The 55,145-nt window shown below is 64.9% G+C and carries 61 protein-coding genes (1 of these 61 running past the window's edge); 54 read left to right on the forward strand and 7 right to left on the reverse strand.

Annotated features, from left to right (window positions below; genetic code table 11):
• The 6 genes from U8L64_RS07295 to U8L64_RS07320 form a co-directional block, all read left to right on the forward strand.
• On the forward strand, positions 1-592 hold a 592-nt coding region (locus U8L64_RS07295), incomplete at its 5' end, for an electron transfer flavoprotein subunit alpha/FixB family protein (RefSeq protein ID WP_333395695.1).
• A 119-nt stretch (positions 593-711) separates the two neighbouring features.
• Positions 712-1,533, forward strand: a complete 822-nt coding sequence (locus U8L64_RS07300) for a substrate-binding periplasmic protein (RefSeq protein WP_333395698.1) — start codon at positions 712-714, stop codon at positions 1,531-1,533.
• A 9-nt stretch (positions 1,534-1,542) separates the two neighbouring features.
• Complete coding sequence (locus U8L64_RS07305) at positions 1,543-1,899, forward strand: DUF4398 domain-containing protein (RefSeq protein ID WP_043297375.1); 357 nt, start codon at positions 1,543-1,545, stop codon at positions 1,897-1,899.
• Positions 1,896-2,702: an OmpA family protein gene (locus U8L64_RS07310; RefSeq protein WP_333395702.1), complete on the forward strand. Its 807-nt coding sequence runs from the start codon at positions 1,896-1,898 to the stop codon at positions 2,700-2,702. Before U8L64_RS07305 ends, U8L64_RS07310 begins: the two co-directional genes overlap by 4 nt.
• A gap of 94 nt (positions 2,703-2,796) precedes the next feature.
• Positions 2,797-4,227 carry an aminotransferase-like domain-containing protein gene (locus U8L64_RS07315; RefSeq protein ID WP_043297374.1) on the forward strand — a complete coding sequence of 477 codons (1,431 nt, stop codon included), beginning with the start codon at positions 2,797-2,799 and terminating at the stop codon, positions 4,225-4,227.
• 41 nt (positions 4,228-4,268) lie between these two features.
• Positions 4,269-4,766: a hypothetical protein gene (locus U8L64_RS07320; RefSeq protein WP_333395707.1), complete on the forward strand. Its 498-nt coding sequence runs from the start codon at positions 4,269-4,271 to the stop codon at positions 4,764-4,766.
• 26 nt (positions 4,767-4,792) lie between these two features.
• Here U8L64_RS07320 and U8L64_RS07325 read toward each other — a convergent pair whose 3' ends face one another.
• Together U8L64_RS07325 and U8L64_RS07330 are read right to left on the reverse strand one after the other, a co-directional pair.
• Complete coding sequence (locus U8L64_RS07325) at positions 4,793-7,354, reverse strand: bifunctional diguanylate cyclase/phosphodiesterase (protein WP_333395710.1); 2,562 nt, start codon at positions 7,352-7,354, stop codon at positions 4,793-4,795.
• Between the two features lie 136 nt (positions 7,355-7,490).
• Positions 7,491-7,658 carry a DUF2897 family protein gene (locus U8L64_RS07330; RefSeq protein WP_008570503.1) on the reverse strand — a complete coding sequence of 56 codons (168 nt, stop codon included), beginning with the start codon at positions 7,656-7,658 and terminating at the stop codon, positions 7,491-7,493.
• A 181-nt stretch (positions 7,659-7,839) separates the two neighbouring features.
• On the opposite strand from U8L64_RS07330, the gene pyrF reads away from it, so the two are divergent.
• Positions 7,840-8,535 (forward strand): orotidine-5'-phosphate decarboxylase, encoded by a 696-nt coding sequence (gene pyrF / locus U8L64_RS07335; protein ID WP_077682893.1) that lies wholly within the window; start codon positions 7,840-7,842, stop codon positions 8,533-8,535.
• A gap of 4 nt (positions 8,536-8,539) precedes the next feature.
• Here the strand turns inward: pyrF and U8L64_RS07340 are convergent, their stop codons facing one another.
• Complete coding sequence (locus U8L64_RS07340) at positions 8,540-9,538, reverse strand: NADP-dependent oxidoreductase (RefSeq protein WP_442965271.1); 999 nt, start codon at positions 9,536-9,538, stop codon at positions 8,540-8,542.
• Between the two features lie 210 nt (positions 9,539-9,748).
• On the opposite strand from U8L64_RS07340, the gene U8L64_RS07345 reads away from it, so the two are divergent.
• A complete protein-coding gene (locus U8L64_RS07345; RefSeq protein ID WP_043297366.1) occupies positions 9,749-10,510 on the forward strand; it encodes an SDR family oxidoreductase in 762 nt (253 codons plus the stop codon).
• Between the two features lie 109 nt (positions 10,511-10,619).
• Here the strand turns inward: U8L64_RS07345 and U8L64_RS07350 are convergent, their stop codons facing one another.
• Entirely contained in the window at positions 10,620-11,807 is a 1,188-nt protein-coding gene (locus U8L64_RS07350; RefSeq protein WP_333395716.1) for a benzoate/H(+) symporter BenE family transporter, read from the reverse strand.
• A 252-nt stretch (positions 11,808-12,059) separates the two neighbouring features.
• Here U8L64_RS07350 and fliE point away from each other — a divergent pair, with 252 nt between their 5' ends.
• From fliE to flhB, 18 genes are all read left to right on the forward strand, one after another.
• The gene (fliE, locus tag U8L64_RS07355; RefSeq protein WP_003287594.1) at positions 12,060-12,389 is read left to right on the forward strand and encodes a flagellar hook-basal body complex protein FliE; all 330 of its coding nucleotides are present in this window, start codon (positions 12,060-12,062) and stop codon (positions 12,387-12,389) included.
• A gap of 13 nt (positions 12,390-12,402) precedes the next feature.
• Entirely contained in the window at positions 12,403-14,190 is a 1,788-nt protein-coding gene (gene fliF, locus U8L64_RS07360) for a flagellar basal-body MS-ring/collar protein FliF (protein ID WP_043297362.1), read from the forward strand.
• Positions 14,183-15,199, forward strand: a complete 1,017-nt coding sequence (gene fliG / locus U8L64_RS07365) for a flagellar motor switch protein FliG (protein WP_008570497.1) — start codon at positions 14,183-14,185, stop codon at positions 15,197-15,199. The genes fliF and fliG overlap by 8 nt, the downstream gene beginning before the upstream one ends.
• A 3-nt stretch (positions 15,200-15,202) precedes the next feature.
• Positions 15,203-15,973, forward strand: a complete 771-nt coding sequence (gene fliH, locus U8L64_RS07370; protein WP_333395724.1) for a flagellar assembly protein FliH — start codon at positions 15,203-15,205, stop codon at positions 15,971-15,973.
• Positions 15,963-17,321, forward strand: coding sequence for a flagellar protein export ATPase FliI (fliI, locus tag U8L64_RS07375; RefSeq protein ID WP_043297359.1), 1,359 nt, complete (start codon positions 15,963-15,965; stop codon positions 17,319-17,321). The genes fliH and fliI overlap by 11 nt, the downstream gene beginning before the upstream one ends.
• A 3-nt stretch (positions 17,322-17,324) precedes the next feature.
• Positions 17,325-17,777 carry a flagellar export protein FliJ gene (fliJ, locus tag U8L64_RS07380; protein ID WP_102828893.1) on the forward strand — a complete coding sequence of 151 codons (453 nt, stop codon included), beginning with the start codon at positions 17,325-17,327 and terminating at the stop codon, positions 17,775-17,777.
• Between the two features lie 184 nt (positions 17,778-17,961).
• Positions 17,962-18,267 (forward strand): STAS domain-containing protein, encoded by a 306-nt coding sequence (locus U8L64_RS07385; RefSeq protein ID WP_043297357.1) that lies wholly within the window; start codon positions 17,962-17,964, stop codon positions 18,265-18,267.
• Positions 18,268-18,274: 7 nt separating this feature from the next.
• Positions 18,275-19,963, forward strand: a complete 1,689-nt coding sequence (locus tag U8L64_RS07390) for a fused response regulator/phosphatase (protein WP_054093361.1) — start codon at positions 18,275-18,277, stop codon at positions 19,961-19,963.
• A gap of 29 nt (positions 19,964-19,992) precedes the next feature.
• Positions 19,993-20,343: an Hpt domain-containing protein gene (locus tag U8L64_RS07395; protein ID WP_003287603.1), complete on the forward strand. Its 351-nt coding sequence runs from the start codon at positions 19,993-19,995 to the stop codon at positions 20,341-20,343.
• A 78-nt stretch (positions 20,344-20,421) separates the two neighbouring features.
• Positions 20,422-21,648 (forward strand): flagellar hook-length control protein FliK, encoded by a 1,227-nt coding sequence (locus U8L64_RS07400; RefSeq protein WP_333395733.1) that lies wholly within the window; start codon positions 20,422-20,424, stop codon positions 21,646-21,648.
• A 206-nt stretch (positions 21,649-21,854) separates the two neighbouring features.
• The gene (locus tag U8L64_RS07405) at positions 21,855-22,379 is read left to right on the forward strand and encodes a flagellar basal body-associated protein FliL (RefSeq protein WP_333395735.1); all 525 of its coding nucleotides are present in this window, start codon (positions 21,855-21,857) and stop codon (positions 22,377-22,379) included.
• 12 nt (positions 22,380-22,391) lie between these two features.
• Positions 22,392-23,363: a flagellar motor switch protein FliM gene (gene fliM / locus U8L64_RS07410; RefSeq protein ID WP_043297349.1), complete on the forward strand. Its 972-nt coding sequence runs from the start codon at positions 22,392-22,394 to the stop codon at positions 23,361-23,363.
• A gap of 40 nt (positions 23,364-23,403) precedes the next feature.
• A complete protein-coding gene (gene fliN / locus U8L64_RS07415) occupies positions 23,404-23,871 on the forward strand; it encodes a flagellar motor switch protein FliN (RefSeq protein ID WP_054093358.1) in 468 nt (155 codons plus the stop codon).
• Position 23,872: 1 nt separating this feature from the next.
• Positions 23,873-24,292, forward strand: a complete 420-nt coding sequence (gene fliO, locus U8L64_RS07420) for a flagellar biosynthetic protein FliO (protein ID WP_102828897.1) — start codon at positions 23,873-23,875, stop codon at positions 24,290-24,292.
• A complete protein-coding gene (gene fliP, locus U8L64_RS07425; protein WP_333395741.1) occupies positions 24,292-25,068 on the forward strand; it encodes a flagellar type III secretion system pore protein FliP in 777 nt (258 codons plus the stop codon). Before fliO ends, fliP begins: the two co-directional genes overlap by 1 nt.
• A 10-nt stretch (positions 25,069-25,078) precedes the next feature.
• Positions 25,079-25,348 (forward strand): flagellar biosynthesis protein FliQ, encoded by a 270-nt coding sequence (gene fliQ, locus U8L64_RS07430; RefSeq protein WP_003287611.1) that lies wholly within the window; start codon positions 25,079-25,081, stop codon positions 25,346-25,348.
• Between the two features lie 3 nt (positions 25,349-25,351).
• Entirely contained in the window at positions 25,352-26,128 is a 777-nt protein-coding gene (fliR, locus tag U8L64_RS07435; protein ID WP_043297345.1) for a flagellar biosynthetic protein FliR, read from the forward strand.
• Positions 26,129-26,161: 33 nt separating this feature from the next.
• Entirely contained in the window at positions 26,162-27,298 is a 1,137-nt protein-coding gene (gene flhB, locus U8L64_RS07440) for a flagellar biosynthesis protein FlhB (RefSeq protein WP_273526771.1), read from the forward strand.
• Positions 27,299-27,346: 48 nt separating this feature from the next.
• Here the strand turns inward: flhB and sodC are convergent, their stop codons facing one another.
• Entirely contained in the window at positions 27,347-27,868 is a 522-nt protein-coding gene (gene sodC, locus U8L64_RS07445) for a superoxide dismutase family protein (RefSeq protein ID WP_043297340.1), read from the reverse strand.
• Between the two features lie 237 nt (positions 27,869-28,105).
• On the opposite strand from sodC, the gene flhA reads away from it, so the two are divergent.
• From flhA to U8L64_RS07520, 15 genes are all read left to right on the forward strand, one after another.
• A complete protein-coding gene (gene flhA, locus U8L64_RS07450; RefSeq protein WP_138300197.1) occupies positions 28,106-30,226 on the forward strand; it encodes a flagellar biosynthesis protein FlhA in 2,121 nt (706 codons plus the stop codon).
• A gap of 15 nt (positions 30,227-30,241) precedes the next feature.
• Positions 30,242-31,516, forward strand: coding sequence for a flagellar biosynthesis protein FlhF (flhF, locus tag U8L64_RS07455; protein WP_138300196.1), 1,275 nt, complete (start codon positions 30,242-30,244; stop codon positions 31,514-31,516).
• A 90-nt stretch (positions 31,517-31,606) separates the two neighbouring features.
• Positions 31,607-32,431 carry a flagellar synthesis regulator FleN gene (fleN, locus tag U8L64_RS07460; RefSeq protein ID WP_008570483.1) on the forward strand — a complete coding sequence of 275 codons (825 nt, stop codon included), beginning with the start codon at positions 31,607-31,609 and terminating at the stop codon, positions 32,429-32,431.
• Positions 32,428-33,174, forward strand: coding sequence for an RNA polymerase sigma factor FliA (gene fliA, locus U8L64_RS07465; RefSeq protein WP_077682901.1), 747 nt, complete (start codon positions 32,428-32,430; stop codon positions 33,172-33,174). Before fleN ends, fliA begins: the two co-directional genes overlap by 4 nt.
• Positions 33,175-33,247: 73 nt before the next feature.
• Positions 33,248-33,622, forward strand: a complete 375-nt coding sequence (locus U8L64_RS07470; RefSeq protein ID WP_171819274.1) for a chemotaxis response regulator CheY — start codon at positions 33,248-33,250, stop codon at positions 33,620-33,622.
• Positions 33,623-33,645: 23 nt separating this feature from the next.
• On the forward strand, positions 33,646-34,440 hold the full coding sequence (locus U8L64_RS07475; RefSeq protein ID WP_043297335.1) for a protein phosphatase CheZ: 795 nt from the start codon (positions 33,646-33,648) through the stop codon (positions 34,438-34,440).
• Positions 34,441-34,452: 12 nt separating this feature from the next.
• Positions 34,453-36,594 carry a chemotaxis protein CheA gene (locus tag U8L64_RS07480; protein ID WP_333395759.1) on the forward strand — a complete coding sequence of 714 codons (2,142 nt, stop codon included), beginning with the start codon at positions 34,453-34,455 and terminating at the stop codon, positions 36,592-36,594.
• Between the two features lie 46 nt (positions 36,595-36,640).
• Entirely contained in the window at positions 36,641-37,738 is a 1,098-nt protein-coding gene (locus U8L64_RS07485; protein WP_156715027.1) for a protein-glutamate methylesterase/protein-glutamine glutaminase, read from the forward strand.
• Positions 37,739-38,479 carry a flagellar motor protein gene (locus U8L64_RS07490; protein ID WP_008570478.1) on the forward strand — a complete coding sequence of 247 codons (741 nt, stop codon included), beginning with the start codon at positions 37,739-37,741 and terminating at the stop codon, positions 38,477-38,479.
• 10 nt (positions 38,480-38,489) lie between these two features.
• Positions 38,490-39,338, forward strand: a complete 849-nt coding sequence (gene motD / locus U8L64_RS07495; RefSeq protein ID WP_077682905.1) for a flagellar motor protein MotD — start codon at positions 38,490-38,492, stop codon at positions 39,336-39,338.
• A 76-nt stretch (positions 39,339-39,414) separates the two neighbouring features.
• The gene (locus tag U8L64_RS07500) at positions 39,415-40,203 is read left to right on the forward strand and encodes a ParA family protein (protein ID WP_138300192.1); all 789 of its coding nucleotides are present in this window, start codon (positions 39,415-39,417) and stop codon (positions 40,201-40,203) included.
• A gap of 87 nt (positions 40,204-40,290) precedes the next feature.
• Positions 40,291-41,088: a CheW domain-containing protein gene (locus tag U8L64_RS07505; protein WP_102828906.1), complete on the forward strand. Its 798-nt coding sequence runs from the start codon at positions 40,291-40,293 to the stop codon at positions 41,086-41,088.
• An 85-nt stretch (positions 41,089-41,173) separates the two neighbouring features.
• Positions 41,174-41,653, forward strand: a complete 480-nt coding sequence (locus tag U8L64_RS07510) for a chemotaxis protein CheW (RefSeq protein WP_008570473.1) — start codon at positions 41,174-41,176, stop codon at positions 41,651-41,653.
• 3 nt (positions 41,654-41,656) lie between these two features.
• Entirely contained in the window at positions 41,657-42,067 is a 411-nt protein-coding gene (locus tag U8L64_RS07515; RefSeq protein ID WP_043297328.1) for a DUF2802 domain-containing protein, read from the forward strand.
• A 121-nt stretch (positions 42,068-42,188) separates the two neighbouring features.
• Entirely contained in the window at positions 42,189-42,629 is a 441-nt protein-coding gene (locus U8L64_RS07520) for a rhodanese-like domain-containing protein (protein WP_333395772.1), read from the forward strand.
• On the opposite strand, the gene U8L64_RS07525 is transcribed toward U8L64_RS07520, so the two are convergent.
• Together U8L64_RS07525 and fliK are read right to left on the reverse strand one after the other, a co-directional pair.
• On the reverse strand, positions 42,610-42,936 hold the full coding sequence (locus tag U8L64_RS07525; RefSeq protein WP_054093347.1) for an EscU/YscU/HrcU family type III secretion system export apparatus switch protein: 327 nt from the start codon (positions 42,934-42,936) through the stop codon (positions 42,610-42,612). The genes U8L64_RS07520 and U8L64_RS07525 overlap by 20 nt on opposite strands.
• A complete protein-coding gene (gene fliK, locus U8L64_RS07530) occupies positions 42,933-44,477 on the reverse strand; it encodes a flagellar hook-length control protein FliK (RefSeq protein ID WP_333395777.1) in 1,545 nt (514 codons plus the stop codon). The genes U8L64_RS07525 and fliK overlap by 4 nt, the downstream gene beginning before the upstream one ends.
• Before the next feature lie 137 nt (positions 44,478-44,614).
• Between fliK and ccmA the strand changes: the two genes are divergently transcribed.
• From ccmA to U8L64_RS07595, 13 genes are all read left to right on the forward strand, one after another.
• Positions 44,615-45,250, forward strand: a complete 636-nt coding sequence (gene ccmA / locus U8L64_RS07535; RefSeq protein ID WP_333395779.1) for a cytochrome c biogenesis heme-transporting ATPase CcmA — start codon at positions 44,615-44,617, stop codon at positions 45,248-45,250.
• On the forward strand, positions 45,247-45,918 hold the full coding sequence (gene ccmB / locus U8L64_RS07540; RefSeq protein WP_043297321.1) for a heme exporter protein CcmB: 672 nt from the start codon (positions 45,247-45,249) through the stop codon (positions 45,916-45,918). Before ccmA ends, ccmB begins: the two co-directional genes overlap by 4 nt.
• 97 nt (positions 45,919-46,015) lie before the next feature.
• Positions 46,016-46,771 (forward strand): heme ABC transporter permease, encoded by a 756-nt coding sequence (locus U8L64_RS07545; RefSeq protein WP_043297320.1) that lies wholly within the window; start codon positions 46,016-46,018, stop codon positions 46,769-46,771.
• Complete coding sequence (gene ccmD / locus U8L64_RS07550) at positions 46,768-46,944, forward strand: heme exporter protein CcmD (RefSeq protein WP_008570466.1); 177 nt, start codon at positions 46,768-46,770, stop codon at positions 46,942-46,944. The genes U8L64_RS07545 and ccmD overlap by 4 nt, the downstream gene beginning before the upstream one ends.
• Positions 46,941-47,408 carry a cytochrome c maturation protein CcmE gene (gene ccmE, locus U8L64_RS07555; protein WP_008570465.1) on the forward strand — a complete coding sequence of 156 codons (468 nt, stop codon included), beginning with the start codon at positions 46,941-46,943 and terminating at the stop codon, positions 47,406-47,408. The genes ccmD and ccmE overlap by 4 nt, the downstream gene beginning before the upstream one ends.
• Entirely contained in the window at positions 47,405-49,378 is a 1,974-nt protein-coding gene (locus tag U8L64_RS07560; protein WP_043297318.1) for a heme lyase CcmF/NrfE family subunit, read from the forward strand. Before ccmE ends, U8L64_RS07560 begins: the two co-directional genes overlap by 4 nt.
• A gap of 1 nt (position 49,379) precedes the next feature.
• Positions 49,380-49,907, forward strand: a complete 528-nt coding sequence (locus tag U8L64_RS07565) for a DsbE family thiol:disulfide interchange protein (RefSeq protein ID WP_043297317.1) — start codon at positions 49,380-49,382, stop codon at positions 49,905-49,907.
• The gene (locus tag U8L64_RS07570; protein WP_054093344.1) at positions 49,904-50,377 is read left to right on the forward strand and encodes a cytochrome c-type biogenesis protein; all 474 of its coding nucleotides are present in this window, start codon (positions 49,904-49,906) and stop codon (positions 50,375-50,377) included. Before U8L64_RS07565 ends, U8L64_RS07570 begins: the two co-directional genes overlap by 4 nt.
• Entirely contained in the window at positions 50,374-51,579 is a 1,206-nt protein-coding gene (gene ccmI, locus U8L64_RS07575) for a c-type cytochrome biogenesis protein CcmI (RefSeq protein WP_077682913.1), read from the forward strand. The genes U8L64_RS07570 and ccmI overlap by 4 nt, the downstream gene beginning before the upstream one ends.
• Positions 51,580-51,601: 22 nt before the next feature.
• Positions 51,602-52,039: a hypothetical protein gene (locus U8L64_RS07580; protein WP_043297313.1), complete on the forward strand. Its 438-nt coding sequence runs from the start codon at positions 51,602-51,604 to the stop codon at positions 52,037-52,039.
• A gap of 112 nt (positions 52,040-52,151) precedes the next feature.
• Positions 52,152-52,448 (forward strand): flagellar protein FliT, encoded by a 297-nt coding sequence (gene fliT, locus U8L64_RS07585; RefSeq protein ID WP_054093341.1) that lies wholly within the window; start codon positions 52,152-52,154, stop codon positions 52,446-52,448.
• Between the two features lie 418 nt (positions 52,449-52,866).
• The gene (locus U8L64_RS07590) at positions 52,867-54,351 is read left to right on the forward strand and encodes a sigma-54 dependent transcriptional regulator (protein ID WP_043297310.1); all 1,485 of its coding nucleotides are present in this window, start codon (positions 52,867-52,869) and stop codon (positions 54,349-54,351) included.
• Between the two features lie 208 nt (positions 54,352-54,559).
• Positions 54,560-55,145 carry the 5' portion of a sensor histidine kinase gene (locus tag U8L64_RS07595; protein WP_333396720.1) on the forward strand. Its footprint extends 521 nt past the window's final position, so 586 of the gene's 1,107 nt are visible here — the first part of the coding sequence; it begins with the start codon at positions 54,560-54,562; the stop codon falls past the right edge of the window.

The raw sequence follows: 55,145 nt of genomic DNA on the forward strand, positions 1-55,145 counted from the left end.
GATCACGTCGGTCGAAAGCGCTGACACCTTCAAGCGCCCGATCTACGCCGGCAACGCCATCGCCACCGTGCAGTCCACCGCACCGATCAAGGTCATCACCGTGCGTACCACCGGTTTCGATGCGGTCAGCGGCGAAGGTGGTTCGGCTGCCATCGAGCAGATCTCCGGCAGCGGTGATGCAGGCAAGTCCGCCTTCGTCGGCGAAGAGCTGGCCAAGTCCGACCGTCCCGAGCTGACCGCCGCCAAGATCGTCGTTTCCGGCGGTCGCGGCATGCAGAACGGCGAGAACTTCAAGCACCTGTATTCGCTGGCCGACAAGCTCGGCGCGGCGGTCGGTGCCTCGCGTGCCGCGGTCGATGCCGGCTTCGTGCCGAACGACATGCAGGTCGGCCAGACCGGCAAGATCGTCGCGCCGCAGCTGTACATCGCCGTCGGTATTTCCGGCGCGATCCAGCACCTGGCCGGCATGAAGGACTCCAAGGTGATCGTCGCGATCAACAAGGACGAGGAAGCACCGATCTTCCAGGTTGCCGACTACGGCCTGGTGGGCGATCTGTTCGAGATCGTGCCAGAGTTGGAAAAGCTGGTCTGATTCGTCAGTCGCCAAAAAACCCGCTTTCGAGCGGGTTTTTTTATGCGCGAACGGCCGGGCGGCCAATGCTAAGATCACGCCGCGTCGCGTTCGTGTGCTCCTTCATAAAGGTGTCGTTCATGGGGTTTGGCCTTCTGCTGAAATCGGTTCTGGTTGCGCTGCTGGTGGTGCCCTCGCTGGCATTCGCAGTGGGTAAATGCGAGCGACTGGTTGCCACCGGGGCAGCGGACAACCCACCGTTTCTCTGGCGCGACCCGCTGAATCCGCAACGGCTGATGGGCGCCAACGCCGAGCTATTGAAGCAGATCGGCAAATCCCTCGGGGTAAAGATCGAACTGCTCTACAGCGGCGATGCCAGCAAGGCGCTCGACGAAGTGCGCAGCGGTCGGGTCGATATCCTGGCCGATGCGCGGCTGGTGACGCAGCGTCTGGACGAGATGGATTTCGTTCATCCGTCCATCGCTTCGCTGCAGACGGTGGCCTGGGTGCGCAACGAGCCGGGTTTCTTCTATGCCGCACGCGAGGACCTCGCCGGGCATGACGGACGTTTCGTCAGCACCAGTCGATTTGGTCGCGAGTTCGATGCCTTTGCCAGGCAACGCCTGACGCTGCAGCCGGTTGCCTCGTTGTCACAGGCGATGGAGCAGCTGGTGACCGGCAAGACCGACTACGTCCTGCACGAGCGCTACAGCGCGCTTGCCGGCATGGGCGCGCTGGCGATATTGGACAAGGTGCAGCGGCTGGAGCCGCCGGTGCTCAGCCATGAGATGCATCTGGCCATTTCCCACAACTCCGCCTGCAACGACGCTTGGCTGCGGGGACAAATGGCGCTGAAGATGACAGAATTGCGCGCCGCCGGGGTACCCGAGCAGCTGCTGGCCAGCAATCTGGAACGCTGGAAACTGCAGCAGGTCGGAACGGCGAAGGCGTCGCCACAGTAGGACATCGTCGTGAAGAAACTTTGCTGTCTATTATTCGGGCTGGCGCTGGCCGTCCTCGGTGGTTGCGCCAGTGATCCGGCACCGCGCGAACAAATACGTCTGACCGAACAGGCCGTGCAGCAGGCACGGGCGGTCGGTGCCGACGAGCATACCGCCGAGCTGATGCTTGCCGAGCTGAAGCTGGCCGCGGCCCATGCGGCCATGAACGACGAGGACTTCCGGCAGGCGCGCCTGCTGAGCGAGCAGGCTGAGCTGGATGCGCGCCTGGCCGAAGCGCGGGTGCTGAATGCCAAGAGCTTCAGCCAGATTGCCGAGCTGAACCGCAGCATCGAGCGTCTGCGCCAACAACTGGGGGATCTGCGGTGAGTCGGTTTCGTCGACAGGTACTGGTCTGCTTCCTGCTGGGCGGACTGGCCGGCTGCGCCAACCCCGAACTCGAACAGCAGCTTTCCCAGGCAGCAGAGAGCTACACCCAGGTCAGCAGCGATACGCGGGTCCAGCGCGGTGCGCCGAAGGACGTCGTGCGCGCCGGCGAATCGCTGGGGCGGGCGCAGCGCTTTGCTGAGTTCTGGGGCGGCGCCGAGGACGCGCTGCATTATTCCTACCTGAGCCTCAGCTACAGCGAGATCGCCCGGCAGCACGGTACGTTGCTCGACAACCAGCAGCGCATCGTACAACTGCAGATGGAGCGCCAGCGCCTGCGCGACATGCTGCGCGATGCGCGTCTGTTGAGTGCGCAGCAGCCGGGTCGTTGGGGTGATGATCAGATCATCAGCATGGCGGCGACCGAGACCGATCGTGGGCTGGTGATGACGCTGGGCGACGTGCTGTTCCGTGCCGATAGCGACGAGCTGGGTCGCGAGGCCAATCGCACGTTGCTCAAGCTGGCGCATTTCCTCGAACTCAACCCGCAGCGGCGGGTTCGCATCGAGGGCTATACCGACAGCCGCGGTGACGCCGACCGCAACCTTGCGCTATCGCAGGCGCGTGCTGCGGCCGTCGCCGAGGTGCTGACCGATCTGGGCATCGCCTCGCAGCGCATCGAGATACGCGGTTACGGCGAAGCCTTCCCGGTTGCCGAAAACGCTTCGGCGCGCGGTCGCGCACAGAATCGACGCGTGGAAATCCTCTTTTCCGATGCGCAAGGCGAGCTGGGGCCTGATCGCTGAAACATCTGTTTCGCCCACTCGCGATGTAACTGTATTGGTTTCATTCTTCGTTGCTGAGCTACTGTTACGGTTCAGTTTGCGGGGATCGGCAAAAATGACCAATCTGTTGCTCTATCAGCGCATCGCTCAACAGCTGGCCGAGGATATCCGGCGCGGCGTCTATCGTCCTGGGGAGCGCGTGCCGTCCGTGCGCAAGATGAGCCAGCAGCTCAACGTCAGCCACGCGACGGTGCTGCAGGCCTACGCCAACCTGGAAGACCAGGGCATGATCCGCGCCCGTCCGCAGTCGGGCTTCTACGTGCACCAGACGCCAATGCTGACCGCGCCGACGCCCGACATCGCGCAGGTCGAGCGACCCACGCTGGTCACCCGCAGCAGCATCATCAACCAGGTGCTCAACGAGTCGCGCCGCGAGGGCCTGATTCCGCTGGGCGCTGCCGTTCCGCACGTGGACTACCTGCCGGTGCGCGCGCTGCACCAGCAGCTGGCCAAGGTAACCCGCTTCCACAGCCCGCGGGCGTTCAGCTACATGTTCAGTCCGGGTTACGAACCGTTGCGCCGGCAGGTGGCGATCCGCATGCGCGACGCCGGGGTGCTGGTCGACCCTGCCGAAGTGGTGATCACCCACGGCTGTGTCGACGCGCTGCAGATGTCGTTGCGCGTGCTGACCCGGCCCGGCGATCTGATCGCCGCCGAGTCGCCGACCTACTACGGCCTGCTACAACTGGCGGACCTGCTGGGGCTGAAGGTGATCGAGATCCCCAGCGACCCGGACACCGGCATGAGCCTCGAGGCGCTGCAGCTGGCCGCCAGCCAGTGGCCGATCAAGGCGCTGGTGCTGACCGCGCGGCTGAGCAACCCGCTGGGCGTGAGCATGCCCGACAGCCGGCAGAAGCAGCTGCTCAACCTGGCGTCACGCTTCGACATCCAGATCGTCGAGGACGATATCTACGGCGAGCTGATGTTCGAGCAGGGCCAGTACAAGGCGCTCAAGTCCAATGACCGGGAAGGCCGGGTGATCTATTGCTCGAGTTTTTCCAAGACCCTGTCGCCGGGCGTGCGCATCGGCTGGATCATCGCCGGTCGGCACCAGGGCGAGGTGCAGCGCCTGCAGACGTTCAGCACGCACTCGGCGTGCAGCGTGACGCAGATGGGCGTGGCTGCTTACCTGGAAAATGGCGGCTATGACCGTCACCTACGCTTTATCCGGCAGGAGTACCGCAAGAACCTGTCGGCGTTCCAGCTGGCGGTGCAGCGTTATTTCCCCGAAGGCACGCAGATGACCCGGCCCAAGGGCAATTTCATTCTCTGGGTCAGCCTGCCGGCGCGGGTCAACACCAAGGACCTGCAGGTGCGTGCGTTGGCGCAGGGCATCAGCATCGCGCCGGGGCTGATCTTCAGTAACACCGAGCAGTTCAATCACTGCATCCGGTTGAACTGCGGCCTGCCCTGGAACCGCGAGACAGAGCGGGCGCTGAGTACACTCGGCGCGCTGGCCGGCGAGCTTTGCCGAGAGGCACAATAGCGCCGCGCTCGGCCTGCACGAACGAGAGGAGCGGCGCTGCGATGATCAAACCTCTGTGGCTGGCGGGCGCGCTGCTTGTGCTGACAGCCTGCGAAAAGGAGTCGCCTGCACCGCCGGCGCCAGCGAAGACCGCGCCGCCCGTGCTGCAAACACCGGCTGCGCCGCGGCAGGCCGCTGAAACGCCGCCGGATCTGAAGATCGAGGTGGCGCCCGCGACTGAACAGGTCGACGAGACGAAACCGCCGGTGCGGATCAGCGTGCCGAAACCGCCGCCTGCGGCGCCCGCGCACCAGGCCGCGCCTCGCGAGAAAAAGATCGAAGAGGTCGAGTTGACCGTACCCCGCCTCGACTTGAGCCTGCCGGAAGACTGGGCCAAGGAGCTCGGGCACGACGATCCCGCGCCAGCGATGAGCCTGCTGCCGCCGCTGTTCAGCGAACCCACCCAGTCGGTGCAAATGAGCGGGCGGTTGATCACTGGCGACGCGGAGGACGATCCGCTGATCGAGGGCGCGGAAATCCAGTTCGAGTTCAAGCGCTGAGCGCGGCCGGACGCGCCGCGCGCCGCTCAGGGCGCCCGGCGTGCCAGTAGCGTCAGCAGCGCGTCGGCCGCCAGCGGCCGGCTCATGTGGAAGCCCTGTACCTCGGTGCAGCCGTCGGCCTGCAACAGGCGCAATTGTTCTGCGGTTTCCACGCCTTCGGCGGTGACCTGCAGATTCAGCCCACGGCCGAGATCGATCAGCGCGCGGACGATCGAGTGGTCTTCGGCATTCTGCTGCATGCCGCCGACGAAGCTGGTGTCGATCTTGATCACGTCGAACGGGTAGGTGCGCAGGTTGCTGAGCGACGAATAGCCTGTGCCGAAATCATCCATCGCCAATCGCACGCCCAGCGCCTTGAGGCTGCTGAGCAGCGCGAGGGTGCCGGCGTTTTCCTGCAACAGGGCGCTCTCGGTGATTTCCAGCTCCAGCCGGCTGGCGGGCAGGCCGCTTTCGGCCAGCGCGGCCGTTACCTCATCCAGCAATTGTTCATGGCGCAGCTGCAGCGGAGAAAGATTGACCGAGACCACCAGATCGTCCGGCCAGGCTACCGCGTCGCGGCAGGCCTGGCGCAGAACCCAGTTGCCCAGCGTGGCGATCAGGCCGGTTTCTTCAGCGAGCGGGATGAACGACTCGGGCAGCAGCAGCCCGCGCTCTGCATGCGGCCAGCGCAGCAGGGCCTCGGCGCCGATGATGCGCAAGCCCGCGCTGCGGTAGCGCGGCTGGTAATGAACTTCGAAACGCTCTTCGGCCATCGCCTGGCGCAGCTCGTCTTCCTGCCGGTGGCGATCGTTGGCGCGGTTGTCCAGTTCTCGCGCGTACAGATGCCAGGTGCCGCGACCATTGGCCTTGGCCTGGTACAGCGCGATGTCGGCGCAGCGCAGCAGCTCGCTGGCCAACAGACCGTCGCCGGGCGCCACCGCGACGCCGATACTGGCGCCGACGTAGATCTTGTGCCCCTCGTAGAAGAACGGCTCGTGGATGGCTGCGATCACCCGCTCGCAAAGCCGCGCGATGTCCTCCGGCGTGCCCAGGCGGCCGAGCACCATGACGAACTCGTCGCCTCCCAGGCGCGCCACCAGATCATCGTCGCGCGTGCATTGCTTGAGGCGCTGGGCGACCCCGATCAGCACCTCGTCGCCGGCGGCATGGCCGAGCGTGTCATTGACCGGCTTGAAGCGATCCAGATCGAGATAGAGCACCGCCAGCCGCGACGCGCCGCGCAGCGCGGCCAATCGGCCTTCCAGGTGGTCGCGCAGGCGGGCGCGGTTGGGCAGCCCGGTCAGCGCGTCATGTTGCGACAGATACTGAACGCGGGCCTGGGCGCGGGTTTCCTCGGTAATGTCGCTCGCGGTGCCGCGATAGCCGCGCAGCTGATCGTCATCGCGGATCGCCCGCGCGGCCAGTCGGCAATGCCGCTCGCGACCGTCCGCGGCGCGGTAGCTGCACTTCAGTACGCTTGCATGCGGAGCCTGCAGCCACTCGTGCAGCGCGGCGTGGTCGCTGATCAGCAGGTCGATCAGCGGACGGCCGATCCAGTTGCCCGGAGCGTGGCCGGTGATTTCCTCGAATCGGCTAGAGAGATAGGTCAGGTGCACCTGTGCATCGGTTTCCCAGATCCAGTCGGAGGCCGCCTCGGCGACGTCGCGAAAGCGCGCTTCACTGGCGCTCAGTTCGCGACTCTTGCTCGCCAGCCGGGCGTAGTTGATGTCCATCATCTGTACCGTACGCAGTGCCAGACGGCCCAGCAGCCAGATCAGCCCGCCCAGCGCCAGCGCCGCCAGCGCGAGCGTTGGCAGCGCCACCCAGAGCATCCGTCGTCCTGGCTGCGCGGGTTTCCAGGTCAGGGGCCGCGCGCTGCCGTCTTCCAGCATCAGCGGCATCTGTGGTGCCATGCGCGGCGTGTCGGCATCTGCTACGCGCAGCGCGTCGACGGCGTAGTCCTGGCCGAGCTCAGCGAGGCGGGCGGCATCCAGCACATCGACGAACAGCACGATCGAGGCCGGCGTCGCGGCAGCCTTGACCGTGCTGTCTCCTGGCGAGAGCACGGCCGCGGCCACCATCGCCGGCGTGCCATCGACCGACAGCAGGCCGACCACCCCCTGTTCGTGGTCGAACGCCAGGCGTGCGCGCGCCAGCAGCAGCTCGAGGCCCCCCTGCAACCACCGGTAGGCGTCGACCGAGCGCAGCTCGCCGTCGATCACTGCATAGGATGTTTCGCCCTGCGGTGTCACCAGCAGCAGGCCTTCATAACCGAAGTCCTCGTAGAGCGAGGCGCCGAAGTTGGCTTGTGTATAGGCCCAGTCGATGCTCACCGGGCCGTTAAGGTGCGCATAGGCGTCACCCCAGAAGGCGTAGTCGACCACCGAGCGGCCCATCCACTCACGCTGACCCTCGATGGCCTTGCCGGTGAGGAAGCGGCTTTGCGCTAGCGCATCTTCATCAATGCTCGTGGCGATCCGGCTGACCGCAACGCTGGCGCCGAGCAGCGCGCAAAGCAGCACGCCGACCGCGCCGGGTAGTATGCGGCGGGTAAAAATGGCGCGGGCGTGGAGGCGGTTTTCTTCGATATCGGGCAGGGCTGCTGGCATGCGCATTCATCTGGAGGGAAAGGAAAAATCGGCGCGACGACCTGGGCAGGCGCTGCCACCGATGAGCGTGTCGTGCTTCCTTTCACTTGCCGAACGTGCGGCGATTGCGATGCTGCAGCCGCAGCGGCGACCGGGTTCAGCGGTCGCGTGCGTCCTGTGCGTCTGCTGCGGCATTGCGCTCGGCAATGCGCTTCTTCTGTTCTTCGCTGAGGGGAATCTTGCGCGCCGTCGAGCGCAACATGAGCAGGCTGCCGACGATGGAACCGAGCGCTACGGCCAGAATCAGCCAGAAGTACCAGGGCATGGCGTACCTCCACAGACGAAATAGACGAAGCCGCAGACCCGATTTGCGGACAGCGTCACTTTACGCTGCACCGTAGTGTGGGTCACGTGCGATCCGGTTTGTCGGCGCATGCGGCATGGGCTTTAGTTCGACCGCAAATTTTCTGCGACAATGCGCGCCGAATTTTGCCGAGGACCCCGCCATGACTTGCCAGACTCCGATCATCGTTGCGCTCGACTTCCCTTCGCAGGACGCCGCCCTGGCGCTGGCGCAGCAGCTCGATCCCGCGCTGTGCCGGGTCAAGGTCGGCAAGGAATTGTTCACCCGCTGCGGCCCGGCAGTGGTCGAGGCGCTGCGCGCGCGCGGCTTCGAGGTGTTCCTCGACCTCAAATTCCACGACATTCCCAACACCACGGCGATGGCGGTCAAGGCGGCCGCCGAGCTGGGCGTGTGGATGGTCAACGTGCACTGTTCGGGCGGTCTGCGCATGATGGCGACCTGTCGCGAGACGCTGGACAAGATCGGCGGGCCGGCGCCGCTGCTGATCGGCGTGACTGTGCTGACCAGCATGGAACAGGCCGATCTGGCCGATCTCGGTCTGGACATCGCGCCGCAGGAGCAGGTGCTGCGTCTGGCCGGCCTGGCCGCGCGAGCAGGCCTCGATGGCCTGGTCTGTTCGGCCCAGGAAGCGCAGCCGTTGAAGGCGCAATACCCCCAGCTGCAGCTGGTGACGCCCGGCATCCGCCCGGCCGGCAGCGCCCAGGACGACCAGCGGCGCATCCTCACCCCGGCGCAGGCGATGGCCGCCGGTTCGGACTATCTGGTCATCGGGCGGCCGATCGCCCAGGCCGCCGATCCGGCGCAGGCGCTGGCCGCGGTCGTCGCCGAGCTGGGTTGAGCGCTCAGCCGACCTTGAGCACCAGCTTGCCGAAGTTCTCGCCGCTGAAGAGCTTCAACAGGGTCTCGGGGAAGGTCTCCAGACCCTCGACGACATCTTCCTTGCTCTTCAGCTGGCCGCTGGCCAGCCAGCCGGCCATCTCGCGCATCGCCTCCGGGTAGCGCGCCATATAGTCGGTCACCACCATGCCTTCCATGCGCGCGCGGTTGACCAGCAGCGACAGGTAGTTCGCCGGTCCCTTGACCGCTTCCTTATTGTTGTACTGACTGATCGCGCCGCACAGCACCACCCGTGCACCGACGTTGATACGGGTGAGCACGGCGTCGAGGATGTCGCCGCCGACGTTGTCGAAATACACGTCCACACCCTGCGGGCATTCGCGCTTCAGGCCCGCGGCGAGGTCCTCGTGCTTGTAGTCGATGGCGCCGTCGAAGCCCAGCTCCTCGACCAGGAAGCGACACTTTTCGGCGCCGCCGGCGATGCCCACCACCTTGCAGCCTTTGATCTTGGCGATCTGCCCGGCCACGCTGCCCACCGCGCCAGCGGCGCCGGAAAGCACCACGGTATCGCCGGCCTTCGGCTGGCCGACGGCGAGCAGGGCGAAGTAGGCGGTCATGCCGGTCATGCCCAGCGCCGACAGGTAGCGCGGCAGCGGTGCCTGCTGCGGGTCGACCTTGTAGAAACCCTTCGGCTCGCCGCAAAAGTATTTCTGCACACCCAGCGGACCATTGACGTAGTCGCCGACGGCGAAGCCCGAATGCTGCGAGGCGATCACCTTGCCAACGCCGAGCGCGCGCATCACCTCGCCGAGACCTACCGGCGCGATGTACGACTTGCCCTCGTTCATCCAGCCACGCATGGCCGGATCGATGGACAGGTACTCGACCTGCACCAGGATTTCGTTGGGGCCGGGCTCGCCGGTTTCCGCCTCGACGAACCGGAAGGTGTCGCGCGTCGGTGCGCCGATCGGCCGCTGGGCCAGCAGGTACTGTTGATTGAGCATGTCGAACAAGCCTTCGTTGAGCGAAAAGCTTGGTTTAGCCGCCGCCGGGCGTGATCGCAACATGCATCCGTCGGCGCGTATGCACTGGCATCCAGAGCGGTGATATCGGCATCGTGGGTTCCACGGAGCGGTATAACGGTGACCGCTTATGGTCTCGTGGTCACGTCAGGACCCGTCGCCAGGTTCAATCTCTCGTTCAGGATCTCCAGCATGAGCATGAAATTCTCCGGTCAGGTCGCCCTCGTCACCGGTGCAGCGGCGGGTATCGGCCGCGCCACGGCGCAGGCCTTCGCCGAGCAGGGCCTCAAGGTCGTCCTCGCCGATCTCGATGAAACCGCGGGTGAGGCGGCCGCCGCAGCGATTCGGGAAAACGGCGGCGAGGCGTTGTTTGTCCGTTGCGATGTCACGCGCGACGAACAGGTCAGAGCCTTGCTGGAGCAGGTCGTGGGTCGTTTCGGCCGGCTGGACTACGCCTTCAACAACGCCGGTATCGAGATCGAGCAAGGCCGATTGGCCGAAGGCAGCGAGGCGGAGTTCGACGCGATCATGGGCGTCAACGTCAAGGGCGTGTGGCTGTGCATGAAGCACCAGTTGCCGCTGATGCTGGCGCAGGGCGGCGGCGCCATCGTCAACACCGCCTCGGTGGCCGGCCTGGGTGCGGCGCCGAAGATGAGCATCTACTCGGCATCCAAGCATGCGGTGATCGGCCTGACCAAGTCGGCGGCCATCGAATATGCGAAGAAGGGCATCCGGGTGAATGCGGTGTGCCCGGCGGTGATCGACACCGACATGTTCCGCCGTGCCTATGAGGCCGATCCGCGCAAGGCGGAGTTCGCTGCGGCGATGCATCCGGTTGGGCGCATCGGCAAGGTCGAGGAGATCGCGGCGGCGGTGCTCTATCTGTGTAGCGATGGCGCGGCGTTTACCACAGGCCATGCGCTGGCGGTGGATGGTGGAGCGACGGCGATTTAGCGTTCTGGGTGTCGGGAGCTGGGCGATCCGCGAGTGCCTCGGGTTTCGCCCTGCCGGTCAGCGTGCCTGCCCCGGGCCGCCCCGGAGCGGCGCGGAAAACCAGGCGCGCTCAGTCTCGCTTGCTTAGCACCAGCAACGTCACCACCCCCGCAATCAAGCCCCACAGCGCGGCCCCGATGCCGAACAGCGTCAGTCCCGATGCCGTGACCATGAAGGTAATCAGCGCCGCCTCGCGCTCATGCGGCTGCTGCATGGCCTGGGTCAGCCCCGCACCGATCGAGCCGAGCAGCGCGAGCGCCGCGATCGACAGCACCAGCGCCGCTGGAAACGCCGCGAACAGCGCTGCCAGGGTCGCGCCGAAGATGCCGGCGATGCCATAAAATACCCCGCACCACGCCGCCGCCGTGTAGCGCTTGCGCGGGTCGGGATGCGCCTCGGGGCCGGCGCAGATCGCCATGGTGATCGCCGCCAGATGGATGCCGTGCGAGCCGAACGGTGCCAGTAGCACCGAGGCGATGCCGGTCACCGAAATCAGTGGCGAGGCTGGCACGTCGTAACCCTCGGCGCGCAGCAATGCCAGCCCCGGCATGTTCTGCGACGCCATCGCGATGACGAACAGCGGGATGCCGATGCTGAGAATCGCGGCAAATGAGAGCGCCGGCGTCGTCCATACCGGCGCCGCCAGTTCCAGACGCAAGTCGCGGAAATCCAGCAGCCCTTGCATGGCCGCCAACACGCAGCCGACCACCAGCGCACCCGGCACCGCATAGCGCGGCAGCAGCCGTTTGCCCAGCAGGTAGGTGAAGAACATGCCCAGCACCAGCAACGGCTGGGCCGGCACGGCGCGGAAAATCTCGCTGCCGATATTGAACAGCACGCCGGCCAGCAGCGCCGCGGCGAGCGAGGCGGGGACGCGGCGCATCAACCGTTCGAAGCTGCCGGTCAGCCCACACAGCACGATCAGCAGCGAGGCGAAGATGTAGGCGCCGATCGCCTCGGCGTACGGCACGCCGGGCAGGCTGGCGATCAGCAGGGCGGCGCCGGGCGTCGACCAGGCGACTACCACCGGCGTGCGGTAGCGCAGCGACAGGCCGACGCTGCAGATCGCCATGCCGATCGACAACGCCCAGATCCACGAGGAGATCTGCCCGGCGCTCAGACCGGCTGCCTGGCCGGCCTGGAACATCAGTACCAGCGAGCTGGTGTAGCCGGTCAGCATGGCGATGAAGCCGGCGACGACGGTCGAGGGCGAGCTGTCGCCGAGGGGGCGCAGTCCAAGGCGGACGGATTCGGTCATGGTGCTTGTTCTTGTCGGGCCGACGGGACGCCACCGGCTGGGCCGGGGCGCATCTGCAGGCTAGCCTACCGGCACGATGCGCACGACATGCAGTACAGCCATCGCCGGGTTCGACGGAACAGTGTCGGTGTTCGCAGTCAGACGAAGTGCGGCGCCGGTGGCAGGGCATGTCTCAGTTTCTGGCACCCTTGTTGCTATCTACTCACTGCCTGCCACGTAGCGTCAAAAAACCGTGGCTGTTGGAGGAAGTAGATGAGTCAGGGTGTCCAATTCAATCGCTTGATGCTGGAAATGCGGGCCATGCAGACCGATGCCATGGCGCGCACCAAGCCCGAGGCGCCGGTACAGGAAGCTGGTGCGCCGAGCTTCTCCGACATGCTCGGCCAGGCGGTGAACAAGGTGCACGAAACCCAGCAGGTTTCCAGTCAGATGTCCTCTGCCTTCGAGATGGGGCAGGGCGGCGTCGACCTGACCGAAGTGATGATCGCCTCGCAGAAGGCCAGCGTTTCTTTCCAGGCCCTGACCCAAGTGCGTAACAAGCTGGTCCAGGCCTATCAAGACATCATGCAGATGCCGGTGTGAGGCGGATTGAATTATGGCTGATGCGGTGAGCAACGTTCCGGTGCAGAGCGGCGCGGTAGAGGCGAAGAAGCCGCTGCTGGGGCTGTCGTTCCTGGAAAACCTCTCCGAGATGTCGATGCTGCGCCAGATCGGCCTGCTGGTCGGGCTGGCCGCGAGCGTCGCCATCGGTTTCGCCGTGGTGCTCTGGTCGCAGCAGCCGGACTACCGCCCGCTGCTCGGCAGCCTGGCTGGAATGGACGCCAATCAGGTGATGGAGACGCTCGCCGCGGCGGATATCGCCTACACCGTCGAGCCCAATTCCGGCGCGCTGCTGGTCAAGGCCGACGACCTGGCACGCGCCCGGCTGAAGCTCGCCGGTGCCGGCATCGCGCCAGCCGACAGCAACATCGGTTTCGAGATCCTCGACAAGGAGCAGGGCCTGGGCACCAGCCAGTTCATGGAGGCGACCCGTTACCGGCGCGGCCTGGAAGGCGAGCTGGCTCGCACCGTGTCCAGCCTGAACAACGTCAAGGGTGCCCGTGTGCACCTGGCGATTCCCAAGAGTTCGGTGTTCGTCCGTGACGAACGCAAGCCCAGCGCCTCGGTGCTGGTCGAGCTGTACCCGGGCCGCTCGCTGGAGCCGAGTCAGGTGATGGCGATCATCAACCTGGTCGCCACCAGCGTGCCGGAGCTGAGCAAGTCGCAGATCACCGTGGTGGACCAGAAGGGCAACCTGCTGTCCGACCAGCAGGAGCTGTCCGAGCTGACCATGGCCGGCAAGCAGTTCGACTACAGCCGGCGCATGGAAGGCCTCTACACCCAGCGCGTGCACAACATCCTGCAGCCGGTGCTGGGCAGCGGTCGCTACAAGGCGGAAGTCTCGGCGGACGTCGATTTCAGTGCGGTGGAGTCCACCTCGGAAACCTTCAACCCTGACCAGCCGGCACTGCGCAGCGAGCAGAGCGTCAACGAGCAGCGCCAGAGCAGCCTGCCGCCGCAGGGCGTGCCCGGTGCGCTGAGCAATCAGCCCCCCGGACCGGCTTCGGCGCCGGAGCAGGCCAGGCAGCAGGCCGCCGCCGCGGGCGCCGTGGCACCCGGCCAGCCGCTGCTGGATGCCAACGGTCAGCAGATCATGGATCCGGCGACCGGTCAGCCGATGCTGGCACCGTATCCCTCGGACAAGCGCGAGCAGGCCACCCGCAACTACGAGCTGGATCGCTCCATCAGCTACACCAAGCAGCAGCAGGGCCGCCTGCGCCGGCTGTCGGTGGCGGTGGTGGTCGACGACCAGGTCATGACCAATGCCGCCGGAGAAGTCACCCGTACGCCGTGGACGGCCGACGACCTGGCGCGCTTCACCCGTCTGGTGCAGGACGCCGTGGGCTTCGATGCCAGCCGTGGCGACAGCGTCAGCGTGATCAATACCGCCTTCGTCGCGGATTCCTTCGACGACGCGGTGATCGACATCCCGTTCTACTCGCAGCCCTGGTTCTGGGATGTGGTCAAGCAGGTGTTGGGCGTGCTGTTCATCCTGGTGCTGGTGTTCGGCGTGCTGCGTCCGGTGCTGAACAACCTGACCCATGCCGGCAAGGGCAAGGAACTGCAGAACATTGGCGACGGCGATGTCGAACTGGGAGACATGGACGGCGTCGACGGTGCGCTTGCCAACGACCGCGTCAGCTTGAGCGGTCCGCAGAACATCATGTTGCCGAGTCCGAGCGAGGGATACGAAGCCCAGCTCAACGCGATCAAGAACCTGGTGGCCGAAGATCCGGGACGGGTCGCCCAGGTGGTGAAAGAGTGGATCAACGCCGATGAGTGAGAACCGGGTTCAAACCAAGCTCAACAAGGTCGACAAGGCCGCCATCCTGCTGCTGTCGCTGGGGGAAACCGATGCCGCGCAGGTGCTGCGTCACCTCGGTCCGAAGGAAGTGCAGCGGGTCGGCACGGCGATGGCGCAGATGCGCAACATCCACCGCGAGCAGGTCGAGCGGGTGATGAGCGAGTTCGTCGAGATCGTCGGCGACCAGACCAGCCTCGGCGTCGGCTCCGACGGCTACATCCGCAAGATGCTCACCCAGGCGCTGGGCGAGGACAAGGCCGGCGGTCTGATCGACCGCATCCTGCTGGGCGGCAACACAAGCGGCCTGGACAGCCTGAAGTGGATGGAACCGCGCGCCGTGGCGGACGTGATCCGCTACGAGCACCCGCAGATCCAGGCGATTGTCGTGGCCTATCTGGACCCCGATCAGGCCGGCGAGGTGCTGTCGCACTTCGATCACAAGGTGCGTCTGGACATCGTGCTGCGCGTGTCGTCGCTCAACACCGTGCAGCCGGCGGCGCTGAAGGAACTCAACCTGATCCTCGAGAAGCAATTCTCCGGTAACACCAACACCAGCCGCGCCAGCCTTGGCGGCGTGAAGCGTGCCGCCGACATCATGAACTACCTCGACAGCTCCATCGAAGGCCAGCTGATGGACGCCATCCGCGAAGTCGACGAGGACCTGTCCACGCAGATCGAGGACCTGATGTTCGTCTTCGACAACCTGGCTGACGTCGACGACCGCGGCATTCAGATCCTGCTGCGCGAGGTTTCCTCCGACGTGCTGGTGCTGGCGCTCAAGGGTGCCGACGAAGCGATCAAGGAAAAGGTCTTCAAGAACATGTCCAAGCGTGCCGGCGAACTGCTGCGCGACGACCTGGAGGCCAAGGGCCCGGTGCGCGTCAGCGAAGTCGAGAACGCGCAGAAGGAAATCCTCACCATCGCCCGCCGCATGGCCGAAGCCGGGGAGATCGTCCTGGGTGCCAAGGGCGGCGAGGAAATGGTCTAAGCCGTGGCCAAGGAAAATCCCAGCGATGTGATCCGTGCTCAGGACGTGCGGCTGTTCGACCGCTGGGCGCTGCCCAGCTTCGACGCCGAGGGTGCGGCAGCCGAAGCGCCCCTCGAAGCGGAACCGATCGTCGAAGAGCTGGCGCATAGCGAAGAGGTGCCGGTCGAGGAAGTCAAACCCTTGACACTCGACGAGCTGGAAGCGATTCGCCAGGAGGCCTACAACGAAGGCTTCGCCACCGGCGAGAAGGACGGCTTCCATGCCGGCCAGCTGAAGGCCCGCCAGGAGGCCGAGACGGCGCTGGCCGCACGCCTGCAGAGCCTGGAGCAGCTGATGACGCAGCTGCTCGATCCGATTGCCGAGCAGGATCGCAACCTCGAGCACGCGCTGGTCACGCTGGTCAGCCACCTGTCGCGCGAGGTGATCCAGCGCGATCTGCTGATCGATTCCAGCCAGATCCGCCAGGTGCTGCGTGAGGCGCTCAAGCTGCTGCCGATGGGCGCGCAGAATGTGCATGTTCACGTCAATCCACAGGATTTCGAAATGATCAAGGCGCTGCGCGAGCGCCACGAGGAGAGCTGGCGGATTCTCGAAGATGCCAGCCTGCTGCCCGGCGGCTGCCTCATCGAGACCGAACACAGCCGCATCGATGCCAGCGTCGAGACGCGCCTGAGCCAGGCGATCAAGCAGCTGTTCGAGCAACAGCGCGAGAACGCCACCCATCCGCCGGCGGCTGACCTGCACCTCGATCTGGACCACCCCGATGCGCCTTGACCGGGTCAGTTTCGCCCGGCGCCTGGCCTGCTACACGGAGGCGGTCAAGCTGCCCAGTCAGCCGATTCTCGAAGGCCGTCTGCTGCGCATGGTCGGCCTGACGCTGGAGGCCGAAGGCCTGCGCGCCGCGGTCGGCAGCCGCTGCCGGGTGATCAACGACGACAGCTACCACCCGACCGAGGTCGAGGCCGAGGTCATGGGCTTCTCCAGCGGCAAGCTCTATCTGATGCCGGTCGGCAGTCTCGCCGGTATCGCGCCGGGTGCGCGGGTGGTGCCGCTGCCCAACACCGGTCGCCTGCCGATGGGCATGTCGATGCTTGGCCGGGTGCTCGACGGCGCCGGCCGCGCGCTGGACGGCAAGGGCGGCATGCGCGCCGAGGACTGGGTGCCGATGGACGGCCCGGTGATCAACCCGCTCAAGCGCCATCCGATCAGCGAGCCGCTGGACGTCGGCATCCGCAGCATCAACGGCCTGCTCACCGTCGGCCGCGGCCAGCGTCTGGGACTGTTCGCCGGTACTGGCGTCGGTAAGTCGGTGCTGCTGGGCATGATGACCAAGTTCACCGAGGCGGACATCATCGTCGTCGGCCTGATCGGCGAGCGTGGCCGCGAGGTCAAGGAATTCATCGAACACATCCTCGGCGAGGAGAGCCTCAAGCGCTCGGTGGTGGTCGCTTCGCCCGCCGATGAGGCGCCGCTGATGCGCCTGCGCGCCGCACAGTACTGCACGCGCATCGCCGAGTACTTTCGCGACAAAGGCAAGAACGTCCTGCTGCTGATGGATTCGCTGACGCGCTACGCCCAGGCCCAGCGTGAAATCGCCCTGGCCATCGGCGAGCCGCCAGCGACCAAGGGCTATCCGCCATCGGTGTTCGCCAAGCTGCCGAGCCTGGTCGAGCGCGCCGGTAATGCCGAGCAGGGCGGCGGTTCGATCACCGCGTTCTATACGGTGCTCTCCGAAGGCGACGATCAGCAGGACCCGATCGCCGACGCCGCGCGCGGCGTGCTCGACGGCCACATCGTGCTGTCGCGGCGGCTGGCCGAGGAGGGTCACTATCCGGCCATCGATATCGAAGCGTCGATCAGCCGGGTCATGCCGCAGGTGGTGGATGCGGAGCATGTGCGCGCCTCGCAGCGTTTCAAACAGCTGTGGTCGCGTTACCAGCAGAGTCGCGACCTGATCAGCGTCGGCGCCTACGTGCCCGGCGGCGACCCGGATACCGACCTTGCCATCGCCCGCCAGGCCGAGATGGTTCGCTACCTGCGCCAGGGTCTGAACGAAAGCGAGCGGCTGGAGGAAAGCGCGGCACAACTGGCCGCGGTATTCGGCCCGCGTCAGGGCGCGTAATCCGTGGCAAGCAGTCGTGCCGATCGGTTGGCGCCGGTGATCGAGATGGCGCAGAAGGCCGAGCGCGACGCCGCGCGCATGCTCGGTCAGGGGCAGATGCAGCTGTCGCAGGCCGAGGCCAAGCTCGGCGAGCTCGAGCAGTATTTCAGCGATTACCAGCAGCAGTGGCTGCGCCAGGGCAGCCAAGGCGTGTCTGGCCAGTGGCTGATGAACTATCAGCGTTTTCTGTCCCAGCTCGAATCGGCCATCGGCCAGCAGCAGCGCAGCGTGGCCTGGCATCGCGACAACCTGGCCAAGCTGCGAAGCCAGTGGCAGCAGCGGCACGCGCGGCTCGAAGGGCTGAGCAAGCTGGTGGAGAGTTATCTGCGCGAGGCGCGCGTCGCGGCCGACAAGCGTGAGCAGAAATTGCTCGACGAGTTCTCGCAGCGGCTGGCAGGACGGCCGCGGCAGGATTGAGCTTGCCGCTGTAGGGTCTGAATGCTAAATCTTCTCGGGTATCATCGCAGCAGCCCGCGACAGCTCGCTGGTACGCGCCCATTCAGCGCCGTGCAGCCTGCGCCCGGTTCGCCGGCAGGCACAGTCGTTCTCACGTGGCGCATGGCGGTCTGGCAAGACCCCGTTTCGGATCAGGGAGTGCTACATGACCATTACTTCTCAACCATCGGCCGATGGGCGCGAACTGACGATCGCCATCAGCGGACGCTTCGATTTCAACGCCCACCAGGCGTTCCGCGATGCGTACCAGCGCCAGGACGTCGCGCCCGAGCGCTACGTCGTCGATCTGCAGGGTGCGACCTATCTCGACAGCTCGGCGCTCGGCATGCTGTTGCTGCTGCGCGATCATGCCGGCGGCGATGAAGCCGACGTCCGGCTGGTCAACTGCAATGCCGACGTGCGCAAGATTCTTTCGGTGTCCAACTTCGAACAACTGTTCGTGATCGCCTGAGGTGCCGATGCGCCTGACCATCCTGATCGCCGAGGACAGCCCGGTCGATCGGATGCTGCTGTCGACCATCATCGCCCGCCAGGGCCACCACGTGCTGACCGCCAGCGACGGCCTGGAAGCCGTAGCGCTCTACGAGCGCGAGCGTCCGCAACTGGTGCTGATGGATGCGCTGATGCCGCTGATGGACGGCTTCGAGGCCGCGCGGCGGATCAAGAGCCTGGCTGGCGACGAGCTGGTACCGATCATCTTCCTCACCTCGCTCAGCGAGAATCAGGCGCTGGTGCGCTGTCTGGATGCCGGTGGCGACGATTTCATCGTCAAGCCGTACAACCCGGTAATTCTCGAAGCCAAGATCAAGGCCATGCATCGGCTGCGTCGGCTGCAGGCGACGGTGGTCGAGCAGCGCGACCTGATCGCCCGGCGCAACCAGCAGCTGCTCGACGAGCAGCGCGCGGCCAAGGCGATCTTCGACAAGGTGGCGCATGCCGGTTGCCTGGGCGCGCCGAACATCCGCTACCGGCAATCGCCGCGTGCGCTCTTCAACGGCGACCTGCTGCTGGCGGCGCAATCGCCGACCGGACAGATGTTCGTGCTGCTGGGCGACTTCACCGGCCACGGCCTGCCGGCGGCGATCGGCGCCATGCCGCTGGCCGAGACCTTCTACGGCATGACGGCCAAGGGCTACGCCGCCAAGGACATCCTTCGCGAGCTGAATGCCAAGCTCAAACAGATCCTGCCGGTGGAGATGTTCTGCTGCGCCACATTGCTGGACATCAACCTCACTCAGGGCGTGCTGAATGTCTGGAGCGGCGGGCTGCCGGACGGCTACCTGATCCGTCCCGACGGCGAGCGCGTAGCACTGGTGTCGCGTCATCTGCCGCTGGGCGTGCTGGCACCGGGCGCGTTCGATGCGCACTTCGAGAGCCACCCGCTGAAGCTCGGCGACCGCCTGCTGCTGCTGTCCGACGGCGTGGTGGAGAGCATCAATGCCCGCGACGAGCTGTTCGGCGAACAACGCCTGCTGGCCGTTCTCGATGCCAACCGTGATGCGACGCGGCTGTTCGACGAGATTGAGGAGGCGCTGCTGGCATTTCACGGCCAGCTGCGCGACGACCTCAGCCTGGTCGAGGTCGATCTGAGCGAGAAGATGGCGGCGCTGCAGCTGCCGTTGTCGTTCGGTGCGCCGAAGGAGGGCCGGCCGGCCAACTGGTCCGGGCGCTTCGAGCTGCGTGCGGCCAGCCTGCGCGCCGGCAATCCCTTGCCGCTGTTACTGCAAGTACTGCTGCAGTTCCATCAGCTGCGGCCTCGCGCCGGCGCCGTTTATGCGGTACTGGTCGAGCTGTACTCCAACGCGCTGGAGCACGGCGTGCTCGGTCTGGATTCGGCGCTCAAGCGTGATGCCGACGGCTTTGCCCGCTATTACGAGGCGCGCAGCGAGCGCCTGGCGGCGCTGGTGGACGGCTACATCCGCCTCGAACTGGATATCCAGTGCGATGCGGCCGGCGGTCGCCTGCGCATCGGCATCCAGGACAGCGGCCCGGGCTTCGATGTCGAGCGCGTGCTGGGCGAGGCGCGCGGCGTGGAATGTCTGCGCGGACGGGGATTGCAGCTGATTCGTCAGCTCAGTGACGGTTTCGCCTGGCAGGCCGACGGGCGCGGACTGAGCGTGGAGTTCCGTTGGTCGGCTCAGGCATAATTCAGCGCCTTTCTCCCAGGAGCGGATCGGTGTCCATTCCTCATCTCGACAGTGCCGTACTCGTCACGCTGCAAGCGGTCATGGAAGGCGAGTACCCACTTCTGCTGGATACCTTCCTGGCCGACTCCGAGGAGCGCCTGCGCCTGCTGCGCCAGGCCTTCCAGGCGGGCGAGGGCGAGACGCTGCGGCGTGCGGCGCACAGCTTCAAGGGCAGCTGCAGCAACCTGGGCGCCGCCGCGCTGGCCGATCTGTGCTGCCAGCTGGAGACCCTGGCCCGCGAGCAGCGATTGGTCGAGGCGCCGGCGATGATCGAGCGGATCGAGCGCGAGTTCGCCATCGTCGGCATCCTGTTTCGTGCCGAGCGTCAGCGCTACGGCTGAACGGACGGCTCTCTGACGGTTTTGCTGGCCCGGAACTTGCTCAAGGTTCTGCACGAACCACACTGAGCGGAATGTTTCATGGCCGTTTCCCCCGATCTGTTGCTCAAGTCCCCGACTCTCGAAGTGCGTCCCAAGGCCGCCGCCGCGCAACCGTCGCCGGCGCCCGAGGCGAGCGATGGCAAGCGTTCCAGCTTCTCCGAGGTGTATGCGCGCGAGCGCCAGACCAAGCCTGTCGAGCGCAAGGACGATGCTTCGGCATCGTCGCGCGAGCAAGTCGACGAGGAGCAGAGCGCCGGTGAGCCGACGGCAACCGCTGACGCCGAGAAGTCGACGGTTGCCGAGAGCGGCAATTCCTTGCCTGGCGAGGAAGCGAGCGATGAGCCGCTGCCGGAGGGCGAGCTCGATCCGCTGCTGCTGTTCGGCCTGAATGGCCAGTTGCCGGCGCCTGAGCCGGCCGCCGCTCAGACCGAGCCCCTGACGCTGATGCCAGGGCTGGGCCAGACGCAGCTGACACCGACGCTCGCTGATGCCGAGATGCAGGTGTCGGAGGATGTTTCCGGCGAATCGGCGACCACCGTCGCGGCACCGGCCCTGACGCTGAAGGCCGCGCCCACCGCCGTTTCGCCAGCCGCTGCGAGCGAGACCGCGGCACCCGCCGAGGACGACTTCGCCAGTCTGCTGCAAGCCAGCAGCGAGCCCGAGCCAGACGTCGAGCTGGAGGTTGCGCTGAGTGAAGTCTCGAAGGGCCTGGATGCGCCGCAGGACAGCCGTCAGCCGGCCGATCCGGCGCTCGGCCGTGCCAGCCCGCTGAGCCAGGCGATCACCCAGCAGATTCAGCAGGCGCAGCGCACGCCGCTGGTACCGGGGCAGCCGGTAGCGATGCAGCAGGCCGGCTGGAGCGAGGCGGTGGTCGATCGGGTGATGTGGCTGTCCAGCCAGAACCTCAAATCGGCGGAGATCCAGCTCGATCCGGCTGAACTGGGACGGATGGAGGTGCGCATCGAGATGAACCGCGAGCAGGCGCAGATCACCTTCCTCAGCCCGCATGCCGGCGTGCGCGATGCGCTCGAAGGGCAGATGCAGCGCTTGCGCGAGATGTTCGAACAGCAAGGCATGAGCATGAACGTCAACGTTTCCGATCAGTCCCTGGCGCGTGGCTGGCAGGGCCGCGGCGAAGGCGAGGCGGGGCGGGGTGGCGCGTCGCATGCCGCGACGGCGGGCGACGACGAGCAGCTGCAAGGCGTCAGCGAAGTCGCCAGCAATCGTGCCGTGGGCAACCGCGGGCTGGTGGATTACTACGCCTGACCGGCCGCCGGTCTCCCGTCGCTCTGGCGCGCAGGCCCGTCTCGCGCCGGAGCGGTCATCTATCTTCCTTCGGGCGTGCCGGGCGGCGCCTTCAGGGATGCCGTATCCTCTGCGGCCTAATGCGCAGCGCGGCGCTGACATTGGCACAGCAGTTGCTCCAACGATGCCTCAGTGAGCGGTCGCGCGCAGAATGACGGATATTTGGCATGGCGAAGAAACAGGTACCCCCCGGACCACCGATTGCCGACGCGCAGGACGCGGGCAAAGGTCGGTTGAAAATCATCATCGCGATCGCGGTGGCCTTCCTGCTGGCCATCGGGTTGTCCATCGGCGGCACGCTGTTCTTCCTCGACAAGGGTGGGGACGAGGCGGCTGAGCAACCGGCCGAGGCCGAGACGGCGACCGGCAAGCCGGCGGCGACCTACGAGGTGCTGATGCCGGCCTTCGTGGTCAACTTCAATCACAAGGGGCGCCAGCGCTACATGCAGGTGAGCGTGGCACTGATGTCGCGCGATCAATTGGCGCTCGATGCGCTCAAAGGACATATGCCGTTGCTGCGCAATCATCTGGTGATGCTGTTCTCCAGCCAGGATTTCGCGGCGTTGATGACCCCGGTGGGCAAGGAAATGCTGCGTCAGCAGGCTACCTCCAGCGTGCAGGAACTGGCGCAGAAGGAAGTCGGTAAGCTGGCGGTCGAGCAAGTGCTGTTCACCAACTTCGTACTGCAATAGAAGGTTCCGCCGATGGCTGTTCAAGACCTGCTTTCGCAAGACGAGATCGATGCGCTGCTGCATGGCGTCGATGACGGTCTGGTCGATACCGAAAGCGATGCCGAACCGGGCGCGATCAAGAGCTACGACCTCACCAGCCAGGATCGCATCGTCCGCGGGCGCATGCCGACGCTGGAAATGATCAACGAGCGCTTCGCGCGTTACACCCGCATCAGCATGTTCAACCTGCTGCGCCGCTCGGCAGACGTCTCGGTGGGCGGTGTGCAGGTCATGAAATTCGGCGAGTACGTGCATTCGCTGTACGTGCCGACCAGCCTCAATCTGGTGAAGATGAAGCCGCTGCGCGGCACCGCGCTGTTCATCCTCGACGCCAAGCTGGTGTTCAAGCTGGTCGACAACTTCTTCGGCGGCGACGGCCGCCACGCCAAGATCGAGGGTCGTGAGTTCACCCCCACCGAACTGCGGGTGGTGCGCATGGTGCTCGATCAGGCCTTCACCGACCTCAAGGAAGCCTGGCATGCGGTGCTGGACGTCAACTTCGAGTACATCAACTCGGAGGTGAATCCGGCGCTGGCGAACATTGTCAGCCCCAGCGAAGTGGTGGTGGTGTCGACCTTCCACATCGAGCTGGACAGCGGCGGCGGCGACCTGCACGTGACCATGCCCTATTCGATGATCGAGCCGATCCGCGAAATGCTCGACGCCGGCTTCCAATCCGACGTCAGCGACCAGGACGAGCGCTGGATCAAGGCGCTGCGCGAAGACATCCTCGACGTCAACGTACCGCTCGGCGCGACGGTGGTGCGCCGCCAGCTGAAACTGCGCGACATTCTCAACATGCAGCCGGGCGACGTGATTCCGGTGGAGATGCCGGAGGACATGATCATGCGCGCCAACGGCATGCCGGCCTTCAAGGTCAAGCTGGGTGCGCATAAGGGCAATCTGGCCCTGCAGGTGCTGGAGCCGGTGGTGCGAACCCGGTGACTCATTTTTCTACTCAATTCGAGCCGGTCGAGGACTAGCGATGGCAGACGATCAGAACACTTCCCCCGAAGAGCAGGCGCTCGCCGACGAATGGGCCGCGGCGCTGGCCGAGGCCGGCGATGCCAGCCAGGACGACATCGACGCGTTGCTCAATCAGGGGCCGGCGGCGGCACCGGCCGCTCCGCGTGCACCGCTGGAGGATTTCGCCAGCGCACCCAAGGGCGGCGGCGTGCCGCTGGGGCTGGAAGGGCCGAATCTGGATGTGATTCTGGATATTCCGGTGTCCATCTCGATGGAAGTCGGCAGCACCGAGATCAGCATCCGCAACCTGCTGCAGCTCAATCAGGGCTCGGTGGTGGAGCTCGACCGGCTGGCAGGCGAGCCGCTGGACGTATTGGTTAACGGCACGCTGATCGCCCATGGCGAGGTGGTGGTGGTCAACGAGAAGTTCGGCATTCGCCTGACGGACGTGATCAGCCCCACCGAACGCATCAAGAAGCTGCGCTGACATGCGCGCGCTAGCCTTTCTCGCTCTGCTGGTAGCGCTGCCGGCACTGGCTGCCGAACCGTCCGCCAGCATGAGTGGCACCGACATGGGCGCGCAGCTGAGCAAACTGCTGCTCGGCCTGCTGCTGGTGGTCGGCCTGATCTTTCTGCTGGCCTGGCTGCTGCGCCGCGTCCAGCAGATGAATCCACGCGGTACTCAGGTGATTAAGCTGGTTTCCAGCCAGGCACTCGGCCCGCGCGAGCGGCTGGTGCTGGTGCAGGTCGGCAGCGAGCAGGTGCTGATCGGCCTCTCGGCCGGGCGCATCACGCCGCTGCACGTGCTCAAGGAGCCGGTGCATCTGCCCGATTCCGAACCGGCCAACCCGGAGTTCGCCCAGCGCCTGATGGAGCTGTTGGGCAAGGATCACAAGGACAAGCCCTGATGTTGCGAATTCTGCTGGCGTTGCTGCTGGCCGTGGCCGCCCCGCTGGCTCTCGGCCAGGAGGCGGGCGGGCTGCTGACGCGTGGCGACAATCCGCTGTCGATCCCGGCGATCACCCTGAGCACCGACGCCCAGGGCCAGCAGGAGTATTCGGTCAGCCTGCAGATTCTGCTGATCATGACGGCGCTGAGCTTCATCCCGGCGTTCGTCATGCTGATGACCAGCTTCACGCGAATCATCATCGTATTCTCCATCTTGCGTCAGGCGCTGGGGCTGCAGCAGACGCCATCGAACCAGATTCTCATCGGTCTGACGCTGTTCCTTACGCTGTTCATCATGGCCCCGGTGTTCGAGCGGATTAACCAGGAAGCCCTGCAGCCGTACCTCGCCGAGCAGATTCCGGCGCAGGAGGCGATCACCCGCGCCGAAGTACCGCTCAAGGCGTTCATGCTGGCGCAGACCCGCGAGAGCGATCTGGACCTGTTCATGCGCCTGTCGCGGCGTACCGACATCGCCAGCCCGGAAGCGGCGCCGCTGACCATTCTGGTGCCGGCCTTCGTCACCTCGGAGCTGAAGACCGCGTTCCAGATCGGTTTCATGATCTTCATTCCGTTCCTGATCATCGACATGGTGGTGGCCAGCGTGCTGATGGCGATGGGCATGATGATGCTCTCGCCGCTGATCATCTCGCTGCCGTTCAAGATCATGCTGTTCGTGCTGGTCGACGGCTGGGGGCTGATCATCGGCACCCTGGCCGGCAGCTTCGGCACGCTCTAGGAGGCTCGTCATGACGCCCGAAGTCGCGGTGGACCTGTTTCGCGAAGGCCTGTGGATGACCGCGATGATCGTCGGCGTGCTGGTGATGCCGAGCCTGCTGGTCGGTCTGGTGGTGGCCATGTTCCAGGCTGCCACGCAGATCAACGAGCAGACCCTGAGCTTTCTGCCGCGCCTCCTGGTGATGCTGCTGACGCTGATCTGGGCCGGGCCTTGGCTGGTGCGCGAGCTGATGGAGTATACCCAGGGCCTGATCGCCAACATTCCGCTGATCATCGGCTGAACCATGCTGGAACTGAGCAATGCGCAGATCGGCAGCTGGGTGGCGCAGTTTCTGCTCCCGCTGTTCCGTATCGCCGCGTTGCTGATGAGCATGCCGATCATCGGCACGCAGCTGGTGCCGCCGCGGGTACGGCTGTATCTGGCGCTGGCCATCACCCTGGTGCTGGCGCCGACCCTAGGCCCGATGCCACTGGTCGAGGCGCTGAGCCTGCGTGCCTTGCTGCTGATCGCCGAGCAGATTCTGATCGGTGTGATGCTCGGTTTCGTCCTGCAGCTGTTCTTTCAGGTGTTCATCGTCTCCGGGCAGCTGCTGGCGATGCAGATGGGCTTGGGTTTCGCCTCGATGGTCGATCCGGCCAACGGTGTGTCGGTGCCGGTGCTCGGCCAGTTCTTCAATATGCTGGTGATCCTGCTGTTCCTGGCGATGAACGGTCATCTGGTGGTGCTGGAAATTCTCACCGAGAGCTTTGTGACCTTGCCGGTGGGCGGTGGGCTGTCGACCAATCATCTGTGGGAGGTGGCGAGCAAGCTCGGCTGGGTGCTCGGCGCCGGCCTGCTGCTGGTGCTGCCGGCGATCACCGCGCTGCTGGTGGTGAACCTGGCGTTTGGCCTGATGACCCGTGCCGCCCCGCAGCTGAATATCTTTTCCATCGGCTTTCCGCTGACCCTGGTGCTGGGCCTGGTCATCGTCTGGATCGGCATGGCCGACATCCTCGCGCAATACCAGATCTTCGTCGGCGAAGCGCTGGCGATGCTGCGCGAGCTGGTGGGGCTGCGCTGATGAATAGACTCATGCACAACGCGGGGGCCGTCGATGGCTGAAAGCGAAAGCGGTGCCGACAAAAGCGAGGAACCCACAGAGAAACGGCGCCGGGAATCTCGCGAGAAAGGCCAGATCGCGCGCTCGCGCGAGCTGAGCACGGTGGCCGTCACCATCGGCGGCATTGGCGGCCTGCTGGCGTCCGGCAGCGGGTTGGCGCAGGCGCTGATGGCCATGATGCAGGGCAGCTTCGAGCTGAGCCGCGAAACCCTGCTGGACGAGAGCAACATGGCGGTGTTGCTGGCGGCCAGCGGCAGGATCGCGCTGGAGGCAACCCTGCCGTTGCTGATCGCCTTGCTCATCGCCTCGATCGCCGGGCCCATCGCGCTGGGTGGCTGGCTGTTCTCCGCCAAGGCGATGGCGCCCAACTTCGGTCGGATGAACCCCGCTGCCGGGCTCAAGCGCATGTTCTCGACCAAGGCGCTGGTGGAGTTGCTCAAGGCCCTCGGCAAGTTCCTGGTGGTGCTGCTGGTGGCGTTGATGGTGCTGTCCTCCTACGAGGACGATCTGCTCTCCATCGCCAAGCAGCCGCTAGACCTGGCGATCATGCACAGCGCCGAGGTGGTCGGCTGGTGCGCGCTGTGGATGGCCTGCGGGCTGATCCTGATCGCCGCGGTGGATGTGCCGTTCCAGCTCTGGGACAACAAGCAGAAGCTGATGATGACCAAGCAGGAGGTCAAGGACGAGTACAAGGACTCCGAGGGCAAGCCGGAGGTCAAGTCGCGCATCCGTCAGCTGCAGCGCGAGGCGGCGCAGCGGCGCATGATGCAGGCCGTGCCGGAAGCCGATGTGGTGATTACCAACCCGACGCACTTTGCCGTGGCGCTGAAATACGACGGCGACAAGGGTGGCGCGCCTCGGCTGGTGGCCAAGGGCGGCGACTTCGTGGCGCTGAAGATTCGCGAGATCGCCCAGGAGCACAACGTGACGGTGCTTGAGTCGCCGGCGCTGGCGCGAGCGGTGTACTACTCGACCGAGCTGGAGCAGGAGATTCCCGCCGGCCTCTACCTGGCCGTGGCGCAGGTGCTGGCTTACGTCTATCAGTTGCGCCAGTACCGCGCCGGCAAGGGCCGTCGACCCGATCCACTGAACGATCTTCCGATTCCGCCAGATCTGCGTCGCGACGAATAGCGGCAAGCTGCAAGCGTGCCGCTTGCAGCTTGAAAGCCGGCGCTGCCGTTACTCGATGACGCCGCAGGCGACCCGTGCACCGCCGCCGCCGAGCGGCTGCGGATGGTCGGCATGGTTGTCGCCGCCCTGATGCACCATCAGCGCCAGCCCCTTGATGTCGCCCAGGCTTTTCAGGCGTGGGGCCAGCACCGGCTGGCTGGCCTTGCCATCCTTGTCGACATAGAGCGCGGGCAGGTCGCCCAAGTGGCCGTCGCCCCAGGGTTCGCCGTGCTTGCCGCTGTTCTTCGGGTCCCAGTGGCCGCCCGCAGCGCCCGCCGGCGTGACCTTGCCGTCGATCTCGGCGGTCTCGCAGTTGCCCTTGGCGTGCACGTGGAAGCCGTGAATGCCGGGTTCCAGCCCCGACAGTTCGGGGCGCAGGACCAGGCCGTATTCGCTGCTCTCGATCTTCACGCTGCCGACGGCGGCGCCGACGCCTTGGGCGCTGACGGCCTTGAGCGGAACGCTGAGCGTCTCCGCCTGGACAGTCAACGCGGTGCAGCCGGCCAATGCGGCGATGATCCACTGTTTCATCGATTGTCTCCTTGCAGGTTGGGCCGGGCGGAGCGGTTCCGCCGGTCGAAGGTCTGACTGCGCGACACTGGTCGGGTTCGCCCGCATGCGGCGAGATGTCCCGTAGCGCCTGTTTCAGTTGAGATCAGTTGGCGTGACTGCGCCAGTCCGCCGTTGCGTCGCCAAGTTGGACCCCTTCTTGCTATAGCCCACGGCAGGGCGCATCGGGCGTCAAAAAACTTTCTGCTGGGGGCCACGTTGGATCGCACGCAACTCATCAACATGCGCAACAACCTGACGGGTGTCGGTCGCGGCAACCTCGGGGTGCCGCTGCTGTTGCTGGTGATGCTGGGCATGATGATGCTGCCCGTGCCGCCGTTCCTGCTCGACGTGCTGTTCACCTTCAACATCGCGCTGTCGATCGTCGTGCTGCTGGTCAGTGTCTACGCGCTGCGCCCGCTGGATTTCGCGGTGTTCCCGACCATTCTGCTGGTAGCGACCCTGTTGCGTCTGGCGCTGAACGTCGCGTCCACACGGGTGGTGCTGATTCACGGTCACGAAGGCGGCGCGTCGGCCGGTCATGTGATCGAAGCCTTCGGTAACGTGGTGATCGGCGGCAACTACGTAGTCGGTATCGTGGTGTTCGCGATCCTGATGATCATCAACTTCGTGGTGGTCACCAAGGGCGCCGGGCGGATTTCCGAAGTAAGCGCGCGCTTCACCCTCGATGCGATGCCCGGCAAGCAGATGGCGATCGATGCCGACCTCAATGCCGGGCTGATCGATCAGGCCGAAGCGAAGAAGCGCCGGGTCGAGGTTGCGTCCGAAGCGGATTTCTACGGCTCGATGGACGGTGCCAGCAAGTTCGTGCGCGGCGACGCCATCGCTGGCCTGCTGATCCTCTTCATCAACCTGCTCGGCGGCATGGGTATCGGCATGGCGCAGCATGGCCTGAGCTTCGCCGACGCCGGCAAGGTCTACGCGCTGCTGACCATCGGTGACGGCCTGGTGGCGCAGATCCCCTCGCTGCTGCTGTCCACCGCGGCGGCGATCATGGTGACCCGGGTCACCAGTTCCGAGGACATGGGCCAGCAGGTCAACCGGCAGATGTTCGCCTCGCCCAAGGCGCTGGCGGTATCGGCCGCGATCATGATCGCGATGGGACTGGTGCCGGGCATGCCGCACCTGTCATTCCTCGGCCTCGGTGCGCTCGCTGCCGGGGGCGCCTACTGGATCTGGTATCGGCAGAAGCGCGTCAAGCAGCAGGCCGAGCAGGATGTGCAGAAGCAGCAGGAGCTGCTGCCAGCGCAGCGCGCGGCGGAAACCAAGGAACTCGGCTGGGACGACGTGACGCCGGTGGACATGGTCGGGCTGGAGGTCGGCTACCGGCTGATTCCGCTGGTCGATCGCAATCAGGGGGGCCAGCTGCTGGCGCGAATCAAGGGCGTGCGCAAGAAGCTGTCGCAGGATCTCGGCTTTCTCATGCCGTCGGTGCATATCCGCGACAATCTCGATCTGCTGCCCAATGCCTATCGCCTGACGCTGATGGGCGTCAGCCTGGCCGAGGCGGAGGTCTATCCGGATCGCGAGCTGGCGATCAACCCCGGCCAGGTATTCGGGCCGCTCAATGGCATTGCAGCCAAGGACCCGGCGTTCGGTCTGGATGCGGTGTGGATCGAGGGCAGCCAGCGCGACCAGGCGCAGTCGCTCGGCTATACCGTGGTGGATGCCAGTACCGTGGTTGCCACCCACCTCAATCAGGTGTTGTACAAGCACGCGCATGAACTGCTCGGCCACGAGGAGGTCCAGCAGTTGCTGCAACTGCTTGCCCGTAGCTCGCCCAAGCTGGCCGAGGAGTTGGTGCCGGGCATGCTGTCGTTGTCCACGCTGCTCAAGGTGTTGCAAGCGCTGCTGCAGGAGCAGGTGCCGGTGCGCGACATCCGCACCATCGCCGAAGCCATCGCCAATGTCGCCAACAAGAGTCAAGATCCCGCCGCGATGGTGGCGGCAGTGCGCGTCGCGCTGTCTCGCGCAATCGTGCAGAACGTTGTGGGACTAGAGCCGGAGCTGCCTGTGATCACTCTGGAGCCGCGATTGGAACAGATCTTGCTCAATAGCCTGCAGAAGGCCGGACAGGGTGCCGAAGATGGCATCCTGCTGGAACCGGGAATGGCAGAGAAGTTGCAACGGTCGCTGGTAGAAGCGGCTCAGCGCCAGGAAATGCTCGGCAAGCCGGCGATCCTCCTGGTGGCCGGACCGGTTCGCGCGATGTTGTCCCGCTTCGCCCGGTTGGCCGTACAGAACATGCATGTACTGGCCTACCAGGAAATTCCGGACAACAAGCAGGTCACCATCGTTGCGACGGTGGGTCAGAATTAATCGAGGGTGCAGGCCATGCAGGTCAAACGTTTCTTCGCCGCCGATATGCGCATCGCCATGAAGATGGTGCGCGACGAGCTGGGCGCCGATGCCGTGATCATCGGCAATCGCCGGGTCGCCGGCGGTGTCGAGCTGACTGCCGTGCTCGATTACCCGATGCAGGCCGCCCCGGAAGCGAACAAGCCCAACCCCGTGCTGGAAGCCGAGCTGCGCAAGACGCAGGCGCGTATCGCCTCGGCTCATGCCGAACTGAGCGCGCCGAATCGCGTGAAGTCGGGCCAGGACCGTCAACTGCTTGACGAGCAGCCTGCCGCCGCGCCGCAACCCGCTGCCAGCGCGCCGGTCGATACGCGCGCTTTCGAGAGCATGTGCACCGAACTGCAGGGCCTGCGCGAGCTGATCGAAGTGCAGCTCGGCTCCATCGCCTGGGGCCAGGAGCAGAGCCGGCGGCCGCAGCAGGCCGGGCTCTGGCGCCGCTTGCAGCGTCTCGGCCTGCCGGCGGAACTGTCGCGCAGCCTGCTCGAAAAGGTCGCGACCATCGCTGATCCGCGACAGGCCTGGCGTATGCTGCTGGCGCACCTGGCGCAGGCGATCAAGGTCACCAAGCACGAACCGCTGGAAGAGGGCGGGGTCATCGCATTGGTCGGGCCGGCTGGCGTCGGCAAGACCACCACGTTGGCCAAGCTGGCGGCCCGTTACGTATTGAAGTACGGCGCGCAGAACATCGCGCTGGCGAGCATGGATAACTACCGCATCGGCGCGCAGGAGCAGCTGAAGACGCTCGGTCGTATTCTCGATGTGCCGGTGGTGCAGATCGACCCGTCGCAGCCGCTGGGCAAGACGCTGGCGCCGCTGGCACGCAAGCGCGTGATTTTGATCGACACGGCCGGGCTGCCGGCGAGCGATCCGACACTGCGCATGCAGCTCGAAGCGCTGTCCGATCGTGGCGTGAAATCGAAGAACTACCTGGTGCTGGCCGCTACCAGCCAGAGCCAGGTGCTCAAGGCGGCGTGGCACAACTATCGTCGTTGCGGCCTGGCCGGTTGCATCCTGACCAAGCTCGACGAGGCCGGCTCGCTCGGCGACGTGCTCGGACTAACGATCAGCCAGCACCTGCCGATAGCTTACCTCGCCGACGGGCCGCGTATTCCCGATGACCTGCACCTGCCGCGCAGTCATCAGCTGGTCAGTCGGGCGGTGAGCCTGCAATCCGGCGAGGAGCCGAGCGAGGAAACGATGGCCGATATGTTCGCCGGCCTGTACAACGAATCATCGCGGCGAGCGGGCTGAAGCGGCAGTGCGTTACTCGGATAAACCTGATGCATTCGAGCTGAATGCATCGCCGGCCTTGCAGGCCGAGCAACATATAGGCGTTTGAACATGGGTATGCATCCCGTACAGGTGATTGCGGTGACCGGCGGCAAGGGTGGCGTCGGCAAGACCAACGTGTCGGTCAATCTGGCACTGGCGCTGGCCGAACTCGGGCGGCGGGTGGTGTTGCTCGACGCCGACCTCGGGCTGGCCAATGTCGACGTGCTGCTGGGGCTGACCACCAAGCGCACGCTTGCCGACGTGATTGCCGGTGAATGCGACCTGCGCGACGTGCTCATCCAGGGGCCGGGCGGCATCCGCATCGTGCCGGCGGCATCCGGCACGCAAAGCATGGTGCAGCTGTCCTCGCTGCAGCACGCCGGCCTGATTCAGGCGTTCAGCGAGATCGAGGATCTCGACGTACTGATCATCGATACCGCCGCCGGCATCGGCGAGGCGGTGGTCAGCTTCGTGCGCGCCGCGCACGAGGTGCTGCTGGTGGTCACCGATGAGCCGACCTCGATCACCGACGCCTATGCGCTGATCAAGCTGCTCAATCGCGACTACGGCATCAATCGCTTCCGCGTGCTGGCCAACATGGCGCACGCCCCGCAGGAAGGGCGCAATCTGTTCGCCAAGCTGACCAAGGTCACCGAGCGCTTCCTCGACGTCGCGCTGCAATACGTCGGTGCGATTCCCTACGACGAAGCCGTGCGCAAGGCCGTTCAGAAGCAGCGTGCAGTCTACGAGGCTTATCCGCGGTCAAAATGCGCATTGGCATTCAAGGCCATCGCGCAGAAAGTCGATACCTGGCCGCTGCCGGCCACGCCGCGCGGGCATCTTGAATTCTTCGTCGAGCGCCTGATCAGGCCGGCGAACGACACTCACGAATGACAGCTGCTGGACTCGCTATGTATTACAGCAAGGCTCAGGCGAAGGATGCCCAGCATCGTTTGATCGACCAGTATGCGCCGCTGGTCAAGCGCATTGCCTATCACCTGCTCGCACGGCTGCCGGCCAGCGTCCAGGTCGACGACCTGATCCAGGCCGGGATGATCGGCCTGCTGGAGGCGGCAAAGAAGTACGACGCCGGCAAAGGCGCCAGCTTCGAAACCTACGCCGGTATCCGCATCCGCGGCACCATGCTCGACGAGGTGCGCAAGGGCGACTGGGCGCCGCGTTCGGTGCATCGCAACTCGCGCATGGTCAGCGAGGCGATTCGCGCCATCGAAGCGAAAACCGGACGTGACGCTAAAGATCATGAGGTTGCGGCCGAACTTAAGCTCAGCCTCGATGAGTACTACAGCATTCTCGGCGACACCCTGGGCAGCCGCCTGTTCAGCTTCGACGACCTGTTGCAGGACGGCGAGCATGGCGAGTTGCACGACGATGCCGCTAGCACTCATTCCGAGCCGTTTCGCGATCTCGAGGACGAGCGTTTCCAGCAGGCGCTGGCCGATGCCATCACCAACCTGCCCGAACGCGAAAAGCTGGTGCTGTCGCTGTACTACGACGAAGAGTTGAATTTGAAGGAAATCGGTCAGGTGCTCGGCGTCAGCGAGTCACGGGTCAGTCAGCTGCATAGCCAGTGCGCCGCCCGTCTGCGTGCCCGCCTCGGCGAATGGCGGGCGAGCTGACCGGTACCCTCACTGCGAGACGTGCTCGGTTGCCGAGATTTTGGGATTTACGGAGGTCGACTTGGACAAGAACATGAAAATCCTCATCGTCGATGACTTCTCGACGATGAGACGAATCATCAAGAACCTCCTGCGAGACCTGGGGTTCACCAACACCGCCGAGGCCGACGACGGCACCACCGCGTTGCCGATGCTCAAGAGCGGCAGCTTCGATTTCCTCGTCACCGACTGGAACATGCCGGGTATGAGCGGCATCGACCTGCTGCGCCACGTGCGTGCCGACGAGCGCCTCAAGCACCTGCCGGTGCTGATGGTGACGGCCGAAGCCAAGCGCGATCAAATCATCGAAGCGGCTCAGGCCGGCGTTAACGGTTACGTCGTCAAGCCCTTCACTGCCCAGGTGCTCAAGGAGAAGATCGAAAAGATCTTCGAGCGCGTCAACGGCTGAAGCAGCAACGCCGCGAGGGCACTATGACGCAAGCAGACCAAAGCCTGGCGGAGTTCGAAGCAACTCTGCAGGCCAATGCACCGCAGCTGATTGAAAGCCTGCAGCAGGGCCGCTTCGACGAGGCGGCGCAGATGTTCAACCAGCTCAACCAGGTCCGTAATCACGGGCTCTATCAAGAGGTTGGCAAGCTCACCCGCGAACTGCACAACGCTATCGTCAAGCTCGAGGTGGACACCTGCGCCACGGGCGGGGATCCGTCGCCGATCACCGATGCAACCGACCGGCTTTCCTACGTGGTGGCGATGACCGAGAAGGCCGCCAACCGCACCATGGATCTGGTCGAGGAGTCGGCGCCGCTGGTGAACTACGTCAGCTACGAAGCCCAGAGCCTGACCGCCGACTGGCAGCGCTTCATGCGCCGCGAGATGAATGCCGAGCAGTTCCGCGAGCTGGTCCGGCGCATCGACCAGTACCTGCAGCGCTCGATGAACGATGGTAGCCAGCTGTCGCAGAACCTCAGCGAAATCATGCTGGCGCAGGACTTTCAGGACCTGACCGGGCAGGTGATCAAACGCGTCACGCGGCTCATCACCGAGCTGGAAAGCAACCTGGTCAACCTGGTGGCAATGGCCGGGCAGGTCGATCGCGTGGCTGGCATCCAGCACGACCGCGACGCGATGCGCGCCGAGCAGGAAAAGAAAAAACAAGAGAAAGAGCCTTCCAACGGTGAAGGTCCGCAGATGCATGCCGATATACGTGAGGACGTCGTATCCGGACAGGACGACGTGGACGATCTGCTTTCGAGCCTGGGCTTTTAGGGGAATTGCAATATGAGCTTCGACGCCGATGAAGAAATCCTCCAGGATTTCCTGGTAGAGGCCGGCGAGATTCTCGAACTGTTGTCAGAGCAGTTGGTGGAGCTGGAAAGCAGCCCCGACGACATGGCGTTGCTCAATGCAATTTTTCGCGGGTTCCACACGGTCAAGGGCGGGGCGGGCTTCCTGCAGCTTAACGAGCTGGTGGAATGCTGCCACATCGCCGAGAACGTCTTCGACATCCTGCGCAAGGGCGAGCGCCGGGTGGATTCCGAGCTGATGGACGTGGTGCTGCAGGCGCTGGACGCCGTCAATGCCATGTTCAGTCAGGTTCGCGAGCGCGTCGAGCCGACCCCGGCAACCCCTGAGCTGCTGGCGGCGCTGTCGCGCCTGGCCGAGCCGGCGTCGGCGGATGCGCCCGGTGTAGCGGCAGAAGTCGCGGCGCCGGTGGTGGCGGACGATGAGTTCGAGCAGATGCTGCAGGCTATCGATACGCCGGCCGTCGCCGAGCCCGCAACGGCGTCGAGCGATGAAATCACCGACGATGAGTTCGAGTCGCTGCTCGACCAGCTGCACGGCAAGGGGCAGTTCAGTGCCGCGGCCGCCGAAGCGGAAACGGCAGCAGAGCCGGTAGCAGCCGCGAGCGACGAGATCACCGACGAAGAATTCGAGGCGCTGCTCGACCAGCTGCACGGCAAGGGGCAGTTCAACGAGCCTGCCGCCACGCCCGCGTCAGCACCCACGGTAGCCGAGGCCGGCGCCCCGGCGGCCGGCGACAATATCACCGACGACGAATTCGAAGCGCTGCTCGATCAGCTGCACGGCAAGGGCAAGTTCGAGCCCGAGAGCGTGGCGCCGGCCGCTGCAGTAGCGGCAGCGGCTCCGCCTGCATCGGCGGCCAAGAGCGCGCCGCGCCAGCCCGCTGCCGCGCCGAGCAAGGCAGAGGCGGCGCCGCGCGCAGCGGCTCCGGCCGAGAAGCCGGCCAGCGACGCGGAAACCACCGTGCGGGTCGATACCGCCCGGCTCGACGAGATCATGAATATGGTCGGCGAACTGGTGCTGGTGCGAAACCGTTTGGTGCGCCTGGGCGCCAACAGCGGCGACGAGGCCATGTCCAAGGCGGTGTCCAACCTCGACGTGGTGACCGCCGATCTGCAGAGCGCGGTCATGAAGACGCGCATGCAGCCGATCAAGAAAGTCTTCGGCCGCTTCCCGCGGCTGGTTCGCGATCTGGCGCGCAACCTGAAGAAAGAGATCAACCTGGAGCTGGTGGGCGAAGAGACCGATCTCGACAAGAACCTCGTCGAGGCGCTGGCCGATCCGCTGGTGCACCTGGTGCGCAATGCCGTCGACCACGGCATCGAGTCGCCGGAGGACCGCGAGGCCGCCGGCAAACCGCGCGTCGGACGCGTGGTGCTGTCTGCCGAGCAGGAAGGCGACCACATCCTGCTGATGATCACCGACGACGGCAAAGGGATGGACGCCAACATCCTGCGCGCCAAGGCGGTGGAGAAGGGCATGCTGGACAAGGATGCCGCCGAGCGCCTGAGTGATCTGGAGTGCTACAACCTGATCTTCGCGCCCGGCTTCTCGACCAAGACTGAGATTTCCGACGTGTCCGGCCGTGGTGTCGGCATGGACGTGGTCAAGACCAAGATTTCCCAGCTCAACGGTACGGTCAACGTGTTCTCCACCAAGGGCCAGGGCTCGCGGGTGGTGATCAAGGTGCCGCTGACCCTGGCGATCATGCCGACGCTGATGGTCATGCTCGGCAACCAGGCGTTCGCTTTCCCGCTGGTCAACGTCAACGAGATCTTCCACCTCGACCTGTCGCGCACCAACGTGGTGGACGGCCAGGAAGTGGTCATCGTCCGCGACAAGGCGCTGCCGCTGTTCTATCTCAAGCGCTGGCTGGTGCAGGGCGCCGAGCAGGACGAACAGCGCGAGGGACACGTGGTGATCCTCAGCGTCGGCAATCAGGGCATCGGCTTCGTCGTCGACCAGCTCGTGGGTCAGGAAGAGGTGGTGATCAAGCCGCTCGGCAAGATGCTGCAAGGTACGCCCGGCATGTCCGGCGCGACCATTACCGGCGATGGCCGCATCGCCCTGATCCTCGATGTTCCAAGTATGCTCAAGCGCTACGCGCGTCGGGTGTGACAGACCGGCAGGGGTCGTGACGGGCCGCTGCCGCTAGGAGTGTTTTATGGCAGTCAAGGTCCTGGTGGTCGACGATTCGGGGTTCTTCCGCCGGCGTGTCTCGGAGATCCTCGCCTCGGACCCCGCTATCCAGGTGGTCGGCACCGCCACCAACGGTCGTGAGGCCATCGATCAGGTACTGGCGCTCAAGCCGGACGTCGTCACCATGGACTATGAAATGCCCATGATGGACGGCATTACCGCGGTGCGGCAGATCATGCAGCGCTGTCCCACGCCGGTGCTGATGTTCTCGTCGCTGACTCACGAAGGCGCGCGGGTCACGCTCGATGCGCTCGATGCCGGCGCGGTGGACTATCTGCCGAAGAACTTCGAGGACGTCTCGCGCAACCCGGAGAAGGTCAAGCAACTGCTGTGCGAGAAGATCCATACCGTCTCGCGCAGTAACCGACGCTACGGCAGCTGGAGCGGTGCGGCAGCGCCCGCGCCGACCCCGCTCGCCCGCAGCACGCCGCTGACGACCGGGACAGTGGCACCGCGTGCCAGCACCTCTCCGGCCCCCGTCGCCGCGGCACCCAAGCGCAAGGCTTACAAGCTGGTTGCTATCGGCACCTCGACCGGCGGCCCGGTGGCGCTGCAGCGCGTGCTGACGCAACTGCCAGCCAGTTTTCCGGCGCCGATCGTGCTGATCCAGCACATGCCGGCGGCGTTCACCAAAGCCTTCGCCGAGCGTCTCGACAAACTCTGCAAGATTCGCGTGAAAGAGGCCGAGGACGGCGACCTGCTGCGCCCCGGACTGGCGCTGCTGGCCCCGGGCGGCAAGCAGATGATGGTCGACGGACGCGGGGCGGTGCGCATCCTGCCCGGCGACGAGCGGCTGAACTACAAGCCGTGCGTGGACATCACCTTCGGCTCGGCGGCCAAGTCGTTCCATGACAAGGTCCTGGCGGTGGTACTCACCGGCATGGGCGCCGATGGCCGCGAGGGTGCGCGCCTGCTCAAGCAGAGCGGCAGTCAGGTGTGGGCGCAGGACGAGGCCAGCTGTGTGATCTATGGCATGCCGATGGCGGTGGTCAAGGCGAACCTCAGCGATGCGGTCTACAGCCTGGACGATATCGGTCGCCACCTCAGTGAGGCGTGCATCTAGATGGATGTTCTCAGCCTGATCGGGCTGGTGCTGGCCTTCGTCGCCATCGTCGGCGGCAATTTCCTCGAAGGCGGGCACATTTCCTCGTTGCTCAACGGGCCGGCCGCGCTCATTGTGCTGGGCGGTACCCTGGGCGCGGTACTGCTGCAAACGCCGATCGCGGTGTTCATGCGGGCGGTGTCCATTGCGCGCTGGATTTTCTTTCCGCCGCGCATCGATATGAACGGCGGCATTCAACTGGTCACCGGCTGGAGCAACACCGCGCGCAAGGAGGGTCTGCTGGGCCTGGAGCCGGCGGCTGAAACCGAGCCCGATCCCTACGCTCGCAAGGGCTTGCAGCTGCTGGTCGATGGCGCCGAGCCGGAAGTCATTCGCAGCATCCTCGAGGTCGACCTGTACACCCAGGAGAGCCGTGACCTGCGCGCGGCCAAGGTCTACGAGAGCATGGGCGGCTACGCGCCGACCGTTGGCATCATCGGCGCGGTGATGGGCCTGATTCATGTGATGGGCAACCTCGCCGACCCCAGCCAGCTGGGCAACGGCATCGCCGTGGCGTTCGTCGCGACCATCTACGGCGTCGGCGTGGCCAACCTGCTGGTGCTGCCGATCGGCAACAAGCTCAAGAGCGTGGTGCAGCGGCAGACGGCCTATCGCGAGATGCTGCTCGAAGGCGTGCTGTCGATCGCCGAGGGTGAGAATCCGCGTTCCATCGAAATGAAGCTGCAGGGCTTCATCGACTGAGGCCGCCGCGATGGCACGACGCAGACACGCCGAAGAGCATGAGAATCACGAGCGCTGGATGGTGTCCTATGCGGACTTCATTACCCTGCTGTTCGCCTTCTTCGTGGTGATGTACTCGATCTCGTCGGTGAACGAGGGCAAGTACAAGATCCTCTCCGATTCATTGGTCGGCGTGTTCAACCAGGTCGATCGCGCGGTCAAGCCGATCCCTATCGGTGAGGAGCGGCCACGCACCACCAGCCCGGCGCTGTCGGAGGTCGATCAGCCGACCGGGCATTCGCTGCTGGAGCAGAGCGTCGCCGACCCGCTGCAAAGCATTGCGCAGAGCATGCGCGAGACCTTCGGCGAGCTGATTGCCGACGGCCAGCTGACGGTACGCGGCAACGAGCTGTGGATCGAGATCGAACTCAATTCCAGCCTGCTGTTTCCCAGCGGCGATGCCATTCCCAACGATCTGGCCTTCGATCTGATCGCCCGGGTGGCGGCGATCCTCGCGCCGTTCGACAACCCGATCCATGTCGAAGGGTTCACCGACAACCTGCCGATCAGCACCGCCAAGTTTCCGACCAACTGGGAGCTTTCCGCAGCGCGCGCCGGCAGCGTGGTGCGCATGCTGGCTGCCGATGGTGTCGATCCGGCACGCATGGCGGCGGTGGGCTACGGCGAGTTCCAGCCGGTGGCGGACAATGCGACGCCCGAGGGACGCGCGCGCAATCGGCGTGTGGTGCTGGTGGTGTCGCGCAATCTCGACGTGCGCCGCAGCGTTACCGGCACCGGTAGCAGCAACGCGCGGGCGGATGCGGCGCTGCAGCGAGCTGGCACACAAACTGCACCGGTCAGCGGCAATTCGGCGCACTAGGGCGCCTTCGTCAAATCACCGTCGTCGCGGGGCCTGGCAGTCGCCGGCCCGCTCGGATTCGGATGGAATGTGCGCAATGAGAGTCTGGGCAGTAGCCAATCAAAAGGGCGGGGTGGGCAAGACCACCACGTCGATCGCACTGGCAGGCTTGCTCGCCGATGCGGGCAAGCGGGTGGTGGTGCTCGATCTCGACCCTCATGGGTCGATGACCAGCTATTTCGGCCATGACCCGGATAACCTCGAGCACAGCGTCTTCGATCTGTTTCAGCACAACGGCAGCGTACCCGAGGGCTTGCCGTGGCAGTTGCTGCTGTCGACCAGTCATGAGCGTATCTCGCTGTTGCCGTCCAGTACCGTGCTCGCCACGCTGGAGCGCCAGTCGCCCGGGCAGAACGGTCTGGGCCTGGTCATCGCCAAGAGTCTGTCGCAGCTGTGGCAGGACTTCGATTACGCCATCATCGACAGCCCGCCGCTGCTCGGCGTATTGATGGTCAATGCGCTGGCGGCCAGCCAACAGCTAGTGATTCCGGTACAGACCGAATTCCTCGCGATGAAGGGGCTGGAGCGGATGGTCGGCACCCTCGCGATGATCAATCGCTCGCGCAAACAGCCGCTGCCTTATGTCATCGTGCCGACCCTGTTCGACCGCCGGACGCAGGCGTCGATGAATACCCTCAAGGTGTTGCGTGCCGGTTACCCGGACAGCCTGTGGCCAGCGTTCATCCCGATCGATACGCGCCTGCGCGACGCCAGCCGGGCGGGGCTCACGCCGTCGCAGTTCGACTCGGGCAGCCGGGCGGTGCTGGCGTACCGCGCGCTGCTCAAGCATCTGCTGTCACTGCAGACCTCGCCCGAGGCAGCCTGACATGCTGACGAAGTGTCGGATGACCGGCTCAAGTTCGCCTTGGCACTGGCCGATAGCCTGTCTGAATTTTCAACAGAAGTGGGTCCCATGAGCCGCGCCGTTCTCACCGAAACTCGCTCCCAGCTCGCGCTGCAGTCGTATCTCGATGCGCTGCTGCAGGACGCGACGGTCGAGCTGGCGGAGTCGGTCAGCCTGGACGAGTTCCAGGCCGCCGTGCTGGAGGAGCAGCAGCGCGATAACCTGCGCCAGGTCGAGACCGTTAGCGAGTTGCCGGCGGAAAGCCCGCCGGCGACCACGGTGGTCGCCGAGATTGCCGTGCCGGCTGCCGTAGTCGAGCCGGTCGTGGAGCTGAGCGTGGCGGCGGCATCGGCGGCTGAACCGCCGGCGCTCGACCCGCACCAGCCGCCCCAGTGGGGGGAGCAGCCGTTCGAGTGTCTGCTGTTCGATGTCGCCGGGCTGACCCTGGCCGTGCCGTTGGTCTGCCTCGGTTCGATCTACCCGCTGACGGGGCAGGAACTGACGCCACTGTTCGGCCAGCCGGACTGGTTTCTCGGCATATTGCCGAGCCACGCCGGCAATCTGAAGGTGCTGGATACCGCACGCTGGGTCATGCCCGACCGCTATCGCGATGACTTCCGCGAGGGCCTGCAGTACGTGATTTCCGTGCAAGGTTACGAATGGGGGTTGGCGGTGCATCAGGTCAGCCGCTCGATCCGTCTGGACCCGCGCGAAGTGAAATGGCGTACGCAGCGCAATCAGCGGCCGTGGCTGGCCGGCACGGTGATCGAACACATGTGCGCGCTGGTGGATGTCACCGCGCTCGCCGAGCTGATCGCCAGTGGCGCGGTCAGGCAGCTGCACCCGGCATCGACAAGGAAACATTGAGATTGATACGCGCCGGACGCATCCGTCGGCTCCGGTGCAACCGACAAATCGACCGCTGCGGCGGTATCTGAAAAAGGGTGGGACTATGAAGATGACGTCTGCGCAGGGTTCCGATGATCCTGTCCTGCAATGGGTAACCTTCCGTCTGGACAACGAGACCTACGGCATCAATGTGATGCAGGTGCAGGAAGTGTTGCGCTATACCGAAATTGCGCCGGTCCCTGGTGCGCCGAGCTACGTGCTGGGCATCATCAACCTGCGCGGTAATGTGGTCACGGTGATCGACACGCGCCAGCGCTTCGGTCTGGCACCGGCGCCGGTTTCCGACAACACGCGCATCGTGATCATCGAGGCCGACCGCCAGGTCATCGGCATCATGGTCGACAGCGTCGCCGAGGTGGTTTATCTGCGTCAGTCGGAAATCGAGACCGCGCCGAACGTGGGTAACGACGAATCGGCCAAGTTCATTCAGGGTGTGTGCAACAAGAACGGTGAGCTGCTGATCCTGGTTGAACTGGACAAGATGATGACGGAAGAGGAATGGGCGGAACTTGAGAGCATCTGATCCATGCTGATCGTGTCGCTGGTCGCGTCGGTCGTCGCCCTGGCCCTCGGTTGCCTGGGGCTACTGGGCTTCTGCGTGTGGCTGCTGCGCCAGCAGCGGCGCCAGGCTGAAGAACAGGCCAAGCGCGACGCTGTCCGCGACCGACGCATCAAGGATCTGGTCCAGCAACTGGACGTCTACGCCGAAGGCAGTGCGCGCATGGGCGATCGGCTCGAGGAGCTGGCCCGCCTGGTGGCGCCGCTGCCGGACAAGCTGGTGCAGCTCGAGCAGCGCGATCCCAACAATTTCTCGTTCAGCCAGGCCGCCAAACTGGTTGGCATGGGCGCCAGCGTGGACGACCTCACGCATTCCTGCGGCCTCTCGCAATCCGAGGCCGAGCTGATGAGCAAGCTGCACAAGGCGCGCAAGCCCTGACAGCTGGCCATGCGTCGCCCGCTGACGCGTTGGTTGGAACCTCGCCTCGCCGTATTTCTCCAAATCTCCACGAGCTTTGCTGCGCGGTGCAGTCGCCGCGCGGGCCGAGGAGGCGTGGGCGATGGTGCGCGTACTGATTCTGCTGTTGTGCATGGTGCCGCTGAGCGGGCTGACGCGGGAGGCGCCACAGGAAGTGCATGGCGCGCTGACGGTGAATGCTCACCAGGCCAAACGTCTGCACGAGCTGGGCGCGATGTTCGTCGATATCCGCCGCATGCGCGAGTGGACCTGGGGGCATGTGCAGGGTGCGCTGCACCTCGATCTGGCGACGGGCTTCGGCATCCTGGCGAGCCAGAACATGCCGCGCAGCGTGCCGCTGGTGATCTATTGCGACAGCGAAATCTGCCCCGGCAGCGCGCAGGCTGCGCGGATGGCGGTGGCGTGGGGATATCGCCAGGTCTTCTATTTCCGCGACGGCTATTTCGCCTGGCAACTGGAAGATTTCCCGCAGGAGAAAGGCAGCGACGACGCCTACACCGCGCTCAGCGCTCTGGTGCGTTGAGCAGCGGTGGCAACGCGGCGGGCGCCGCCTGCGGATCGAAGTCAGCAGGGCGCTTGCCCTTGAGATACCAAGCGAAGGCGATGATCTCCGCGATTACGCGATACAGTTCCGGCGGGATCTCGTCGCCCAGCTCCAGGCGCGCGAGCAGCTTGACCAGCTCGGCGTTTTCGTAGATCGGCACCTCGTGTTCGCGGGCGATCGCCAGAATCATCTCCGCCAGTTCGTCGTCGCCCTTGGCGCTCAGGGTTGGGGTATGCCGGCCATCGTAACTGAGGGCAATCGCCTGGCGTGGCTGCTGGTCGTTCATGCGGTTTCATCCACGAAACGCTGATCCAGCGACGTGCGCGGTCCCTGCGGTGGCACGCCTTGCCGACAGGCCAGCTCGCCGACGTTGAGACCGGCGGCTTGCAGGCGTTCGCGCAGATGTTCGAGTTCGCCGGCGATCAGCTCGGCGGTTTCGCCGCGTTCGGCCCACAGCTGGCTGGACAGGCTGCCGCGCAGCAGCTGTGCCTGGACCTGCAAGGGGCCCAGAGGCTGGATATCGAAAGCCAGTTCGATCTTCCAGAGCGTGTCCGGTTGTTCCTTGTCGCTCTGGCGCTGGCTTTGCTCGCGCTGCACTTTGATCTGCAGGGGCACGATGTCGCGCTGGTCGCGGATCGGTACCTCCAGCTGCCAGGTCGTCAGCTGGACACCATCCGGTAGCGTTTGCGTCTGCGCCAGACTCGACAGTTGATGCGTCTGCAGGCGTGAGACCGCGGCCGCGGCGAGCTTGAGCAGCAGCTCCAGATCAGCCTGTTCGTCCTGGCCATCCGGTAGCTTGCTACCCAGCGGGCTGCCGCCGAGGGGAAAGCTCAACGCCAGCTGGCGTGCATTGTTTTGGCCGAGTGCACCCAGGGCGCTGCGGGCGAACGCCGGCAACGCCTGGCCGGTTGCCGCGCCCAGCTGTGCCGCGGCCTGCGGAGTGCTGCCCGGCAGGTTGGGCAGCTGCGCCATCAGCCTCAGCAGTGCGGCCTTGAGATCGCCGGCGACCCCGGCGGTGTGCCCGCTCAGCAAATGTGCCTCGAGAAACGCTCCGCTGGCGGCGAAGGCCCGGGCCACCCCTTGAGGATCGCTTAGTTGCTGGACGCCGGGCAGCAGGCCGAGGAGCTTTCCGGCGGCGTCGCGCAGGCCGTCGGGCAGCGTATCGCCGAGCGCTGCCAAGGCTTGGAAAACACCACTCATCGGTGCCTGCCGACCGTGCTGGGCAGCCAGCTGCTGGCCGAGCAACAGCCGGTCGAACAGGCCGCTCAACGGCACGAAGCTCAATGCCTGGCTGCCCTGGACCTGGGCCGTCAGCAGGCTGCCGAGTGCCAGCGGGGTGCTGGTCTCGAGCTGCAGTTTCTGCCCGGCCAGCGGGGAGTTGAGCAGGCTGAGCACGACTTGGAATGTGGGGCGGCCATCGCCGCCGTTCTGCTGGCCGGTGGCGATCACCTTACCTTGCAGGATGCTGCCGGCCGGCAGCAGTGCCAGGTCGATGCTCTGCAGTGGTTGGTTGCGTCCCGGTTGCGGCTGCGCCAGCAGGCGGCTGTCCGACAGTGCCGCCACTGCGTAGCTGGCGCCGGGCGGCACCGGGCGTGCACTTTGGGCTTCGACGGTGGCCTGGCGACCGTTCTCCAGCGTCAGGCGCAACACCAGCTGGAAGCTCTGTGCGGTTTCCTTGACGGAAACGACTTCGGCCTGCGCGCTCTCGCCAGCCCCCAGCAGGCCCTGCATCGGCTGCAGCAACCTGAGCGCCACATCGAGCGCGGCAGTACTGGCGCGCGGGGTGGTGGGCGGCGGGACGGGAGAAGCGCTCTTGATCTCGGTCATTTTTCCTCAAATGCTCTTACAACCTTTCGCTTCCGCAGCCTTTGGTGCAAGGGGTTGCCATGTATAATTCCGACCGCCCTCGGGTGGCCGCCTGAATTATAGCGGCCACGCTCTTTTCATCTTGAGGTATCGCCGGCGTGTCAAATCCCTTTCTCGAAGCTGTGGCGCTCGCCTGTGAGCGGGATTGGCGCTTGCTGTTCGAGCAGCTTGAATTGCGCCTGGAGAAAGGCCAGATGCTGCAGATATCCGGCCCCAACGGCAGCGGCAAGACCAGCCTGCTGCGTCTGCTTTGCGGGCTGATGCAGCCGACCGCCGGGCAAATCCTGATCCGGGGCCGGCCTCTGGAGTCTCAGCGTAGCGAACCGGCGCGCAACCTGCTGTGGATCGGCCATGCCGCCGGCATCAAAGGGCTGCTCACGCCGGAGGAGAATCTCGCCTGGCTCTGCGCCTTGCACCAGCCGGCCGACCGCGAGGCGATCTGGCAGGCGCTGGCGCAGGTCGGTCTGCGCGGTTTCGAGGACGTACCCTGTCACACGCTTTCTGCCGGACAGCAGCGCCGCGTCGCTCTGGCGCGGCTGTATCTGGCGCCGCCGCCGCTGTGGATTCTCGACGAACCGTTCACCGCGCTCGACAAGCACGGCGTGGCCCAGCTGGAAGGCCATCTGGCGCGCCACTGCGAGCAGGGCGGCCTGGTGGTACTTACCACGCATCACACGCTGACGGAAAAACCGGCCGGCTACCGTGAACTGGATCTGGGGCAGCGGGCCGCATGAGCAGCGTCTTCACTCTTCTGTTGGCTCGCGAGGCGCGCCTGCTGTTTCGCCGCCCGGCCGAGCTGGCCAATCCGCTGGTGTTCTTCGCCATCGTCATTGCGCTGTTTCCGCTGGCAGTCGGGCCGGAGTCGCAATTGTTGCAGACGATTTCGCCGGGGCTGGTATGGGTCGCGGCGCTGTTGGCCGTGCTGCTCTCGCTGGACGGGCTGTTTCGCAGCGATTTTGAGGACGGTTCACTCGAGCAGTGGGTCGTTTCGCCGCACCCGCTGGCGCTTCTGGTGCTCGCCAAGGTGCTGGCACACTGGATGTTCTCGGGGCTGGCGCTGGTCTTGCTGGCTCCCTTGCTCGGGCTGATGCTCGGCCTGCCGATGAGCGCGATGCCGGTGTTGCTGCTGTCGCTGCTGCTGGGGACGCCGATCCTCAGTCTGCTCGGCGCGGTCGGCGCGGCGCTGACCGTTGGCCTCAAGCGTGGTGGCCTGTTGCTCGCGCTGTTGATTCTGCCCTTGTACATCCCGGTGCTGATTCTTGGCAGCGGGGCGCTGCAGGCGGCCTTGCAGGGACTGCCCGCCGCCGGCCATCTGTTATGGCTGGCCAGCCTGACCGCCCTGGCGGTTACTCTGACCCCCTTTGCGATTGCCGCCGGGCTGAAGATCAGCGTCGGCGAGTAGCGGTACATAACGCCGGCCGGAGTCGCTAAGCTCATCCGGCCGCTGAAACGGATTGTCGAGGCCGGGTTTTCGGTCTCTTACCACGATGAGTCATTCGATGAACTGGACATGGTTTCACAAGCTGGGTTCGCCCAAGTGGTTCTACGAGATCAGCGGCCGCTGGCTGCCGTGGCTGGGTTGGAGCGCGGCTATCCTCATCGTCGTGGGAACGATCTGGGCGCTGGCGTTCGCCCCCGAGGATTACCAGCAGGGCAACAGCTTTCGCATCATCTACATCCACGTTCCGGCGGCGTTCCTCGCCCAGTCGGTTTACGTGATGCTGGCCGTGGCGGGTGTGGTCGGTCTGGTCTGGAAGATGAAGCTCGCCGACGTGGCGTTGCAGCAGGCCGCGCCCATCGGGGCCTGGATGACCTTCATCGCATTGCTAACCGGCGCGGTCTGGGGCAAGCCCACCTGGGGCGCCTGGTGGGTGTGGGATGCACGCCTGACCTCGATGCTGATCCTGCTGTTCCTCTATTTCGGCGTGATCGCGCTCGGTCAGGCGATCAGCAATCGTGACAGCGCCGCCAAGGCCTGCGCGGTGCTGGCGATCGTCGGCGTGGTGAACATCCCAATCATCAAATACTCGGTCGAATGGTGGAATACCCTGCACCAGCCGGCCACGTTCAAGGTCACCGAGAAACCGGCGATGCCCGTCGAGATGTGGCTGCCTCTGCTGGTCATGGTGCTGGGCTTCTACTGTTTCTTCGCCGCCGTGCTGCTGATGCGCATGCGCCTGGAAGTGCTGCGCCGCGAGTCGCGTAGCAGCTGGGCGAAGACCGAAGTCACCGCTCTGGTGGGGAAAATGTCGTGAATTTTTCATCCTTCGCCGATTTCATCGCCATGGGCAACCACGGCCTGTACGTCTGGACCTCCTATGGCATCAGCCTGGCGGTACTGATCCTGAACGCGGCGCTGCCGATGCTGGCGCGTCGCCGTTACCTGCAAGACGAGGCGCGCCGTTTGCGCCGGGAGGAAGTGAAGTGAATCCGGTGCGCAAGAAACGCCTGTTCATCGTGCTGGCGATCCTCGCTGGCGTCGGTATCGCCGTCGCCTTGGCCCTGTCGGCGCTGCAGCAGAACATCAACCTGTTCTACACGCCGACGCAGATCGCCAATGGTGAAGCGCCCGAGGGCACGCGAATTCGCGCCGGCGGGCTGGTGGAAACCGGCTCGGTGCAGCGCTCCAGCGATTCGCTGAGCGTGTCCTTCCGCGTGACCGACGGTGTAGAGACGGTGACGATCAACTATCAGGGCATCCTGCCGGATCTGTTTCGCGAAGGGCAGGGCATCGTCGCGCTGGGGCGGGTGAACGCCGATGGCGTGCTGGTCGCTGACGAAGTGCTGGCCAAGCACGATGAAAACTACATGCCGCCGGAGGTATCGCAGGCGCTCGAGAAGAGCGGCATGATGAAGCACTACGAGGGCGGCAAGCAGGAGTACGCGAAATGATTCCTGAACTTGGCCATCTGGCGATGATCCTCGCGCTGTGCCTGGCCTGTGTGCAGGGCACATTGCCGCTGATCGGCGCCTGGCGTGGTGATCGGCAATGGATGAGTCTGGCGCAGCCGGCAGCCTGGGGGCAGTTCGCGTTCCTCGCCTTCGCGTTCGTCTGTCTGACCTATGCGTTCATGGTCGACGACTTCTCCGTTTCCTACGTGGCGCAGAACTCCAACAGCGCGTTGCCCTGGTACTACAAGTTCAGCGCGGTATGGGGCGCTCACGAGGGCTCGCTGCTGCTCTGGGCTTTCATCCTGTCGGCCTGGACCTTTGCCGTCTCGGTGTTCTCGCGGCAACTGCCGGAAGAAATGCTGGCGCGCGTGCTGGGGGTAATGGGGCTGATCAGCATCGGCTTTCTGTTGTTCCTCATTGTCACCTCCAACCCGTTCGACCGCCTGCTGCCGCAGTCGCCGACGGATGGCCGTGATCTCAACCCGTTGTTGCAGGACTTCGGTCTGGTGGTGCACCCGCCGATGCTTTACATGGGTTACGTCGGCTTCTCTGTGGCCTTCGCCTTCGCTATCGCGGCATTGCTCGGCGGGCGCCTGGACGCGGCCTGGGCGCGCTGGTCGCGCCCCTGGACACTGGTGGCCTGGGCATTTCTTGGCATCGGTATCGCGCTGGGCTCCTGGTGGGCCTATTACGAACTGGGCTGGGGTGGCTGGTGGTTCTGGGATCCGGTGGAAAACGCCTCGTTCATGCCCTGGCTGGTCGGCACGGCGTTGATCCATTCGCTGGCCGTCACCGAGAAACGCGGTGTGTTCAAGAGCTGGACGGTACTGCTGGCGATCGCCGCGTTCTCGCTCAGCCTGCTGGGCACCTTCCTGGTGCGTTCCGGCGTGCTGACCTCCGTGCACGCGTTTGCAACGGATCCTGAGCGCGGCGTGTTCATCCTGGTCTTCCTGCTGTTGGTGGTGGGCGGTTCGCTGACGCTGTTCGCCCTGCGTGCGCCAGTGGTCAAGAGCCAGGTCGGCTTCGGCCTGTGGTCACGTGAAACGCTGCTGCTGATCAACAACCTGCTGCTGGTGGTCGCCACGGCGATGATCCTGCTCGGCACGCTGTATCCGCTGCTACTCGATGCGCTATCGGGAGCCAAACTGTCGGTGGGACCACCTTATTTCAACGCCATGTTCGTACCGCTGATGGCAGCGCTGTTACTGGCCCTTGCGGTCGGCATTCTGGTGCGCTGGAAGGACACGCCATTGCGCTGGCTGCTGGGCATGCTGACACCAGTGCTGATCGCCAGTGCAGTGCTCGGCGGGTTGGGCGCGCTCGCGTTCGGAGACTTCCACTGGGCGGTACTGGCTGTCAGCTTCCTGGCGGCCTGGGTAGTCCTGGCGAGCGTGCGTGACCTGCTCGACAAGACCCGGCACAAAGGGCTGCTGAACGGAATGCGCAGCCTGGCGCCAAGCTACTGGGGCATGCATCTGGCGCATATCGGCCTGGTGATGTGTGCGCTGGGCGTCGTCCTCACCAGCCAACAGAGTGCCGAGCGCGACCTTCGCCTGGCGCCGGGCGAGTCGCTAGAGCTGGGTGGCTATCAGTTCGTCTTCGAAGGCGCGCAGCATCACGAAGGGCCGAACTACACCTCCGATCGCGCCACCATTCGCGTACTCGACGGTGATCGCCAGATCGCCGTTCTGCACCCCGAGAAACGCCTCTATACCGTGCAGCAGATGCCGATGACCGAGGCAGGCATCGACGCAGGCTTTACCCGTGACCTCTACGTGGCGCTGGGCGAGCCGCTGGGCGATGGCGCCTGGGCCGTACGCGTGCATATCAAACCCTTCGTGCGCTGGATCTGGCTCGGTGGGTTGATGATGGCCTTTGGCGGCATGCTGGCGGCAAGTGACCGGCGGTATCGGGTCAAGGTGAAAACCCGCGTGCGTGAAGCGCTGGGGCTGGCTGGACAAGGAGCCTGATGTGAAACGAGTGTTGATGTTGCTGCCGCTGGCGATCTTTCTGGTAGTGGCGGTATTTCTGTATCGCGGGCTGTTCCTCGATCCGACCGAGTTGCCTTCGGCACTGATCGGCAAGCCGTTTCCAGCGTTCGAGCTGCCAGCGGTGGAAGGTGACCGGCAGGTGCGCCGCGAGGACTTGCTGGGCAAGCCGGCGCTGGTGAACGTCTGGGCGACCTGGTGTCCGACCTGCAAGGCCGAGCACACCATGCTCAACCGCCTGGCGGAGCAGGGCGTCGTGATTCACGGCATCAACTACAAGGATGAAAACGCCAAGGCACAGCAGTGGCTCAAGGATTTCCTCGATCCCTACCAGCTGAACATCAGTGATCCGGATGGCAAGCTGGGATTGGACCTGGGCGTCTATGGTGCGCCGGAAACCTTCCTGATCGACAAGAACGGCATCATTCGCCACAAGTACGTTGGGGCGATCGACGAGCGAGTCTGGCGCGAGCAGCTGGCGGCGCTTTACCAGGAACTGGTGGACGAATGAAATCGATGATCCGCACGCTGCTGTTCGGTTTGCTCGTCAGCGCTACCGCACATGCTGCCATCGACACCTATGACTTCAAGAGCGAAGCCGAGCGCGAGCGTTACCGCACGCTCACCGAAGAGCTGCGCTGTCCGAAGTGCCAGAACCAGAACATCGCCGACTCCAACGCGCCGATTGCGATGGACCTGCGCGAAGAGATTTTCCGCATGCTGGAAGAAGGCAAGAGCAACGACGAGATCGTCGCCTATCTGGTCGATCGCTATGGCGATTTCGTGCGCTACAACCCGCCGGTAAACACCACCACACTGCTGCTCTGGTACGGCCCGGCGGGCCTGCTGATTCTTGGTTTCGGTGTCCTGGCGGTGATCCTGGTCCGCCGTCGCCGAGCGGATGCCGCACCTGCGGCAAGAACCCTTTCCGATGCCGAGCGCAAACGCCTCGCCACGTTGCTGGATAAAAAAGACTCATGATCGATTTCTGGATTGCTGCCGGTGTATTGCTGCTGGTGGCTCTGGCCTTTCTGCTGCTACCGATCCTGCGCGGGCGCAAGGCCCAGGCGGAAGAAGACCGCACCGCACTAAATGTCGCCCTGTATCAGGAGCGTCTCGCTGAGCTTGCTGCCCAGCGGGCCGCCGGCACCCTTACCGAGGAGCAACTGGAAGCGGGGCGCGCCGATGCCGCACGCGAGCTGCTGGACGATACCGAGGGCAGCGACGCCACGCGCAGCGCGCGGTTGGGTCGTGCGGTGCCGCTGCTGGCGGCGCTGCTGGTGCCTCTGCTCGGCTACGGTCTGTACTTGCACTGGGGCGCCAGCGATAAGGTCGAGCTGGCCCGCCAGTTCGGCGAGCAGCCGCGCTCTCTCGAGGAAATGACGTTGCGCCTGGAGCGGGCTGTCGAAGCGCAGCCCGATTCCGCCGAGGGCTGGTACTTCCTCGGGCGGACATATATGAACCAGGAGCGTCCGGCTGACGCCGCCAAGGCGTTCGCCCGCGTGATCGAGTTGGCCGGCCGGCAGCCAGAGCTGCTTGGGCAGTGGGCACAGGCGCAGTATTTCGCCGGCAATCGGCAGTGGACGAAGGAACTGCAGGCGCTGACTGACGAAGCCTTGCGCGCCGATCCGCAGGAGGTGACCAGTCTTGGTCTGCTGGGGATCGCGGCGTACGAGGAAGGCCGCTTTCAGGATGCGATTGGCTTCTGGGAACGTCTGGTGGCCACGCTGCCGGAAGAGGACCCATCCCGTGAGGCGATCAAGGGCGGTATCGCTCGCGCGCGCGAACAGCTTGGCGAGACTGCACCTGCGCCTGCGGCCGCCAGCGAATCGGCGGCGGTTCGGCTTCAGATCGAAGTAACCCTGGACCCGTCGCTGCAGGACGATGTGCGTCCGGATGACAGCGTATTCGTGTTCGCCCGTGCCGTATCGGGGCCGGCGATCCCGTTGGCGGCCAAGCGCCTGCGCGTTGCCGATCTGCCGGCCAACATCAGCCTTGGCGACGCGGATGCGATGATGCCGCAGCTGAAGATGTCCAATTACCCTGAGGTGAAGTTGGTGGCGCGCATTTCGCGCGAGGGTAATGCAACCAAAGGTGAGTGGGCGGGTCAGAGCGAAGCGTTGAAAACCGCAGGTGGCGACAAAACGATTCGCCTGATGATCGACAAGCCCGACGCTCCTTGACGCGCCGGCAGGGAGCGGAGTGATGAAGATGGTGCGCGTAGGCGATATTTGGTTGGTGCGGCACGCGCAGCGGATCGCAGCGCTGGGCGCGACGCTGCTTCTGGCAGCGTGTGCGGGTACGCCCTACGAGGCCGAACGGCCGGTGCCGCCCGCCAAGCCTGTGCCGCAGGCACCGGCTCCACGCGGTCCGGTTATCGCTCCGCCGCCGATCCAGGCCCCACCGGCGCCGCGAGCGCCATCGGTGCAGCGCAGCCATCCGCGCTATGCGCCGCCGCCGCATGCGGCGGCGCATTGGGATAATCGTTTGGGCGTTTATGTGGTGGAAGGCACCGAGCTGTTCTACCGCGAACGTCTTTACTACCGCTGGGATGGCGATTGGTACTGCTCCGGGCGCCCGGATGGCCCGTGGGATCCAGTGGCGCCACCTAGCGTTCCGCCAGGGCTGCGCAACCGCTACTGATCGAAGTCGGCTTCCGGCGAGTCTTTTCGTAGACTCTGCTAAAGCCCGCTGGCGGGGTGCCGATAAGCAGGAAGCAGCTAGCGGCTGCATTGAGCCTGCTCGGAGTCGATCCATGAATATGTCCGTCAAACGTCTCGAAGAAACCGGCAGCGCCTTGCGCAATGCATTGGCGCAACAGGACTGGGCGGCTATCAGTGTGCTCGATCGTCAGTGCCGGCAGGCAGTCGATGAAGCCATGGGCGAGTCTGAGCGCGACGAAGTTCAGGTACGCCAGGGCATGCAGCAGTTGCTGAACCTCTACGGAGAGCTGGTCAGCGCATGCCAGACGGAGCGCCAGCGTATCGCCGGCGAGTTGCGACAGTTCAACCAGGCGCGCGAGAGCGCCAAGGTCTACCAGCTGTTTGGATAGTCGCAGTCTTGCTGGTGCAACATAGCGTCAATCTGCCACAGCTGACTGTGTCGCCTTTGAGGCGTCGGTCGCCAAGGCGATCGTATTACCGCTCCGACCCACTTGCCGGAAAATCCGACATCTTCCTTCTGGTGCTGTCAATTAGCTATCAAAATAGACGATTGATAGATTTTTGACTCTGCGGACGTTACGCCTTTACTCCTTTCATATTCCTAACCGGTGACAGCGGAAGTGTGTGTTGGCTCCGATTAACGGCATTTTCAGCACCGCCTTTGGTCGATAATTCACGTCATAAATTTGACTCCGTTCATTTTTTTTAATTAACTACCGGCCAATTGCCTCTGGTGTGGCCGCGTTTCTCCATGGATGCGAAAACTCCGGCGCTTCTTCCCCGCAAGCCAAGAGCCCTATAAACAAGATGTGGCGTGATACCAAGATTTTGTTAATAGACGATGATCGTGACCGTTGTCGTGACTTGACTGTGATCCTGAATTTCCTCAGCGAGGATCATCTGGCGTGTTCCAGCCACGATTGGCGCGACGCCGTGGGGGGCTTGGAGTCGCGGAGCGTGATTGGCGTCCTGCTGGGCGAGGTCACCAGCAAGGGCGGGGCGGTCGAGCTGTTCAAGCAGATGAGTCAGTGGGACGAGAACGTGCCGGTAATTCTGATTGGCGAACCGGTGCCGACGGATTGGCCGGAAGAGCTGCGCCGTCGCGTGCTCACCAGCCTCGAGATGCCTCCCAGCTACAACAAGCTGCTCGATTCGCTGCACCGCGCGCAGATTTACCGGGAAATGTACGATCAGGCCAAGGGCCGCGGGCGTCAGCGCGAGCCGAATCTGTTTCGCAGCCTGGTCGGCACCAGCCGCGCCGTGCAGCACGTTCGCGAAATGATGCAACAGGTCGCCGACACCGAGGCCAGCGTGTTGATACTCGGCGAATCCGGGACTGGCAAGGAAGTTGTCGCGCGCAACCTGCACTACCACTCCAAGCGACGCCAGGCGCCGTTCGTGCCGGTGAACTGCGGCGCGATTCCGGCGGAACTGCTGGAGAGCGAGCTGTTTGGTCACGAGAAAGGCGCCTTCACCGGTGCGATCACGGCACGCGCCGGGCGTTTCGAGCTCGCCGAGGGCGGCACCCTGTTCCTCGACGAGATCGGCGACATGCCGCTGCCGATGCAGGTCAAGCTGCTGCGCGTGTTGCAGGAACGCACCTTCGAGCGCGTGGGCAGCAACCGCACGCAGGTCGCCGATGTGCGCATCATCGCCGCCACGCATAAGGATCTGGAGAAGATGATCGAGGCGGGCACATTCCGCGAAGATCTCTATTACCGCCTGAATGTCTTCCCGATCGAGATGGCCCCGCTGCGCGAGCGCGTTGAAGACATACCGCTGCTGATGAACGAACTGATCTCGCGTATGGAGCACGAGAAGCGCGGTTCGATTCGCTTCAACTCGGCAGCCATCATGTCGCTTTGCCGGCACGATTGGCCGGGCAACATTCGCGAGCTGGCTAATCTGGTCGAGCGAATGGCCATCATGCACCCGTATGGGGTAATCGGCGTCATGGAGCTGCCGAAGAAGTTTCGCCATGTCGATGACGACGACGAGCAGTATGCCGTCAGCCTGCATGATGAGATGGAAGAGCGGGCCGCGATCAGCGCGCCGATGGCGGTTCCCGAAGCGCATGCCATGCTCCCGATCGAGGGGCTGGATCTCAAGGAATACCTGGGCAACCTCGAACAGGGCCTGATCCATCAAGCGCTGGAAGATGCCGGCGGCGTTGTGGCACGGGCCGCGGAGCGTCTGCGCATCCGCCGCACGACGTTGGTGGAGAAAATGCGCAAGTACGGCATGAACCGCCGCGACGACGACAACGGCGAGCTGGCGGCAGCCGAAGACTGATCGCCTGGCGGGAATGGCCGTATCGGTTGTTGCCGGTACGGCTCGTCCATCTCCGCCCTTTCCACGCTCACCATATCTCGGGCACGAACCTTGCTCCCGCCAGTGACAGGTCTTTTTTTTGACAGTCACGAGTGGAACAGTGAGCGCAGCCTCTAGCCCATCCCCCGCCGAACGTCCCTGCGCGCCATCGCTCGATGGGCTTGCCCAGCTGCAAACCCAGCTGGACGCCACCCAGCAGCGGATGGCTGCACGCGTGGCATCGCTCGAAGGTCAGTTGGACGCCGCCAGCGCGCTACGTCTGCGCGAGCTGGATGAAAAGGAGCGGCTGGCCCAGCGGCTGCGCAGCCTGCTCGATCTGCTTCCCGGTGGCGTGGTGGTGCTCGACGGACACGGCGTTGTGCGCGAAGCCAATCCGGTTGCCGTCGAGCTCTTGGGCGAGCCGCTGGAAAACCAGCTGTGGCGCAACGTTATCGCACGCTGCTTCGCCCCGCGATACGACGACGGCCATGAGATATCGCTCGCCAACGGGCGGCGGGTTGCGCTTGCCACACGCTCGCTGAGCGGCGAGCCGGGGCAGCTGGTACTGCTCACCGACATGACCGAGACCCGCCGGCTGCAGGATCAGTTGGCGCGTCATCAGCGCCTGTCCTCACTCGGGCGTATGGTCGCCTCGCTGGCACATCAGATTCGCACGCCGCTGAGCTCTGCCTTGCTCTACGCCAGCCACCTGGAAGAGGGTGGGCTGAGCACGGAACAGCAGACACGTTTTGCAGGGCGCCTGAAGAGCCGGCTGC

Origin of the sequence: Pseudomonas sp. FIP_A4 (genome assembly GCF_036701605.1) — a bacterium.
In the GTDB taxonomy this organism is placed as follows: domain Bacteria; phylum Pseudomonadota; class Gammaproteobacteria; order Pseudomonadales; family Pseudomonadaceae; genus Stutzerimonas; species Stutzerimonas phenolilytica.

What these genes read in the sequence shown, in the direction of transcription:
- flhB (WP_273526771.1), top strand. Translation starts at nt 26,162, where the DNA reads ATGGCTGAAAGCGAAAGCGGTGCCGACAAAAGCGAGGAACCCACAGAG.
- fliK (WP_333395777.1), bottom strand. Translation starts at nt 44,477, where the DNA reads ATGACCGAGATCAAGAGCGCTTCTCCCGTCCCGCCGCCCACCACCCCG.
- U8L64_RS07345 (WP_043297366.1), top strand. Translation starts at nt 9,749, where the DNA reads ATGAGCATGAAATTCTCCGGTCAGGTCGCCCTCGTCACCGGTGCAGCG.
- fliO (WP_102828897.1), top strand. Translation starts at nt 23,873, where the DNA reads ATGCGCGCGCTAGCCTTTCTCGCTCTGCTGGTAGCGCTGCCGGCACTG.
- flhF (WP_138300196.1), top strand. Translation starts at nt 30,242, where the DNA reads ATGCAGGTCAAACGTTTCTTCGCCGCCGATATGCGCATCGCCATGAAG.
- ccmI (WP_077682913.1), top strand. Translation starts at nt 50,374, where the DNA reads ATGATCGATTTCTGGATTGCTGCCGGTGTATTGCTGCTGGTGGCTCTG.
- fliF (WP_043297362.1), top strand. Translation starts at nt 12,403, where the DNA reads ATGGCTGATGCGGTGAGCAACGTTCCGGTGCAGAGCGGCGCGGTAGAG.
- sodC (WP_043297340.1), bottom strand. Translation starts at nt 27,868, where the DNA reads ATGAAACAGTGGATCATCGCCGCATTGGCCGGCTGCACCGCGTTGACT.
- U8L64_RS07505 (WP_102828906.1), top strand. Translation starts at nt 40,291, where the DNA reads ATGAGCCGCGCCGTTCTCACCGAAACTCGCTCCCAGCTCGCGCTGCAG.
- pyrF (WP_077682893.1), top strand. Translation starts at nt 7,840, where the DNA reads ATGACTTGCCAGACTCCGATCATCGTTGCGCTCGACTTCCCTTCGCAG.
- U8L64_RS07480 (WP_333395759.1), top strand. Translation starts at nt 34,453, where the DNA reads ATGAGCTTCGACGCCGATGAAGAAATCCTCCAGGATTTCCTGGTAGAG.
- U8L64_RS07300 (WP_333395698.1), top strand. Translation starts at nt 712, where the DNA reads ATGGGGTTTGGCCTTCTGCTGAAATCGGTTCTGGTTGCGCTGCTGGTG.
- fleN (WP_008570483.1), top strand. Translation starts at nt 31,607, where the DNA reads ATGGGTATGCATCCCGTACAGGTGATTGCGGTGACCGGCGGCAAGGGT.
- U8L64_RS07385 (WP_043297357.1), top strand. Translation starts at nt 17,962, where the DNA reads ATGACCATTACTTCTCAACCATCGGCCGATGGGCGCGAACTGACGATC.
- U8L64_RS07510 (WP_008570473.1), top strand. Translation starts at nt 41,174, where the DNA reads ATGAAGATGACGTCTGCGCAGGGTTCCGATGATCCTGTCCTGCAATGG.
- U8L64_RS07470 (WP_171819274.1), top strand. Translation starts at nt 33,248, where the DNA reads ATGAAAATCCTCATCGTCGATGACTTCTCGACGATGAGACGAATCATC.
- U8L64_RS07570 (WP_054093344.1), top strand. Translation starts at nt 49,904, where the DNA reads ATGAAATCGATGATCCGCACGCTGCTGTTCGGTTTGCTCGTCAGCGCT.
- U8L64_RS07330 (WP_008570503.1), bottom strand. Translation starts at nt 7,658, where the DNA reads ATGCCCTGGTACTTCTGGCTGATTCTGGCCGTAGCGCTCGGTTCCATC.
- U8L64_RS07475 (WP_043297335.1), top strand. Translation starts at nt 33,646, where the DNA reads ATGACGCAAGCAGACCAAAGCCTGGCGGAGTTCGAAGCAACTCTGCAG.
- U8L64_RS07485 (WP_156715027.1), top strand. Translation starts at nt 36,641, where the DNA reads ATGGCAGTCAAGGTCCTGGTGGTCGACGATTCGGGGTTCTTCCGCCGG.
- fliP (WP_333395741.1), top strand. Translation starts at nt 24,292, where the DNA reads ATGTTGCGAATTCTGCTGGCGTTGCTGCTGGCCGTGGCCGCCCCGCTG.
- fliE (WP_003287594.1), top strand. Translation starts at nt 12,060, where the DNA reads ATGAGTCAGGGTGTCCAATTCAATCGCTTGATGCTGGAAATGCGGGCC.
- U8L64_RS07490 (WP_008570478.1), top strand. Translation starts at nt 37,739, where the DNA reads ATGGATGTTCTCAGCCTGATCGGGCTGGTGCTGGCCTTCGTCGCCATC.
- U8L64_RS07525 (WP_054093347.1), bottom strand. Translation starts at nt 42,936, where the DNA reads ATGAACGACCAGCAGCCACGCCAGGCGATTGCCCTCAGTTACGATGGC.
- U8L64_RS07315 (WP_043297374.1), top strand. Translation starts at nt 2,797, where the DNA reads ATGACCAATCTGTTGCTCTATCAGCGCATCGCTCAACAGCTGGCCGAG.
- U8L64_RS07590 (WP_043297310.1), top strand. Translation starts at nt 52,867, where the DNA reads ATGTGGCGTGATACCAAGATTTTGTTAATAGACGATGATCGTGACCGT.
- ccmB (WP_043297321.1), top strand. Translation starts at nt 45,247, where the DNA reads ATGAGCAGCGTCTTCACTCTTCTGTTGGCTCGCGAGGCGCGCCTGCTG.
- fliG (WP_008570497.1), top strand. Translation starts at nt 14,183, where the DNA reads ATGAGTGAGAACCGGGTTCAAACCAAGCTCAACAAGGTCGACAAGGCC.
- U8L64_RS07545 (WP_043297320.1), top strand. Translation starts at nt 46,016, where the DNA reads ATGAACTGGACATGGTTTCACAAGCTGGGTTCGCCCAAGTGGTTCTAC.
- U8L64_RS07580 (WP_043297313.1), top strand. Translation starts at nt 51,602, where the DNA reads ATGAAGATGGTGCGCGTAGGCGATATTTGGTTGGTGCGGCACGCGCAG.
- U8L64_RS07500 (WP_138300192.1), top strand. Translation starts at nt 39,415, where the DNA reads ATGAGAGTCTGGGCAGTAGCCAATCAAAAGGGCGGGGTGGGCAAGACC.
- U8L64_RS07520 (WP_333395772.1), top strand. Translation starts at nt 42,189, where the DNA reads ATGGTGCGCGTACTGATTCTGCTGTTGTGCATGGTGCCGCTGAGCGGG.
- U8L64_RS07340 (WP_442965271.1), bottom strand. Translation starts at nt 9,538, where the DNA reads ATGCTCAATCAACAGTACCTGCTGGCCCAGCGGCCGATCGGCGCACCG.
- fliR (WP_043297345.1), top strand. Translation starts at nt 25,352, where the DNA reads ATGCTGGAACTGAGCAATGCGCAGATCGGCAGCTGGGTGGCGCAGTTT.
- fliQ (WP_003287611.1), top strand. Translation starts at nt 25,079, where the DNA reads ATGACGCCCGAAGTCGCGGTGGACCTGTTTCGCGAAGGCCTGTGGATG.
- fliN (WP_054093358.1), top strand. Translation starts at nt 23,404, where the DNA reads ATGGCAGACGATCAGAACACTTCCCCCGAAGAGCAGGCGCTCGCCGAC.
- motD (WP_077682905.1), top strand. Translation starts at nt 38,490, where the DNA reads ATGGCACGACGCAGACACGCCGAAGAGCATGAGAATCACGAGCGCTGG.
- U8L64_RS07350 (WP_333395716.1), bottom strand. Translation starts at nt 11,807, where the DNA reads ATGACCGAATCCGTCCGCCTTGGACTGCGCCCCCTCGGCGACAGCTCG.
- fliI (WP_043297359.1), top strand. Translation starts at nt 15,963, where the DNA reads ATGCGCCTTGACCGGGTCAGTTTCGCCCGGCGCCTGGCCTGCTACACG.
- U8L64_RS07320 (WP_333395707.1), top strand. Translation starts at nt 4,269, where the DNA reads ATGATCAAACCTCTGTGGCTGGCGGGCGCGCTGCTTGTGCTGACAGCC.
- U8L64_RS07405 (WP_333395735.1), top strand. Translation starts at nt 21,855, where the DNA reads ATGGCGAAGAAACAGGTACCCCCCGGACCACCGATTGCCGACGCGCAG.
- U8L64_RS07515 (WP_043297328.1), top strand. Translation starts at nt 41,657, where the DNA reads ATGCTGATCGTGTCGCTGGTCGCGTCGGTCGTCGCCCTGGCCCTCGGT.
- U8L64_RS07390 (WP_054093361.1), top strand. Translation starts at nt 18,275, where the DNA reads ATGCGCCTGACCATCCTGATCGCCGAGGACAGCCCGGTCGATCGGATG.
- fliA (WP_077682901.1), top strand. Translation starts at nt 32,428, where the DNA reads ATGACAGCTGCTGGACTCGCTATGTATTACAGCAAGGCTCAGGCGAAG.
- fliT (WP_054093341.1), top strand. Translation starts at nt 52,152, where the DNA reads ATGAATATGTCCGTCAAACGTCTCGAAGAAACCGGCAGCGCCTTGCGC.
- U8L64_RS07560 (WP_043297318.1), top strand. Translation starts at nt 47,405, where the DNA reads ATGATTCCTGAACTTGGCCATCTGGCGATGATCCTCGCGCTGTGCCTG.
- U8L64_RS07325 (WP_333395710.1), bottom strand. Translation starts at nt 7,354, where the DNA reads ATGCCAGCAGCCCTGCCCGATATCGAAGAAAACCGCCTCCACGCCCGC.
- fliM (WP_043297349.1), top strand. Translation starts at nt 22,392, where the DNA reads ATGGCTGTTCAAGACCTGCTTTCGCAAGACGAGATCGATGCGCTGCTG.
- U8L64_RS07400 (WP_333395733.1), top strand. Translation starts at nt 20,422, where the DNA reads ATGGCCGTTTCCCCCGATCTGTTGCTCAAGTCCCCGACTCTCGAAGTG.